Raw genomic sequence first — 57553 nt, 5'->3', positions numbered from 1 at the left:
TTTAAAAACTGCTCAAGGTGAACCTGAAGCCTGTTTTGTAGAAGCTTTTCGATTTCACGGTTTTCCAATTCGAATGTATGGATCGGGTGTCCAGGCTGGTCTTCAGGTCTTTTAATGGAATAGTCTACTTCGATTGCTCCTTTAAAAATGGAGGAGTGCGCTGCATACAATCGCTTCATTTCATCCACAGAAAGGTCGCCCTCCTCGTGCTGAAGCTGAGATATCTCCTCAATCGTTATTTTTCCAATAAGGGCGTCAAAATGAGCTTTGACTTCCTTTGGATTTTTCCCATCATGCAAATCTTTGAACAGCTGTTTTAAAATCATCTTACGTTTTGTAGAATCTATTGCTTTCAGTTCACGATTATTAATCATTTCGCTCATAACCATGCTCCTTCCAGAGTATATAAAAGTTGTAATTGGATTGATAATGCTTCTCGAGATAAAAGTAACACGGTTTAAATAAATAAGTAGTGATGTAAATCATTCAATTGGGGTTTTTATGGAAAGGGCGATTTTGTTGAGGTTGCCAATAGGCCGGATTGGAGTGGGGATGAGTGAAAGAGGTGAACAATAGGTTTCATTCGTGCCCAAAAATCATGGATGTAAGAAAAAGAGGTCAGTAATAAAGAACGATTGGGAATTAGGAATAATTTAATCGTTCTTATTGATGTAAAATACTTTTTTATGAAACAGCAGAACCGTCCCTGTGTTTCGATTGGGGATCTAAGAAGTACAGATTTGTGAGGATACTTAGGAGAGTTCTTCAATAAATTGTTATTGTTGTTTTTCATTCAGAATCTCTAAAACATCCTGATGTTGTTTTTGAACATTGGAAACATGCTTGATCTCACTTGAAAGTTCTGATTTCGTTTCATCAAGTTTCTTCATGAGGCTGCCATAATAGAAAGCAACTTCTTTCCTCATCTCACTCTGTTCGGATTGCAAAGAATGCTGACCGTTCTCCAGATTGCTTAAATGCTTGTCCATGGAATCTAAGCGATCCAAAATCTTATTGAATAATTCCCCCATCTCATTTCACCTCCTTTTCTTTGATCTTATTATACCCAGTCCGGTAAAAGAAGTCATTACAGAACATACAGAACATAGGGACGGTTCTGGTGTTAGATTCTTGTGAAAACAGTAGAACCGTCCCTGTGTTTCGTTTACATGTCCCCAATATGCTTCAATGCTTCTCTTCTGCTTAAGTTTGAAAGGGGATATTTTTTTGTTATCTCGATTACGGTCTCTGGGTCTTGCTTGGCGTATTCTCTTAATGCCCAGCCGATTGCTTTATTGATGAAGAATTCTTTTGTGTGGCAGGTTCTTGAAATGATATCTTCGAGCATGGCCACGTCGGTTTTTTGCTTATAGCCTAATTGGAATAGGATGCAGGAGCGGATCAGCCAAAGGTGGCCGGACGCGATCCATCTGTCAATAATTTGCTGGCGGTGCTGCGGGAATTTTTCGAGGTAGAACCCGAAATGTTTTTTCGCGATGTGGTCGATGGTGTCCCACCAAGGCTTGGTCGTGATGATGTGTTCCAGCAGATCGAGATCGTCCTCTGTGAATTGTTTCTTCATTAAATCCAGCAGGTAGAGCCCGGCAATCTGCATTTCTCGTTCTTCCAGCTCCCAGAGGGAAGTGATGACCTCATGTAACTCTTCCTTTGGCGGCAGGCCGTGGTTTTTCACATGCTGTTTAAATACTTCTTTCAATTGTGGGGATCTCAGCCCAATGTATTGAAATTGTCCCCGCATGTAATTGGATAGCCTTACTGCTTCCTCGTTATTCCGGTGTTTTAATGCCTCTTCATATAGCGCTTCTACATAGTTTCCCATTTATCTTCACCATCTCATCATTAAAGTTATTATCTTTATTTTAAAGATTTTTAGAAAGGGAAGCACTTATTTTTTGCTGGAGGTAATCATGTGTAAAAGCAGGATAATTTTTCGGAATAAAGAATATAGATTTGTAAAAATAAAAGAAAAAATCGTCCTTAAAAGGAAGGGATCATCATGAAGGTCGAAGCATTGACAACGGAGCAGCTTGGAGGCTTTATCGAATACTGTAAAAAACATCGGAAGGAACTGGATGATTCCTTTTTGTATGATGAAGACTTGCAAACTTTTAACATTGATGAGGATAATCCTGCTTATATATTGATTGACTCAAGTGGGGGAATTAAAGGAGCTGCCTCTCTTATTCTGGATGACTATCATCGAAGAGGAAAAAGGGCAAGGTTCCGGATTTTCCATTGTGAATCTCACAACGAGCATTCCTATGAAAGGCTGTTCGAAGAGGTACTGAAACATACTAAGTCATTGGATCATGTCTTTTTATTTGTCCCATTGCTCAATGAGAAACTGAAGGAAGTCATGGAGAAGCTGCAGTTTGACGTGGAGAGGTATACTTTTCTGCTCGTCAGGGATGACCTGGAAGTTAAGGAACCCTCTATTCCAGAAGGTTTTGAGATTAGGAGATTCCGGCCTGGCATGGATGAGGATGCCTGGTGCTTGGTAAGGAATGCGGCATTCTCGAACCTGAAGGGAAGCGAGACGGCGATTACAGCTGAAATGGTCGCGAAGATGCCGTTAGAGTCTGACTACCTGGACGGAGGAATGATGATCCTTTATGAGAACGAGAAACCTGTTGGAGTCGTGAGAGGTGCGGACGATGAATACGAAGGTTCGCCAATCATGAACATAGGACCGCTGGCCATTTTACCGGAATACCAGGGGAAAGGGTTAGGAAGGGTTCTCTTAAGATCGGCGATCAATTTTTCAAAGGAAAAAGGATACAAAAGATGCGTGCTGTGTGTGAATGCAGATAATGAACAAGCTAAAGCGCTGTACCTTCAGGAAGGGTTTCAGGAGGCAGAAGGTGTTGTGTGTTATCGATATGATGTTAGAAAAAGGGGTTTTTAATTGAGGGGAAAAGGAGAAATGGGTATGATCAGGCTGCAAAAATATGAAGATCTTTTGCTGTTTAAAAAAGATGTAACGGGCTATTTGGAACAGGATGAGGTGGTGAATAATTTACCATTGGGAGTGCTTCAATCGGCAGATAAAACCCCGCTATTAATGGCTGTCGTGTGGAAGGGTGAAGAAATCGCCTTGACCATGCTTCAAACGCAGCCGACTAAGATCATTGTATCGAAAGCGACTTCGGTTTCGCCTGAAGAGATTCAACTGATTGCACAACAGATGCATGATGCTTTTCCGAGTATTCCAGGTCTTATCGGTGACACGAAGTTGATTGTTGAACTCTCCGGCTACCTTTCCAAGCTAAGAGGTGTGGCAGCAACCGTGGAAATGAATCAGGGATTATACAAATTGGAAAAAGTGAAGATTGAAATCGGATCGGAAGGAAAGCTTCGGGCCTTTAAAGAACAGGAACAAGGTTTGGTAAAAGAATGGGTGTATCAATTTTGCAAAGACGTGAACCTGCCGATTACGATGGAGGAAGCGGATGCCAAAGCGGATGAACTGATTCGTAGAGGAAGCTTGATGGGGTGGGAAATAGATGGGGAAATTGTTTCCATGGCCAATACAACAAGGCCAATGAAAAGAAACATCACCGTCAATTTTGTCTACACACCTATTAAGCATAGAAAGAAAGGCTTCGCTTCTGATTGTGTCGCAGCACTCTCGCAAAAGATGCTGGATCAGGGCTATCAAACAACGAGCCTGTATACCGACCTCAGCAATCCTACCTCCAATAAAATCTATCAGGAAATTGGATATGAATGGGTGGCAGATTCAGTTTTGCTGGCGCTAGGGGAATGAGTGAAACAGAGGGACGGTTCTTGTGTTTGCACAGGAGAACCGTCTCTTTATTTTTTAGAACAGCAGAACCGTCCCTTTGTTTGTGTGCCTTTTAATAGAAAAAATAGATATTTTACAGGTACTGTTTGTCCATGCAATTTAGTAGAAACGGAATAAATTATAGTATCAACAAAGGAAGGAGGGAAAAAGATTGGGAATAAATAAGAGATTTTGTAAAAAGATCACATCAGGACCATTTTTTGTACCATTATTTAATGATGGCTCAGAAGTAGATTTTCTATTGGTAGGTTTTAAGAATCTGGCAGACGAGGAGTCGACTGTAAAGTTATCTATCCGAGTTTGCCGAGATCCTTTCTTGTATCCGGGTACTTCTCCAGAAGTTCCAGTTCCGATTACGATTTCTACTGGAACATTTAGGAAACTGCCGGTAACCTTACCAGCAGGAAGCTGTACAGTTGTAAAAGTAAATGCTGGCACAGGAACATTCCAGGGTAACAACATGCTGAGAGTTACATTAGAAGGAGATGTGGATGAAGATGGTGATGGAGTGGTCGTAGCGCTGTATGGTGCCAGAACGGATGGACAAACAGTAGCTTCAATGGTATTCAAACATGACGATTTTATCGAGTTAGAAGACTAACCTGCTAAAGTCGAGGATGGAACAGAGGGACGGTTCTTGTGTTTGCACAACAGAACCGTCTCTTTGCATTTGTGCACAGCAGAACCGTCCCTTTGTTTGTGTTTGCATTTGTGCACAGCAGAACCGTCCCTTTGTTTTTACCTTTGTTTTTTGGTTAGTATATAACTAATTCTTATCGACTTTCATTCAAAACATTAAATTTTCTTATTAAAAGAAGAGGAATATAATAATAGCAGGAGGTGGATAAAAATGGATTATATCATCTTGTTTGTTATTGGAATTACTGCCACAACGATTGGAACACTGGCAGGTGGCGGGGGCTTGATTAGCTTGCCTGCAATGCTTGTATTGGGCATCCCGGTGCATTCTGCGATTGCGGCGAATAAAGTTTCGAATACGTTCAGCTCTTTCTCAAGTTTTTATCATTTATATAGAGAAAAGAAAATAACCTTCAAGGAATCATTCTGGGTTATTCCCATCAGCCTGATTGGCGGTGTCAGCGGAGGGTTTATCGCTTCAAAAATTTCAAATGAAGGCTTGTATGTCGTGGCTCTTTGCCTTCTGGTGTTCGCGTTCTTTGCCTCTTTTCTAGGGAAGGGGAATTTTTCAGGGGATGGGCAATTGAAGGTCTCTGGAAAAAGTGTTGCTGGCTTGTATGGGATCGGCATTTATGATGGGCTGTTTGGGCCGGGACAGGGCACGTTGATGTTCTATTTGTTTGGCCATTTGCACATTGCCTACATAAGGGCGGTTGGGTATGTCCGGCTTGCGACGTTTTCTAGCTGCTTAGGAGCAGCGATTACCTATATCTCGACCGGAAACGTAATCTGGCCGGTGACCCTGGCACTGATGCTGGGCTCGGTAACAGGAGCGCAAATCGGAGTCCGGATAGCCAGTAAGCTGAAGCCAAGCTATGTCAAACCGATTTTACGGGTGATGACAGTCGCGTTGATTATACAGATTTTATTGGAGAGGGTTTTTTAAAACGAAGGGACGGTTCTCGTGTTTCGCGAGACATGAGCTCCGTTTGTACTTCATGCAAATAGGATTGCGAGGAAATATGTCTTTCAATAAAAAACAGGTCAGCCCCGTACGGACTGACCTCTTGACAACTAATTATTGCTATATTTCTTTTTCATTTCCTCGCCTTTTTCCTTAATTTTGGTTTTGAGGTTATCCCCATTTGTTTGCAGGGTTTCTTTTAACTCTTTGTACTTGTTTTCCTGATATTCCTTGATGATATCTTGTCGCTGGTCAATTAGGCTGTCGACTTCCTGGCGAGTTTCGTAGCTGATTTGTTCTTTATTCTGAAGATAATAGGAAGCTTCTTTCAAGCGTGATTTTTCATCATAGTGTTTATTTTGAAAGGCAGAATTCTGATCCCATAGTGCGTTGAATTTCTTGCTTTGTTCATCCCAAACCAGGTTCCAGTTCTTATTGCTCCAGTCCCACCATTCATTCCACAGGCGGCGGCGCTCTTCTTCCCAGAGTTTGTTGAAGTCTGCTGCTGAATTGACCGTTTCGTATTCTCCGCCACCTGCTTCTGCAACAGAGACCAGCTGCTTCTGCCCAGCAGAATCTACGTTGAATCCGATCACATTCACGACGGCTGCAATATTAGAATCATGCAGTTCCTTTGCCGCTTTTACAGGGTCACCGTCGCACGTTTCCACGCCATCACTTACGATATAAATAATATTCTGCCCTTTGTTTCCTGCTTGTTCAAAATCGCTTTTTGCTTCTGTAATGGCTTTGGCTATCGGAGTCCAGCCGGTAGGCTTGAAGGAACCAAGAGCCTTTGAAAAAGCTGCCTGATCATAGGCCTGCAGGTCATAGACAACCTTCGTGCTGTCACAAGAAATTTCCTTGTCACTATCCGCGTTGCTTCCTTCATGTCCGTATACGCGCAGGGAAACATTTGCTCCCTCTGGCATGGAGGATAGGAATTCATTGATGGCTTCTTTGGCAAGCTCCATCTTGGTCTTGCCACCCACTTTTTGAGCCATGCTGCCGCTTGCATCCAAAAGGATCGAGACATTGGCATCCATACCAAGTTCTCCATCTTCACTTATATTCATCCCGCCTGGCATCTGGCTGATTTCCGTTTCCATATCGGGCACGAATGTTTCGAAGTACTCATGGTATTCCTTATAATTTTGGCCCTCTCCCATAAGGCTAAGTAATTCACCGTAAATTTGAAAACTGTCTTTTTCGAGGAAGTTTTTATCATTTAACGTTTTATGTATAATGGCCTCATTGTATTTAGTCCCTGTGTATTTGCCAGGTTTCTCTTCAATGATTTCCTCGATGCTGACGGCAATTCCCAGGTCATCATCCTCTTCAGACTGCTCGCTCTCTTCTCCCTTTTTCCCGTCATTCTTCTTGTCTTCCTGTCCGGATTTCTTCTCTTCGCTTGAAGCCTTGTCGTTGCTTCCGCAGGCCGCAAGAGCAAGCACAAGCAATATCATTAAAACCGTAAGCATATAAAACCTTTTCGATTTCATTCGGTCTCCATCCTCTCTATAAACATATGAAAATTTCAAAATACTTACAAATGGTATCAAACCCGAAACTTGGTTTACAAATATAAAACTGGAACATTTTACAATTTAAGGATAAGTACCCATGTGTTTCTGTATTTAAACTCTAATTATGGTAAAAAACTCCTAATTTTTTATACCTTTAGACTACAGGACAAAATGTAAAACCCTGCAGCACTGTTCTGCTGCAGGGGTAAAAGGATAGCTGATTTGAAGTGATTCACGGTTGAATCAGCATTTTAATCCATTTTCACATATTTAAATGTATTAAGCGTTTCGATATCCATCAATTGAATGCTTCCATCTTTGAAGGACTGAACTTCCATTGTCATCGACTTTCGGAATTGGGCTGCTGCTTTTCCATCGGTAAAAGATTCTTCGTTCGTGAAGAACAAACCGCTTTTTTCGGAATCGTATTTCCATGTTCCTTTGAACATATTCTCCTTCGTTGGATAGGTACCATTCGCATAGCCTTCATAACTGCCATCGGCATTTAACACGATGGAAGGTGTTGAATCAGGGGCGCCCCATTTACCGACTAGTTCCTTGCCATCTGGCGAGATATTATTTTTTACGGAATCACGATCGATACCAGCTAAGGCGTCCAGCTCTTTCAAGTCTTTGTTTGTGATGGTGCCATCGCCAACTGGAAGCAGATCATTCAGTTTGGTGTGTGCCTCTGCCCATAGGGTATAGCCTTCTTTTATGGGTTCATTTCCTTTTTGCCATAATTCTGAGTCGCGTTCTTCAATCGCTTTGCGAATCGTGCCCAGACCTTCGTCATAAAATTTCATGGCAGCAAGGTATTGTTCATGAACGTCTTTGTATTTCTCAGGAGCTATGATAGCTTTATAACCATTTACCGCATTCTGGATTGTGTCAACCTGTTCATTCATTCTCTCCGTTCGGTCTTTGGAATCTGGATTCTCATTTGCTACTGTGTTTAAATTTTTGAAGCCCTCGTCCATGCTGTGGTTCAGCTCTTGGATTTTATCGGGATACTCTTCTTCCGAAACTTCCACCTGTTCAATTTTTGGTTCAACTTTCTTTTCTGCTTGTGGCATGGAGCTGCAGCCCGCCATACCCACCATTGCTAGGAAGGAAATGGCTAATAACTTTAAATTCATTTTCTCAATCCTCCATTGATCATTTAAAAAACGATAGTTTAAAAGGGTAAAAGTTTCCTTTGTTGACAATGAACTTTTTCATGATAAAACGAAAGGAAGAATATGTAAAGTGATATGGTGAGTTCATTAAAACAGGTTTCACTAGTTCATTATTTGGAAAAATAATGAAAAGGTACGAAAGACCCAGGAACTTATTTTACAGGAAATACGTATTACTTGAGGCAGAATCGGAATTTATTTTTACGGAGGCAGTGAGATGGGATTCTTCTTGTTCGCAGCTGTAGTGACAGCAATCGGAGGCATATGGTACGGATGCAGTATGCTTCAATTCAGAATATCGAGTCATTCAACTTCCAATGCGGGGTGGAAAACATTCGGCAATGTAATATTGCTGGTGCTCGGACCTATTGCAGTGGTGGCGCTATCCCTTTTCATTTTGGCCCAGTTCGACCTCGTATCAGACCAATCTGGACAGGGGTTCGGCTGGCTATATGTCATTTACTTCATGCTGCAATTTATCGTCATTCCGGCAAAAGCCATCTATTTGCCGGTTTTGCATGTGGTTGTTAGGAAGAAGCGGGTGAAGCTTTAAGTGCGGCCCCCTCTCATAAGGTTCAGAAGCAAAGGGATCGTCCCCCTGATTTTCTAATAAAGTTTAATGTGCCCGAAAAGGGGAGAAGGTGGGGATTGCGGTCACATAAAAGAGATTAATGTGCCCATAAAGAATAGCAGGCAAGGATTATGGTCACATAAAAGAGATTAATGTGCCCATAATGGAGAGCAGGCAAGGATTATGGGCACATAAAAGAGATTAATGTGCCCATAATGGAGAGCAGGCAAGGATTATGGTCACATAAAGAAAGGATATGTGCGCGGTTTGGTGACGAGAAGGAGAAACGGGTCACATAAAAAAATTAATGTAGCCGTAATCGGATCAATTCTGCGATTACGGCTACAAACCTAATTTGCTTATGAACCAGTTATTCTAGCAACGATTTTTCCCCTGACTCTGCGGGTTGAAAGTTCTGCCAAAGCTTCAGGCACTTCTTCCAATGAAATCACTTTCTCGACCATTGGATTGATTTTTCCTTTTTGAAGAAGTGAGAGCATCTGGTCGCCCATTTCAGCTAGTGTTCTTTGTTCCCTTAAATTGTTGGATTGGTGCACGCTTCCCAAAGCTACCTGGTGAAATGACAGGGGATGGGCAAATGAAATGGCATCATTTACATTGGGTGGTCCGGCGATGAATGCGATTTGTCCGTTGAAGGCAAGAGCCTTCAGTGATTTGTCCGCGTTGTCGCGACCAACTGTATCGAGGACTAAGTCGGCTCCTAGCCCATTTGTGATTTCCAAAGTTTTTTCAACAAAATCGTCTTCGCGGTAGTCAATCACATAATCGGCTCCCAGGCTTTTTACATAGTCGTGATTGGCAGAGGATGCGGTTGTGATAACCGTCAGTCCGGCATTTTTGGCTAATTGGATTGCGAAACCCCCGACACCGCCGGCTCCGGCATGAACTAAAATTGTTTGTCCCTCAGATGCATGCATTTTATAAAATAAGGCCTGGTACGCTGTATAGCCTGCAGTTGGCAGAGCGGCTGCATCCTCAAACGAGATGCCCTCTGGAATAAGGGAGACGGTATGAGCGGTAGTCACGCCGTATTCCGCGAAACCGCCTTTTTTCGTTAAGTCACCATGATAGACGACCCTGTCGCCAACTTTGACGTTCATGACATCTGGGCCTACTTCCTCGACGATCCCGGCTGAGTCCAGGCCAAGGATATGTGGGTATGTCCAATTCGGATTCCCGCCATTGCCGGTTTTATAGTCGACTGGATTCAAGCCAGTGGCATAAATTTTAACTAGAATTTCTCCTTTGGCTGGAACCGGTTTTTCCGCTGTGCCTACCTTCATTTCAAATACTTTACCTTTATCCTCTAGCAACAAAGCTTTCATGATCGACTCTCCTTTTTAATAAGCACCTTGTGAATAGGTCAACTCATAGCTATGTGTATAAATTTCGATTAAATTGCCGAATGGGTCTTCGCAGTACACCATTTTATAAGGCTTTTCATTTGGGTAATATTCACGGATTGGCATGCGCTGCTTGCCGCCGTGGGCGATAATTTTTTCAACAAGTCCTTCAATATCAGGATCCTGGACGCAAAAATGGAAGATTCCCGTTTTCCAGTATTCGAAATTGTTTTCCGGCGATTCATTGTTCGGAAATTCAAATAGCTCGATGCCGATTTTATCAGAAGTAGCCAGGTGAGCAATCTTGAAGGTTCCCCAGCCCTTCCCGAAAACATCTGTGCACATCTGGCCTATCGGGCTGTCATCTTCGATTACTTCAGATGGTTCCATGATCACATACCATCCCAATACCTCCGTATAAAACTCGACAGCTTCCTTAACATTTGGTACAGATAATCCAATATGTGAAAAAGAACGCGGATATGGTTTGTTCAATAGAATCTTCTCCTTTTTAGTAAAAGTCCTTTTTAAGTATAATGAGTAGATACTGTCATTGTAAGACGGCACTTTTATGTAACCAGGTAACTTAATAGTAACCATATTTTATATATGCCCAGATGGTGTAAGTATCATAAATTTGGAGGTTGACCATGACGAAATACAATGTACCTGTTGAAGCCACTCTTGAAGTGATCGGCGGGAAATGGAAAGTGGTTATTCTCTGTTTGCTAAAAGAAGGAGAAAAACGCTTCAGCGAACTGCAGCGAGCCATGCCCGCCATTACGAAAAAAATGCTATCCCAGCAGCTGAGGGAGCTGGAGAAAGACGGAATCATCCATCGGAAAGTGTACGATGAAGTACCGCCAAAAGTGGAATACTCGCTCAGTGAAGAAGGAGAAACCCTGAAAGAAATCCTGAATTTGATGTGCGCCTGGGGAGACAGGAGGATGGGGAATGAGCCTGGGTGTGAGTGAGTGGAAAACAAAGGGAAAACAAAGGGACGGTTCTTGTGTTTCATGCAAACCGTCTCTCTGTTTCACGTCCCTATGTTTCAGTTGTTGCTTCGATTGCCTTCATCACATCAAAAGCTCCGCTGGATTTGTTGGAGCATATGACAGCAATGGTTTGAGCCGCTGGATAATAGGCTGAATGGAAACTGACACCAGGGTCATAGCCCATGACATGGTATTTTTGCACCTGATCGGCCTCCATCTTGATCCAAACACCATATCCGTAATAGCCGGATTCATTGACTTCCACGTGGGGAGTCAGTAGTTTGTTCAATGAATCCTCTGTTAGTAAAATTTGATTGAACAGCGCCTGCCACAGTTTGTTCATGTCTTTTACAGTAACGTATGCGCCTCCGTCAGAGCCGCCTTTTACCGGAAGTGAATAGATATTCGTCTTCCACGTCCCATCAGGAAGGTCGATATAGCCTTGTGCCGTATTCGAAGGGAGGGCGTCAAAGGAAAAATAACCTGATTGACTCATGCCTGCTCTATTAAAAATATGTTCCTGAACATATTGGGTGAATTCCATCTTGGAGGCTTGTTCCACGATCAGGCCTAATAAAATGTAACCGGCATTATTGTAGTGAAAGGTTTCGCCTGGAACGGATTTCATCGGCTCATTCTGGAACATAGGCAGGAAATCCCTCAGGCTTCTGATATGATACATCGGCCTCTTCACCCATAGTTCCTCAAAATCTTCCATGACCTCTTCATCAAAATAATCCGGAATACCGGAAGTATGCGTCAGCAAATGATGGACCGTAATCTCTTCACTAAAATGGGGAAACTCTAGACCCAGGCAATCACTCAATCTCGAATGAAAGGTGAGCTTGCCTTCCTCCTCAAGCTGGCAGATAGCGATTGCCGTGAAAAGCTTACACCCAGATGCGATGCCGAACCGGGTTTCTAAGTTATTTTTCAATTGCTCAGCCCGATTCGCATACCCAAAGCTAGCATCCATGGATTGACCGTTCCCATCTTGAACCATAACCGCTCCTGAAAAATCAACCTTTGACTGAATCTCTTTAATGGCTTGTTTTAAATTCATATTATTCTCCTAACCCTTATTTAAATAAAACGGTGAAACGCGAGAACGTCTCCTCGTTTCTAAAAACTGCACCACCAATCACCTTGCTTTACTTAAGTATTCTAGTACATCGTATTCATTCCCTTCATTTTTCCTCGAAACACACGGGGAAACACACGGGGACGGTTCTTATGTTTCTGTTCCGATTCCGATCAAGGCAGACAGAAATAGAAGCCGCCAAAAGGGACAAAGCGTTCGAGAGTAGGCTCATTATAACGGAATTTGAAGGGAAAGCAGAAGAAATGTCCGTCATCAGGCTCATCACGGACAGTGCCTCATGAGATATATTTTCGAAACAACAGAACCGTCCCTCTGTTTCACCTCTGTTTCAAACAGCAAAACCGTTTCTCTGTTTCTGGTATATAGAAAATTATTCCTTTACAATAGTGAGTATAGTAGTTTGAAAATGTGGGTGATTTGATTGTTGAGGATTTTGTTGATTGAGGATGATTCTTCTTTGTTCCATGAGATCAGGGAGCGTTTGACTCAGTGGTCGTATGAGGTGTATGGGGTTACGGATTTTGGGGAAGTGATGCAGGATTTTACGGCGATTAAACCGGATTTGGTGATTATTGATATCCAGTTGCCGAGGTTTGATGGGTTTCATTGGTGCCGGATGATTCGGTCTCATTCGAATGTCCCGATCATCTTCCTTTCTTCACGGGATCACCCTACCGACATGGTCATGTCCATGCAGCTGGGAGCGGATGATTTTGTCCAAAAGCCGTTTCATTTTGATGTGCTGATTGCAAAAATTCAGGCGATCCTTCGGCGTGCCTACAATTACAATACGACGCAGAACCAGCTTAAAACCTGGTGCGGGGCGACGATTGATTATGATAAAAATACGGTTGAAAACGAAACTGGCCGGATTGAATTGACCAAGAATGAAATCTTCATCTTGAAGCTACTGATTGATAAGAAGAACAAGATTGTCAGCCGCGATGAGGTGATGAACAGCTTGTGGGATGATAAGCGGTTCATTAGCGACAATACGCTGACGGTGAACGTCAACCGCCTCCGGAAAAAGCTGGATGAACTAGGACTCGGACAACGAATTGAAACGAAAGTTGGGCAGGGATACATGGCTGTTGAAGAGGGGCATGCCTGATGTTTCTAACATATCTTAAGGAACGTCGCAGCTGGATCCTGTTATTCCTGTTGCTCCAGTTTCTCGTCGTTTTCATTGCATACATAGATTCGGCTGTCTCGATTCTGTCAATCTTTTATTACGTTTTTCTATCACTCATTATTTTTGTGCTTTTTTTAATCATTCGTTATCAAAAAGAGATAAAGTTTTATCAGATCCTGGAAGAAACGGATGAAGTTCTGGATCTTTCCAGAATCCATGAAACGCTGAGCCCTTTTGAAAAAATCGTAGCTGAAAGCATGACACGTCATACGGAAGGATTGAAAAAAACTGCTTCTGAGAATGAGCATAGATTAGATCAGGAAAAGGATGAACTGCTTGCCTGGATCCATGAGGTGAAAACACCGCTGACGGCTTTAAGCTTGATGATTGACCGGCTGGAGGATCAGTCGCTAAAAAAAGAAATGACCTATGAGTGGCTGCGGATCCATCTGTTACTTGACCAGCAGCTCCACCAGAAACGGATTCCCTTCATGGAAAATGATTTATATATTGAACAAACCGATTTGGAAAGTGTGATTTTCGGGGAGGTCAAAACGCTGCAGTCCTGGTGTATCCAAAAAGGCATCGGTTTTGAGATTGACCTGAAATCCACAGAAGTACTGACGGATGCAAAATGGCTGGCTTTTATCATTCGCCAGCTTTTGACGAATGCCGTTAAATACAGTGAAGCATCTGATATTAGGATTCGAAGCGATTGGCGGAACGGGCAGACGATTCTCGAAATCGTCGACGCTGGCAGGGGCATTGATTCCAGGGATTTGCCGCGCATTTTTGAGAAGGGTTTTACATCAACAGCCCATCACGGGGATCATGCGGCAACCGGAATGGGATTGTATCTGGCGAAAAGGGCTTCCCAACCCCTGAAAATCAAAATTTATGTAAAGTCAGCATCGGGGACGGGCAGTACGTTCACACTCATCTTCCCTGCAAACAATGAATTTAACATGATAACAGGCATGTGACAAAAATGTCACATGCTTTTGTTTAATTGTTCGGTGAATCGAAGGAAGGCCAACGGAACCGAATTTATAATGAAATTATTAATGAAAGGATGTGCGTAAAATGATTTTACTGGAAGCGGCTAAACTCCATAAAACATATGGCAATAAGTTTAATAAACAGGAAGTGCTGAAAGGTCTTGACCTAAAAATTCACAAGGGGGAATTTGTGAGCATCATGGGTGCCTCGGGGTCAGGCAAGACGACGCTGCTGAATGTTCTCTCTTCCATCGACCATGTCAGCAAAGGCACGATTAAGATTGAAGGGAATGACATTACCGGGATGAAGGAAAAGCAGCTGGCGGAATTCCGCAAGCAGCATTTAGGCTTTTTGTTCCAGGATTACAATCTGCTCGATACCCTGACTGTGAAGGAAAACATCCTTTTGCCACTCTCGGTCAGCAAGACTCCCAAGAAGGAAGCGGATAAAAGGTTCGAAATGATCGCCAATGAGCTGGGAATCTTTGATTTAAAAGATAAATATCCAAATGAAATTTCCGGAGGGCAAAAGCAGCGCACGTCTGCAGCGCGGGCTTTCATCCATGAGCCGAGTATCATCTTTGCGGATGAACCGACGGGCGCACTGGATTCGAAATCGGCTTCAGACCTTTTGAATAAACTGAGTGATTTGAATCGAAAACGGCAGGCGACGATTCTGATGGTCACGCATGATCCTGTTGCGGCAAGCTATTGCGGCCGGGTCATTTTTATAAAGGATGGGCTGATTTACACAGAACTGAATAAGGGTGACCAAACGAGACAGGAATTTTTCAAGGATATCATGAAAACCCAGAGTGTATTGGGCGGTGTGCATCATGAGCGTTAATCAACTCATTCTTCGGAATTTGAAAAAGAATCTTAAAAACTATTACTTGTATGTTTTTGCGCTGATTTTCAGTGTCGCGCTTTATTTCGCCTTTGTGACCCTCCAGTATGATCCGGCAATGGATGAAACGAAGGGTTCGATAAAAGGTGGTGCCGCTATTAAAGCAGCATCGGTTCTGCTCATAGGCATCGTGGCTATTTTCCTGACCTACGCCAATAACATTTTTATCAAACGGAGAAGTAAGGAGATCGGGTTATTCCAGCTGGTTGGGATGACGAAGGGCAAGATTTTTCGAATCCTAAGTGTTGAAAATTTTCTTCTTTACTATGGCTCATTAGCGGCGGGAGTGTTCCTTGGATTCTCCGCATCCAAGCTGATCATTATGATTCTGTTCAAAATCACTCAGGCTGACGGGATCGCCAGGCTTCATTTTTCGGGAACAGCCCTGGTTCAGACACTGATTGTTTTTTCAGTAATCTATGTACTGCTGCTGCTGTTAAACTATATTTTCATTAAGAGACAAAGCATTTTATCCTTGTTCAGAGTTGTATCAAAAGCTGAAGGCCGGGTAAAAAAGATCTCATTTTGGGAGATGTTATTTGGAATTCTTGGCATTACACTGATCGGATTAGGCTATTATGTGTCATCCAAATTGTTCGATGGGGACTTTACCACAGTAAATCAACTTTTTTTCGCCATGGTGTTTATTTTAGCTGCGGTTATCTTCGGGACTTACCTGTTTTATAAAGGGTCTGTGAGTTTCATCGCCAATCTCATCCGTAAAAGAAAGGATGGATATTTAAATATAAATGAAGTGCTATCGTTATCCTCGATCATGTTCAGGATGAAGTCAAATGCATTGTTGTTGACGATTATCACGACGGTTTCGGCACTTGCGATTGGTCTATTGTGTTTAAGTTATATCTCCTATTACTCAGCAGAGCAGATGGCAAAAAACAATGTCCCGGCCAACTTCGCTTTTGTGGACGCTAAATCGGCTGCTGATTTTATGAAGGAATTGGAGTCGAATGGAATCGCTTTTACGGAAAAAAAGATTGAAGTTCTGCAGGCTATCATGAACGCGGAAAAAATCATTGGCTTGAAAATGGAGGAATACACACAGGATCCTGGGGCCATGAGTGTATCTGTTATTAGTGAGAAGTCTGAAGGTCAATCGGAAGTGAGTAAGGGTGAAGCCTATTTGACAGGCTACAATGATGTCATGATGAAGTTTATTTCAATGAAGGATTCAGGTCCGATTGAAATCATCGGGAAAAATAACGCCATTCCGTTAACGTATCTCGGGATGGAAAAGGATTATCCAGTTTCCAGGTATTTTGGCGGCTCTCCAGTAGCGGTCGTGGATGAATCGGTATTCGAGCAATTAAAGAATGATTTAGACCCTTCCATCCAAAAGGGCTCCTCATTGTATATCGGAATTGATCTTCAGGACGAGAGCGAATTGGAGATTGCGAACGACCTGTTCAATAAGAACAAATATGTTGAAACTGGCATGAATGAATCCCGCCTGGACAGCGAAAATATCCAAAAAAGACAGATGGGCCTCGCCATGTTCATTGTCGGTTTTCTCGGGCTGACCTTCCTCGTCACATCAGGCTGCATCCTCTATTTCAAACAAATGGATCAGACAGAAGACGAAAAGCCGAATTATACCATTTTAAGAAAGCTCGGTTTCACTCAGGGCGATTTATTGAAAGGAATCCAGGCAAAACAAGCGTACAACTTCGGAATCCCATTGGTCATCGGACTGCTGCACAGCTATTTCGCCGTCCAATCCGGCTGGTTCCTCTTCGGAACAGAACTATGGTCGCCAATGCTGATCGTCATGGCGCTCTATACAGCTTTGTATTCAATATTTGCGATCCTTTCGGTGATTCATTCGAAGAAAGTCATCCGGGAATCTCTTTAGAGTGGGAGCACAGGGGTTACCCTGTGCTCCTGTTATTCCATGGATATGTGGTTCATAAATATGGTGGTTTGTTATAAAGAATTCATCGATGTGTGTGATAGGCTACTTATATCGTGGAATAGGTGAAGAGGTCACCAATAAGCGTAATCGGTGTCTCAAAATTACTATAATTAAGGGACAAAGGAACGGATCTCTTATTCTATGGATTGTTGAATTTGTTATATTGTGAAACAGCAGAACCGTCCCTCTGTTTCTGCCTCTGTTTCTGCCCCTAAGATTCACTAATAACCGCCTGATATTGATCAATCACATCTTCGCTCAAAATTCCCTCTTGATAAAAATGGTTTACATACATGCTTACGATCATTTCATTTTGTTCTGTAATCGTTAATTTCTTCAGTATATGATTTATCGTTTCGGTAAGGTCATAGAGGTTGGTATACATGGTATTCCAAGCTCGGACTTGCAAATCCAGATCATCTGATAAAACAGCTGCTTCAATTTCCTCATTTGGCAATGGTTCGCTGAGCTGGGCATAGGGGTCCTCATATATGTCCGTGTAGATAAAAGAAATTGGATTGTATTCGTTAAATGGATAGACGTATCGTTCTTTTTCAGTGATTACGACCGTTTCATGCTCGGTAAAAGAAATTGACCCATTTTCTATATGAATTTTTTCCGTAAAAGAGTGGATGGGGTAAACGGCATCCGGTGTAATAAACCAATAACGGTGGTCCGGATTCAATCCCTCTAGATATTTTTCAAGGGAAGCATCTTGAAGCTTCTCTTCGTCTCTCAACCTCGTATAGTCCATTGGACGATAAAAATACTCGGCGTCCAGTTCCTTCATCGTAATTGTCCACTGGCTTTCCGGGACATCAAATAACACACGGAAGGCAAATCCATCATCTGTTTTCTGCAGCTCATCATAAATAAACCATTGTCCCACCTGAACAGGGAAATCTGTTTCTTCTGAGCTGATTCCGCTAAAAGTGAAGTGAATATATGCTTTTGTTGAAAACCCGCCATCGGTGTTTACAAAGAGGTGAAGCGTGTTCTTATCCCGCTCAATTCGAGCAATCGTGGAATCATGCAGGCTTTCCTCAAATACATCCTGAACTGCTGCTGGCAAGGAAACCAGGACATTCTTGGTGTTTTCATAAGCAGCACTCATTGCTTTCTCGAATTCCAAGCATCCGTCGTTCACCCATTTTAGATAATCCATGCGAACAGCCAATGGAAGAGTAGGCTGATTCAAAGTCCCATCTTGTAAATAAGGCAGGAAGCGATCCGGCAATATATGCAACAACTGTTCTTTCGCTTCCGCCAGTTCCTCGGTCAATCGAGCAGCGAGATCTTCCCCTTCATCTTCTGCATCTCTTAATGTCATTTCCCACTCCTCATCCGTTTCAAGGATCGGCAGAAGAGTGTGTTTCAGAAATTCATCCTTTACTTCCTTTGATATATTCCACATACCAACACCTCGAATGCAATAGATTGTTTTAATTTTTATGTAAAAAAGAGCAGTTTCGTTTTGGAATAGTATACCATTTTCATAAAGAATACATGGGGATGTTTAGGCGTTTATTTGCTGGAAAAAGCGTAAGTGGTATTTGTCCTTAGGATATGACGGACAGAAATCGGAGAAATGAACGAATAACTGTCCTTCATCAAGGTTATGACGGACAGAATTGGGTGGAAAAGCAAAAAAAATGTCCGTCATCAAGGTCGTGACGGACAGAAATGGGTGGAAAAGCAGAAAAAATGTCCGTCATCAAGGTCGTGACGGACAGAAATGGAAGGAAAGGCGGAAAAACTGTCCGTCATCAAGGTCATGACGGACAGAAATGGAAGGAGAAGCAGATAAAGTGTCCGTCATCAGGGTCGTGACGGACAGAAATGGAAGGAAAAGGTGGGAAAGTGTCTGTCATTAAGGTCAAGGGGGACAGAAGAGATCTCAAGAAAGGGAGACCCTGTCTATTCAGGCATCGGCGTTTTCATTTTGTATAATCGAAGTGCTTTAATATATAGTCATTATGAATACTTTCTACTCTAACCCCTGCAAAACCCAGTCATGGATTGTCGGGTGAAAGGGTTCAGGTCCTGTTATTGTTAACGTACAAGGAGGTTATCGCATGGATTTGCTGCAGAGTATGAATCAGGCTATGAAATTTATCGAAGAGAATCTGACGGAGGAGATTGATTTCAGGGAAGTGGCAAGAAGGGCATATTGTTCGGAATATCATTTTAAAAGAATGTTCTCCTTCCTTGCTGGTGTTTCGCTCTCTGAATATATCAGAAGGCGGCGGCTTACGTTGGCGGCATTTGATCTGGAGGACAGCAATGTTAAAGTGATTGATGTGGCGATGAAGTATGGCTACCGTTCCCCTGATTCTTTTACCAGGGCGTTTCAAAGTCTTCATGGCATTACTCCATCGGAAGCGAGGGTTCCTGGCCATTCGCTAAAAGCTTATCCGCCGATGACCTTCCAGTTATCCATAAAGGGAGGATCTGAAATGAATTATCGAATCGTTGAGAAAGACGCGTTTCGGATTGTTGGCATCATGAAAAGAGTTCCGTTGATTTACCATGGAGTGAATCCGGAGATCGCGGAGATGTGGCAAAGCTTGAATATGGAAAAAATCGAGGAGCTGAAGGGGCTGTCGGATACGGAGCCGATTGGATTAATCAGTGCGTCCACGAACTTCTCTGAAGGCCGAATGGATGGGAAGGGGGATTTGGACCATTATATTGGCGCTGCGACGACAAAAGAGTGCCCGGCGCACCTGGCTTCTCTTGAAGTTGCGCCATCCACTTGGGCGGTGTTTGAAGCGGTCGGCCCATTCCCGGAGACTCTCCAAAATGTCTGGGGCCGAATTTATTCTGAATGGTTCCCGTCCTCAAGCTATGAACAGGTAGAGGGAGCGGAAATTCTGTGGAATGAACATAAAGATGTAACGTCGCCGAAGTTCCGGAGTGAGATATGGATTCCGGTCAGGCGGAAGTAACGGGCATGTAAATATAAATGGAGCATAGGGTGCTTCCCTATGCTCCATGATTTATTCCTCTTCTTTTTCCAAAGGTTTCTTTCGCCAGTTTTTAGGGTTCGCATACCTTCTCAATTTACTTGCAACTTCTTTCCCAACCATAATCGCCCCCAGCCAGAAAACAACCTCAGCAAGAACTAAACTGCTCGTTATACTGAAGACTTTCATTTTGCCTGAAAGCTCAAGGAATGGAATAGCAAAAGGAATGATCCAGAAAAGAGCTGATGAAAAAATAAGAACCATTCCGATTTTATATAATATAGGTTTTTTAGCTTTAGGTTCGGTCTGCATGATTAACCCCCGGTAAGAATTGCTATGTCTTAACTTAGTTATATTCATGATTTTAACATAATCCTGCAACACAGTGACGGTGATGTGCACGTGGTTCCGGTGTATCATAAAAAAGAAGCACTGTGTTTCTGAGACAAGTGATCAAGCTTGTCTTTTTTTTATTTGACGTAAAAAAAATCAATTTAATAGCGAAATATCCCAGCTTATTAGCGATAATGGAAGATGTAGGAAAACTGGAAATTTCGGTTGGTTTTCCAGTTGGGGGGTTATGGGACACGGGACAGGACATGTTTCATGAAACAGGAGAACCGTCCCCATGTTTTTGAAAACACAAGAACCGTCCCCATGTTTTCCCATGTTTTTTCAAATATTTAAAACTATTTTTTTCTTTTTTACGAATATAGGAGTGAGGGAATCATTTTACAGGATGAGGATAGACTTGATGATGGAAAATGTGTGGATTAGGAAGGTTCAGGGGAAGGCGGATGAGGGGGCTGCGAATGAGCTTGTGGCGTTTTATTATCGGCCGATTTATTCGTTTGTGTTCAGGCAGACGTTGAATAAGGAGCTGTCTCTGGATTTGACGCAGGAAATTTTCATAGGGATGCTGCAGTCGATACAGGGGTTTGATTCGGACAAGGGTTCGTTCAAGTCGTGGCTGTACAGGATTGCGACGAATCATGTGGTGGATTATTTCCGGTCGCGGAGCTACAGGTATGAGAGGATTGTAGATTCGATGGAGGAAGTGGAAGTGCTGGATAATCATGATTTCACGTTGGAGCTTGAGTTCAGGGATACGATCGAGAAGGCGGGTGCGTTCGTGAATGAACTGGACTCCTTTTCGCAGCAGGTCATGCGCCTGAAGCTTTTTGCGGAATATACCTTTCAGGAGATTGCGAGTTTGCTTGAAAGGCCGGAATCATCAGTTAAAACAAGATATTATACGGTCATCAAAAAATTGAAAGAGCGGATGGAGGCTGAGCGTGTTGAAGGATGACAGATGGACTGTGGACTACCCCGATGAGTCTGAGATGAAAGGCGAGATTCAATTCATTGTTTCTAAAGGTCTTGTAAAACCGAAGCCTTTTCACGTGTATTTATTCGAGATGTATAACCAGCTTGGGTTCAGGTATTTGTTCCGTGATGCAACCGAAATCCTCTTCACCTTGGTGCTGGTTTCTTTAGCGATGGTGTTCGGTCTCTTCCAAGTTGTTGATAGCGGGAAGGATGTTAGCTTGCTGTATTCCTACCTTTTCACGATGTCACCGATTCTATATATGCTGGTTGCCGCGCTTTTCCTCGTTAATCTCCGGAGTAGCGATACATTTGCCATCGAGATGACGTGCAAGTACCATGTTTACCAGCTGGCGGCGTTCCGGATGCTAGCGTTCAGCATCATGGCGGTTTTGCTGAACATCGCGTATATCGTGATTTTGTTCCTGTTTTATCAGACGTTCAATATTGTGGAAGCGATGCTGATTTCGGTCAGCTCTCTGAGTGTTTTTTCCACGGGCTATTTATACATCATTCAAAAGGTGAAATTGAGGGTAACATCGTATGCGGTGATGGCTGGCTGGCTAGTCGTAAATGCCGCGCTCGCCTATTTTAGCACTGAATTGTATGCATCTGTATTAAGCCAGATTCCGATTTATGTGTATATCACTGTTATTGTGTGCTGTCTGTATCTCTATGTTCGCCGGTTAAATTATTTCATTACATTTCGTAATGTTGAAGGGGTCATGTAAATGTTGATCGTTCAAAATGTGACGAAGAACTTTGGCAAGTTCAATGCGCTGAAGGATATTAATCTTGAATTCCATAATGGCGTCTATGGGCTGCTTGCGCCGAATGGTGCCGGAAAGACGACGCTGATCAAGATGCTTACCACGCTGCTGTTCCCGACAAGCGGCTCGATTTTATATAACGGCAAGGACATTATCAAGCTCGACGAGGGGTACAGGGAGATTCTCGGCTTTCTGCCTCAGGAATTTGGCTATTACAAGAATTATAGTCCGACAGATTATTTGCTTTACCTGGCTGCCTTAAAAGGGATCGAGCGTCAGGCTGCAAAAGCAAGGGTGCAGGAGCTGCTGAAGCTGGTTGCGCTCGAAGATGTCGCTGGTAAAAAGATGAAAAAGTTTTCTGGGGGGATGATTCAGCGCGTCGGGATTGCCCAGGCGATGCTGAATGATCCGAAGATCCTGATCCTGGATGAGCCGACGGCAGGGCTTGATCCAAAGGAACGCGTCCGTTTCCGCAATCTGCTGACGGACCTTGCGCGCGACCGGATTGTCATTCTGTCGACGCATATCGTCTCCGATGTTGAGTCGATTGCGAATGAAATCATTATGATAAAAGACCAGCAGATACTCTATCAGGACACGGTTTCGAATATTTGCAAAAGGCTTGATGGGCATGTCTATGAAACGGAAGTAGAGTACGAGGCAGCGGCTGCTTTCCGGAAAAAGTATTTTTCGTTATCGGAAAAACAGGAGGGCGGGAAGATGTATATCCGCTTTTTGTCTGAGGAGCCGGCCAAGCCGGAATGGAGGACTGCCCGGCCGAATCTCGAGGATGTTTTTCTCCATACCTATCAAGATGAATCGTTGAAGCAGGAATAGTCTATGGTGATGAGACTGGAATTAAAGAAGATTCTGACCTCGCCAATCGTGATTGCCTTGCTGCTCCTTTTTACAGCTTTCAATTTATATCTGATTTATGTGGATGCGCCTAAGAGCGAGGATGTAGCGAGGATTAATGAGGTCATCGATGAGTATGGAGCTTTGATGGACAAGGATGGCCGCTATCTTTTAAAAGATTCATATGAGCTTGGACTTAAAGGCTGGAATGCAAGGAATGGCAAGGAGTTTGAATCGGCTTCTGAATTCTTTAAATCTGAAAACTATTATCCGGCCATTGATTCAGGTGAGATTTCGGACAAAGAGCTTGAGAGAATCGTTGACCTGAATGTGAAAGAATCGATTCTTTTTACAGCAGAGGGAATTGAGGAGCAGTATCAAAGATTTGATCTTTTAAATAGTGCCAATGTCCAGATCAAAATGTACGGGCTTGAAGGGGAAGCGGCGGAAACAGTCAGGGAACAGTACAAGGCTTTAATGCCAAGACTTGAAGAAATCAAGGAGAATCAGGAGCATTTAAATGTTTTCCTCCCGGGAAAAATCTTCAGGACCCATTCGCTGTTATTTAAAACTTTATTCGGAGTTGTCCTTTTCCAGATCATGCTGCTTGTGGTGCTGTTCACAGCATTTTTGACGAATTATGAATTCGATCAGGGGTCCCATCTTGTTGCTTTTTCAACAAAGCGGGGGAGGAGACTAATGTGGGATAAGCTATTTGCCGCCCTGGGTGCAACGGGGATGGTGACGGCATTCCTGCTGCTTGCCACATTTGGCACCTATTTTCTAGCGGTTGATTATTCGCGGCTGTGGCACCTGCCGATCAGCACAGGATTCATGATTGAACCGGATGGCAATCCCTTCATCAGCTGGTGGGATTTCAGCTTCATTCAGTATTTTTGGCTGGGAATACTGATGATTTTCGTACTGCAGATTCTTTTTACAGTGATTACGTTTGTTCTTTCGCTATGGATGAAAAACAGCTATGTCGTGTTTATTGTCTTCGCGATCCTGTTTGGAATGGGCTTGCTTGTGCCTGGGGAAATGCCGAAGGATTCGGTGCTGTCTCTTTACACGACTTTTAATCCTTCGTCACTGGTGCTGGGGTCAAAGAAATGGTGGATGGAAAGCGGTGCATTCACGACTTTCAAATACTATGAAATGATCACGGTTTGCGTTTGGATGTCAGGGTTTATTTTAGCGGGATGGTTTAGCATGAAGAAATTTCACACTCGGAATTTGTAGTTAGGAGCGAATACATGAGGATTATCTGGAATGAACTGAAGAAGATCTTGACGTTGAAAATCATGCTGTTGCTCGTGCTTGTCAGCATCATCTTCTATCAGCTCTTTATCATGTTTGACTTTGAGTTTTTCCCGAATGGAAGGCCTGCGGGGGATGAGTTCAAGGTCGGTAAAGAAATGATGGCGAAATATGGGCAATACATGGATGCCAAGGAATTTGAGGATTTTAAAAAGGTTTATGATCAAAGGGTGGAAGATGCGACGGTGTATCTTCAGTCCCAGCCGGAATTGGTAGCTGCGGGTATGGGCAGCTATGAGGATTATAAAAATGTTAATTTGGATCAGGATGAGAAGAAAAATGAGCTGCATTCCAAGGTGATGTTCGAGGATAATGTGGATGTCATGTGGGAGCTGCAGGCGAGGGAGTATTTGATCAATCTGTATGAACGAACTGAGCATTTCGGTTCGCATGGCCGAGATTTGACGGAAGAACAGTCAAAGCGTGTGGAGGAGTTGCTGGCGACCGGCGATGCCCAGGCGAATTTCCTGCATATCGTATTTGAGAATTATACAAATCTATCAGGTAATCTGGCCATTCTTATTCTCATCAGTGTGATGATTGTCGTGACGCCGATGTATATGGCAGACCGCAGGAATAAAATGAATCAGCTGCAGTATACAACGAAGGTCGGACGGTCGCTTTTTTACAAAAAGCTAATGGCGGCTTTCATAGCTGTAGTTTCAGTCATTACCGTGCAGTTGGCGTTCTTTTTCTATTTGTATAGGGGAAATGATACCTGGCAGTTCTTTGATAAGAAAATCAGCTCGATCTTCAACTTTTTTGTTTCCTGGTGGGATTTGACCTTTTTGCAATACATCATACTTACAGTTTTAAGCATGTACGTATTGGGAATTGCCGTTTTATTGCTGGTTGCCTTCATCTCAAGCGCAGCCCCTAATTACATGACCAACATCGGCATGCAAATTCCAGTGGCCGCCATCTTCATTGCCGTAGGGATTGATTATGTGATCAAAGACCTGACCACCTTTCACCTGCCAAAAGCATTCCTGCCAGTATCATTAGGCATACTGCTGGTGGTGAGCGGGACGATCTTTCTTTTAAAATGGAAAAAAGAACGAACAGCTGATGTTTAGAACGGGGGGACGGTTCTCGTGTTTCTGTTGGTGAACAAAAACAGGGGGACGGTTCTTGTGTTTCTGTTGGTGAATAGTATGGAGGAGGAAAGAAGCAAAGGGGATGCCCCTCTGCTTCTTTTTCTATGTTAAAATCAGGATATGGTATTTTAAACCAGTTCGGTTGAAGGGGGAGAGGTATGTCTTCTGAAATGCTATCGATCAGCAACTTGTGGAAGTCGTATGGGAGTAAAGAGGTTCTTAAGGGCATAGATTTGAAGGTTCATAAAGGTGAGATTATTGGCTACATAGGGCCTAATGGTGCTGGGAAGAGTACGACGGTGAAGCTGATGCTTGGCCTTGAGGAAGGGTACGCTGGAAAGATCGAGATTTTTGGCGAGGACATCTCGAAGCAGGGGGAAGGCTATAAAAAGAGGATCGGCTATATTCCCGAGACCGCTGAAATGTATGATTCGCTTACAGCTCAGGAGTATTTGACGTTTGTGGCGGAGCTCTATGGCATGGATTACGACGATGCCGACCGGAAGGCGAAGAAGATGTTCGATGTGTTCGGGCTGGCTGATGTCTATCATTCTCGTATTTCATCTTTTTCAAAAGGAATGAAGCAAAAGACGCTGATCGTTTCGAGCTTCCTCCATGACCCCGACTTGCTGTTCCTGGATGAGCCGCTGACCGGACTTGACGCGAATAGTGTGATGATTTTCAAGGAGATTCTCGCCAGGTTCTCGGCTGAAGGAAAAACGATTTTCTATTCCTCCCATATCATGGATGTCGTTGAGAAAATCAGCAACCGGATTGTTTTGCTGCACGGCGGCCATATTGTCGCAAATGGCAGTTTTGAAGAATTGAAGAGCCAGAGCCAGGAGGGGACGCTTGAAAGTATCTTCAATCAGATGACCGGGTTCCATGAGCATCAGGATCGCGCCGCTGAATTCGTATCCATCGTCAGGGAGGGTTGACGATGGACAATTTTTTCATCTTAAGGGTGCTTGATGTTTTCGCCCCTTTGTTTTCAAAATTTGGTGTGGAATATAGGACGATGCGCCGAATCCTGCAGATCAAGCTGACAATGGATCAGCGCAGGAAGCCGACGGTTTTCCAGCAGAACAGGAAAAAGAAAGACAAGGATAAAGCGGAGAAAAATGAATTCTTCAAATCGCTGTGGTTATATGGCTTTTTCGGGCTGATGCTGATTCCGTTTTTATTTTTCAAAGAGAATTATTTGTTCCAGATGTCGATTCTGTTCAGTATCTTTATGTTCATCGTTATGACGACGCTGATTTCCGATTTTTCATCGGTCCTGCTCGACTTGAGGGACAAAAGCATTCTTTCCACCAAACCGGTGAACTCCAGGACAATGAGCATGGCGAAGCTGCTGCATGTGATCATCTATATGCTGTATATCACGCTTGCCATTACCTTGATACCATTGCTCGTTGGTCTGTACTTCAGGGGAATCATGTTCTTCCTGCTGCTGCTCGCTGCATTCGTGATTGCGGACGTCTTCATCATTGCGTTCACGGCCCTGCTTTATGTGACGGTATTGCGATTTTTTGATGGGGAAAAACTTAAGGATATCATCAATTATGTGCAGATCGCTCTATCGATTGCGATGATGATCGGCTACCAGGTTGTTGCGCGTTCGTTTGAACTGGTGAACCTGGATTACGCAATGGATTTTGCCTGGTGGCAGCTGCTCCTGCCGCCGATGTGGTTTGGCGGATTGTTTGATCTGGTGCTTGGAGGAAGGACTGGTGCGGGGAATATTGTGCTGGCCATTTTGGCTGTAGCAGGACCACTTGCATCGATCATGGTCTATCTGAAAATGATTCCTGATTTTGAACGCAATCTCCAGAAGCTTTCCGGTCAAACCGGTGTCAAAAAAAGCAGCAGCAGGTGGAAGATACTGCGTTCCGTGCCGTTTCTAGTGTCAAAAGACGAGCTGCCATTTTTCCGCTTCGCTAGCATTATGATGAAAAATGAACGTGACTTCAAGCTGAAGGTTTATCCATCGCTTGGCTTTGCAATGGTGGTTCCGTTTGTGTTTATGTTCAATAGTTTTTCAGTGATGAGTTTCGAAGAATTTGCCGCAAGCCGATCCTATTTGACGATATATTCGGTCATGCTGGTCATTCCGGCTTCGGTCATGATGCTCGGACATTCAGGATCCTCTAAAGGCGGCTGGATTTATCAGGTCGCTCCTGTGAATGATCCAGGCATCATCAATAAAGCGGCATTAAAAGCATTCCTGTTCAAGTTATTCCTGCCGATTTTCGTGTTGATCTCGGTTGTGTTTTGCATCTTGTTCGGACTGAGGATCGCAGACGACCTGGTTGCGGTGCTGATAGGGGCATTTTTCTATACAGCCGTCAGCTTCCTGTACGGAAAAAGAGAGCTAGCCTTTTCCCAGCCATTCGACGCGGTCAATCAGAGTGGCGATCTTAAGCTGTTTGTTCTCTTCATTGTCATTCCTGTGTTGGTGGGCGTTCATTTCCTGGCTTTAAAAATCGCCTTCGGTGTGATTGGGTACGCACTGCTGCTAGCAATGGTTAACTGGGTATTGTGGAAAAGGTTAAGATAACATAGCCAAGTGGGGCGTTTCACGTGTTTTTATGGAACATGTGGAGCGTCCTTTTTTTATGGGAGCGCGAAAAGCGCAAGCAGGGCCAGGAACCGTAACTCATCCCGTTATGAGTGAGCGAAAGTCGTCAGCGCAGTGGAAAAGGGGAGCTCATCGACGCCATTGAAACAGGAGAACCGTCCCCATGTTTCACGCAAACACAAGAACCGTCCCCCTGTTTCCAAGAACCGTCCCCCTGTTTCCCCATGTTTCTGTGTCTAACCTCGAATTCCCTGCATAAATATATAGGTAACAGCATTTCAATGCTACAGTGAGAGGTGATGTTATCATGTTTTCTGTAACGGGGATGCAGGGGTTTGAGTTGTTTTCTGGGCAGCATTTGGTTACGCTGGGGCTTTTCTTTGCTGTCTGTCTTGGTATGGTAGTGTTTCGGCATAGGCTTAAGCCTCACCAGAAGGTGATCAAATGGACGATTTTTTGGATTTTGCCGGCTTGTGAGATTTCGGCGCAGCTGTGGCAAATCTTGACGGACCAATGGGATGTCAACTCGCTTCCGCTGCATATGTGCTCGATGAGTTCCTTCCTGGCGATGTATTTACTGCTTAAGAAGAACGTCAAAGGTTTCTATATTTTGTATTTCACTGGCACACTGCCTGCTATCCTGGCCATGGTTACACCTGAAATGGCTTACGTCTTTCCTCATTTCCACTTTATTGAATATTTCCTTCACCATTCAGCCATCCCGATTGCCGTCCTTTATCTGATCCTTTTCGAAGGGTACCGCGTCCCCCGTAAAGCCGTCCTATTCACTTTCCTGGTAGTGAACATTCTCGCCGTCCCAATTTTTATCCTGAATCTCCTGCTTGATACGAATTTCTTCTATCTGGCGAGTCCGACCGAGTCCAAAACGATTCTATCTTTTTTCGGAAGTGGCATCATGTATTATATTAACCTCGAGATTGCCGCACTGGTTGTCTTCTGCATTACGTATGTCCCGATGTGGCAGCTGATCAAAAGGGAAAATAAGAGATTCCTGAGGAATCAGATTTGATTCACTTTGCTTTAGTAAGGTGAATTTTTTTTTAACAAAAAAATGTAAGAATCGTTGTATAATATAGTAAAATAGGACTATCCAAAAACCAGCATAAGAGAAGAAGGGTGCACATGAGCGGATTATTATTCATCTTAGGGATTGCCTTTGTGTTTGGTGTTTATCAGTTATCGTTAAAATTGCAGCAGCGAATGAATTATTTAACGACAATTTCAAATCTGGTTGAGCATTCAAAGGACATTATATATTACTGCGAGCTGAAGCCAGCCATTAAATATCGTTATTTAAGTCCGGCAATCAATTGCATCTTGAGCCCAACTCTGGTGGAAGAAAGCATGAAAAATCCATATACAGCATTCGAAAGGATTCATCCTGATGATCTTCCGCTTTTACTAAAAAAGACATCAGGCGGGCTGGACTATAGTAAACCGATTCTCCAGCGGTGGAAAAATGATGCTGGGGAGTACATATGGTTTGAAGAATATACAACCCCGGTTTATAAAAATGGCGAAATCGTTGCGCTCCAGGGAATAATCCGGAATATCAATGAGAAAATTGAGCTGCAAAAACAGCTGGAATACAAGGTTTCCCATGATTCACTGACCCATTTATATAACCGCGGCTACTTCGAATCCTTGATTGATGAGTATGATAAAAATAAGGATGTATCTATTGCGATTTTAATCTTTGATTTGGATGACCTGAAAGTGATCAACGACCATTACGGCCATAAGATGGGCGATCAATTGATCAAAGAAACGGCTGGTATTTTAAAGAGCATGACGAATGAAGATGTGATTGCCTCAAGAATTGGTGGCGATGAATTTGCCGTCCTGATGGTAAATAGCCATCTTGTGATGGTGAAAGCATTCATGGACGAAATCCAACAGGAAATCGATCTACTGAACCTTGATAAAAGCAGACCATTCAAAATCCAGCTCTCCAAAGGGTATGCCTTTGCTCACTCTTCGCTCGGAAAAATGGAAGAGTTGTTCATTGAGGCAGACCATGAAATGTACAAGGTGAAGAAATACAATAAAAATCAAAGCTCCAATTCCATTGATGCCAATTCGGTAAAATAAACCTCCTGGAACTTTTTGTTTAGGATGCCGGTGTAATAGGCAATCGGATTTTTAACGGCAACCCTGGTTTTTAACTTGCGAACGAACTGCTTGAACGAGTCGAGCGAGACGGATAAAACAGTATCCGTCTCTTTTTCATAGTTATTGCGGTAGGCGGAAACCGCACTCATCCTCCAGAATTCCTCGATCGCTTTTACATCGGGATAAAAATACTTCACCAGGTCCACAAAAGGTGCTGGAACTCGGTCACTTACAAATAAATGGTTTTCTTCACGTTTAGTATTCTTGTTAATGTTTGTTTCAGAAGGATTAATGGTTTTATTATGGCGGTTCAATTTTTCCTTCTTTGGTAGTTCAATCTGTGGAAAACGATTGAACACATAGAGATTGCTAGACTGTGAACCGTTTTTTCGTTCGGTTTCATGGACGGTGAAAATACCCATTTTGCTTGCTTTGATAATCATTCTTTTAAAAGTGGAACGGGAGATTCCCATATCACCTAATTCTTCATGAATTGCCTTCAGCACGGTCCCAATTTTCGCGGTGGCCACTCCAGGGATTTTGGCAGCAAAACGAGCAAGCCTCTTCAAACCGATGAGCTCCGCTTTTGTGAATTCATGCTTCTTATCCGCCATCCACATCTCGAAATGACGGTTGAACTCCCCAAGATTCGAAAACTGTGAATACTCTTCAAAACTCTCAATATTAGCTGATTTAATTGGCATATTAATGCACCACCCTTTCACTGCTTATATATAGATGGGCAGGCGAAAAGGACAGGGTGGACATGGGATAATTGTGGCTGATTTGTGACATTAGTTTTTTTCTTTAAAAAGAGGGGAATCTTTCCCATTTGTATAATGTTAATTATGAATGATACTGACAAAAGTGAGCATAAATTGACAAGTGTATGGATTGGATCCTTGGTAGGATGGTATTAAGGGAGTGATTGGTATGGCGTGGATTGAATCTTTGCAGAAGGCGATTGATTACATGGAAGAGCATTTGCTGGATGAGATCACGATGGAGGATATTGCGAGTCAGGCCAATGCGTCGCCTTTCCATTTTCAGCGGACTTTTTCGGTTTTGACAGATATTTCCGTTGGTGAGTACCTTAGGCGGAGACGTTTGACGGTGGCAGCACATGAGCTTTGCAGTACCAATACGAAGATTATAGATCTTGCGTTGAAGTATGGTTATGACACTCCTGAAGCGTTCACAAAAGCTTTTCGCCGGCAGCATGGCATTTCGCCAAGTGAAGCACGAAAGTATGCTGGAAAGCTGAAATCTTATAGCCGCCTGGGAATACAGGTGAGTTTGAAAGGAGCAGAACCGATGCAATACAAAGTTGTTGAGCATGAGAGTTTTGAAGTGATGGGTGTTAAACAGGTCTTTTCTTATTCTAATGGAGAGAATCTTTCTGGCATTCCAAAAATGTGGGACAAAGCGAATCAGGATGGAACGAGCGATCTGCTGTTAAGCCAAAACAATGGACTGGTAAAAGGCATTCTTGGAGTGTGCGCGCAAAATAGCAACAGCGATGATAAAAAGATGGAATATTGGATTGCTGCTGCTTATACTGGTGAAAAGCCTGATGGATATCTGAAAATGGAGATTCCAGCATCCAAGTGGGCGATCTTTGAAGTCAACGGCCCGATGCCGGAAGCCATCCAGAATGTGTGGAAGCAAATTTATACTGAATGGTTCCCGGCAAGCGGATATAAACATGCAGGGACACCTGAACTGGAGGTTTATACAGCTGGGAATCCTGCCGATCCAGATTACTACTCTGAGGTTTGGATTCCGGTAATGTAGTTATGGGGATGATGAACATGAGTTGGTAATTTATCCTTGCGATTTTTAAAGGAGCGTGACAAAAATCTGTCACGCTCCTTTTTCATTGGTATGTTGAGTGATGAAGAAACCCAGCAACTGACAAATAAATCATATTGACTCCTGTACTTGAATCCGGTAAAGTACAAAAGTATGTTTTTTATAGGAGGATATCATGGATACTAAGAATCAAACACAGATTAAAATTACAACAGCAGATCCATCAGCGCTTGGTTTGTTTGGATTGGCGATGGTTACATTAGTGGCTTCGTCTCAGAAACTGGGAATGACAGATGGCGTATCTCTCATCATTCCATGGGCTATTTTCCTTGGTGGTCTGGCACAGCTTTATGCGGCGATCCTTGATGGCAAACATAATAATATATTTGGAATGACCGCTTTCGGCGCGTTCGGCCTTTTCTGGTTCGGTGTCGGAACGACCTGGCTGATTCAGTTAGGATTTTTCGGTGAAAGCCTCGCAGCCGACGCTGATGCGAAGCAATTGGGCATGGCGTTCATTGGTTATTTGATTTTCAGTGTCTTCATGACGGTTGGAGCTTTGGAAACAAATAAAGTTTTATTCTTTATTTTCGTATTGATCGATTTCTTGTTCATTGGCCTTTCACTAAGTGCATTTGATATCGCACATGGAGCATCCCATATGCTCGCGGCCGTGGCGGAACTGTGCATTGCGATTCTTTCATTCTACGGATCAGCAGCCAATGTGCTGAATACCCACTTTGGAAGAGTTGTCCTGCCCGTGGGTAAGCCATTCGGGATTTTTAAAAAAGAAGAGAAAGGTGCTAAGCTTGCTGCTTAGCGTCTTTTTTTATGAGATTTTGAAACGTTAAAATGAGAGCACGTGTGCTGAGCGAGAAAAGGGGAGGGGGGAGGAGTGGAAAACGGACATGCATTCTCAAACACATTTTTACCAGAATTAAAACCCATATAGGACAAGGGCTGAGGTGTAATTAATCAAACGTTTGATTAAATTACATTTCCTTAATCCTCGATAAAACCACCCTCTTATTAAAATAAACCGTTCCGTTTAGAGGTGCATTTGGTTAAATGACACATTAATTGGCATAGGAATTGAACCTATGCCAATTTCTTATTAACTTAGGTATTTTAAACTTTTCATTGAGAATTGGCATCTAAAATGACACGATAAGATTATATGACAATGGTTGTTGTCTATTTAAAAAATATTGACAATTAACCTGTCATTTGGGGTGTCAGTTTGAACGTCGTTTCCATTAATAGTAATAAAAGAGGCATTTGTAAAAAGTTCAGTTTTTGGTGAACAAGTTGTAAATTTAACATTTTAAAGTAAGAGCATTTCTTTGTAATGAGAAATGCTTTTCTTTTTGTTTAAAATTAAAAGGATAATTCAATAACAATAATAATATAATAAAAAACAATACTAATTTATTGTAAAACGATAAATACTATGATACATTCGTATTGTCATTAAATAAGTGAGGTGTTTTAAATGAATGTTAAACGAGGTTCTACCACTTTCTTAAAGGTCATTATTTTTCTGGTTGGAATTGCAATGCTTGCCGTGTGTGTGTATTTTTTGCCTGAAGCAGCCAGAAGAGATGCGATAGAGCGCCCAGGTGATTATTCGCTATATCCACTTTTGGTATGTGCATATGGAATATGTATTACGTTTTCTGTGGCATTGTATCAAGGATTTAAACTTTTAACCCATATCGAAAAGAACAATGCTTTCTCTGAGTTATCTCTTCAATCTTTGAAGGTACTAAAAAAATGCACTTTTACTGTCATTTTCTTCATTTTCTTAGCAATAATTTATTTAAGGGTGCGTGCTCAATTCACAGCTGATGATGCAGCAGGTCCAATATCTCTAGGTCTAATGGGCATCTTAGCAACAAGTATCTTCGCAGCCGTTGTGGACGTGCTTCAAAAACCTATAAAGAATGTCTTGGATTCGCAGCCAAAAAACAATTAACATTTTGAAATATACTAGAGGTGTTTTTTATGAAGATAGCAACCACAATATTTTTAAAGATAGCTGTTATTCTCATTGGAATTCCGGTTCTCGCTTTGTGCATATTTCTGGTTCCCGAACTGGCAAATGCGGTATCGAATTTCTTAGGGATTCATTCCATAAAATATATCATTTTCATCCTTTTATATGGAGGAACATTACCTTTTTACTTCGCCCTTTATCAAGCTTTTAAACTGTTAAGTTATATAGACAAGAACAATGCTTTCTCTGAATTGTCTGTTCAAGCTTTAATGAGAATCAAATACTGCGCCATTTCCATCTGTAGTTTGCATGTCATAGGTTTGCCGCTTTATTATCTCGTGGCAGATAAAGACGATGCCCCAGGTCTCATATTTGTTGGAATGGTCATTCCTTTTGCTTCGTTTGTTATCGCAGTTTTTGCTGCTGTTCTCCAAAGGCTTTTGCAAGAAATGATTAACATAAAATCAGAAAATGATTTGACGGTCTGAGGTGGAGAATATGGCAATTATTATTAATATTGATGTGATGTTAGCAAAAAGAAAAATGAGCGTAACAGAACTTTCAGAGAAGGTCGGAATTACTATGGCGAATCTTTCCATTCTGAAAAATGGGAAAGCAAAAGCAGTTCGTTTTTCAACATTAGAAGCGATATGCAAGACTTTGGAATGTCAGCCAGGTGATATTTTGGAGTACAAAAGCGACAAAGACACTCAATAAAAATAGACAACAAATTAATTAAGTAAACCATCTAATTGTTAATAAAGTTTCAATGTTAACTATGACTTAATTAACGTAAAAATGGCGTGCCAAAACTGCTGTCAGTTCACACGCCATTTTTGTTGTCAATTATATAATATGCACCTCAAAACGGAACGGTTTATTATTAAAAGAGAGATGGTCTTCAGCTAATTGATTTCACGAATCGTGTTCTGGGTACCAGTGGCGGAATAAACCGGCGATGGTTCTGGCCTTTCCTGCAATCTTGCTGGCAGGCCCTGGATCGAGTGGACGACTGTGTCGAGCTTGGCTTCAATTCGATGAAGCAAGTACAGCGTCACGACAATCGGGAACCCGACCTCGCTGATGAATGGAATCAGCTGTTCCATTTGCGTTTCCTCCTTATCGATCGTTTTATAGTAAGAGCCGGTCTCTAGAAGAAGACCGGCTCACGTTCATTAGACTAGTTCATATTCAGATACGTTGCGTTCAACAACGCGGGCGCTGTCAACGGCAACAAGGGTGCCGTTTGTCGGCAGGAATGCATTGGAAGCGATGATTTGCTCCATTGCAAGCTTGACTGCAGCCGGATCGATTGGCTCCTTCGGGTTATCAATCGACAGCTTGGCAAATTTGCCAAGGTCAGTAGTGAATTGCAACTCAAGTGTTTTAGCCATGTTTTTCACCTCCTATTGAATTAGTAGAATGCGAGATTAGATGATATCGAAGCTGTCGTTACGTTCAACGGAAGTAAGCAAGTTTGCGCTAAGTCCGCCTAAAGCGAGCGCCGCCTGCTGAACCTGGTCAGCAGTCGCTTCCTTTCTCACATTGCTGTAAGTCTTCGCCTTCAAGATCGGTTCACCTTTTTCATTGATCCCCGTCTCGAACATCATCCTGATATTCGAACCCTTCAACATTGCCATTGCCATGTCACTCACCTCCTTTCACCCTCTATATACAGGCAGGGAGGAGAAAAGGACAGGGTGGGAGGAAATTTTTTTGAAACACGGGGACGGTTCTTGTGTTTTCAAAAATAAAAAGCAATCCCTGTGGATACCAAGGAATTGCTTCAATAGGTTTGTATTATAGAATTGCGTCAGCTATGAGTTTATCAAACTTGCGGATGTCGATGCCTTTTTTTAGGTTGACTTTAATATGGCCTGCTCTCGTCCATAACTCGACTTCGGCGTTGACGTCAAAAAAGCTGCCGGCATTTTCGGTAGACCACATATTGATGGATGAGTAAGGGAGGGAGTAAATCTCCACCTTTTTGCCGGTGAGTCCCTGTGCGTCCCTGACAATCAGCCGCTTATTGGTAAAAATCGCGCTGTCGCGGATTGTCTTATAAGCTGCAACAGCTGTCTCGCCCTCCACCAAAAGCTCATTCACGTCATGCGGAATCGGGCATTCAGAGATGAATGTCCATGCTAAAATTGCTTGTGTTGCTACCATCATCATTACCTCCTGTGTAAAATCATTCTCTATTTGTATTCTGTATATATGTGGGAATCCCTGCTGGTTTATGTGAGGGGGATAACAAGAAACTCTGTTAATTGTTAATCATCAGGTGTCCAAACAGCTATTTCATCACCAGGAATCGCTGTGACTAGCCAGTTATCATGGGGGTGGACACCGGCCTGCCAGCACTCATATTGACTGTGCCGGCCATTAACAAATAGTATTCGGCCGTTTTTGAACATGATAATGAGGTGAGGAGTGCCTTGTGCCAACTGGATTTCTGCTACTTCTTGTCCTAAGGTCTCGTTGATATGGTTATCACAATTCTGCATGTCGACCTCGTTAAATGGATATTTTTCAGGCGTAGAATCGTAGAGACACCATTTTGATTCGATGTTCAGGTACAGCTCACCCAATTCACCTGTAAAATAGATCTTTGACGATGGGCCGGATTGTACTCTCTCTAAGGTCGCTCCAATAAAAAGGTGCTTTAATACCTTTTCTGCAAATAATCGCTCATCGTTTTTCATGGCTGACTCCTTTTTTCTTTTAATATCCCATATATATTTACACTCGTGAAGCATGAAAAAAGTTCTCGTGATGTTTAATGAGGAAACAGGAGAACCCTCCCTCTGTTTCAAACACAAGAACCGTCCCCCTGTTTCATGTTCCCCCCGCCGGTATTGATTTGGGTTTTGTTTTGGGGTAGTATGGTAATACTATTTTATGGAAGGGTGACCAGGGGCGATGGACTACTAATCCTGCTTGTGAGTGAATTGAATTCAGGAATTTTTCTGGATGGGATTAGTTTTGCCTTCTGAGAACCAATTGTTAATACATGAACATGCTTTTGGCGTGTTCTGTCTTCTTTTGTGCTCGAAGTGCGGCTCCCTGTCCAGCTAAGGAATAGGGGGTTTTTTTATGTCTGAAATGACGAATGAGCAAAAAATGGGCATGGGTGCCTTGTTTAAAAATCAGGTGATCCGGACGATCCTGCTGTCGGTATTGTTCCTGCAGATTGGGATTTGGGTCCGGAATTACTCCATTCTTTTATATGTAATTGAAATGACGAATGAGAATCCGATTGCGGTTTCATTGATTTCTGTTGCCGAATTTGCACCGATCTTTTTGTTTTCTTTTATCGGAGGGACGTTCGCGGACAGATGGCGGCCGAAGAAAACGATGATCTGGTGTGATGTGTTAAGTGCGGTCTCCGTATTTGCCGTGCTTCTTACGCTGTTTTTTGGAAGCTGGAAAATGATTTTCTTCGCGACACTTGTATCATCGATTCTGTCACAATTTTCGCAGCCTGCGGGGATGAAGCTGTTCAAGCTGCATGTTCCAGCTGAGCTCATCCAGATGGGTATGTCAATGTACCAGACTGTGTTTGCACTGTTCATGATTTTAGGGCCGGTACTTGGAACCTTCGTTTATCAGCGCTTTGGCATTCTTGCAGCCGTTGCGGTTATGGGCGTCGCTTTCCTTTGCTCCGCCGCAGCCCTGCTGATGCTGCCTGCAGATCCGGATCCATCAGCTGAAAAGCCAAAAACGACTTTGATGGAGGAAATGAAGGCAGGCTTCCGTTATGTGTTGAACAGCAAGCCGCTGTCATTGCTTGGCGGATGCTTCGCTGCTGCTGGTCTGGCGATTGGATTGACTCAGCCGCTTGGGGTATTTTTAATTACAGAAAGGCTCGGACTTCCTAAGGAAGAACTGCAGTGGCTGATGGCCGCGTTCGGTGTGGGAATGATCCTGGGCGGAGGCATTACGGTTGCGATCGCAAGAAAAGTGCAGCCGCAGGTTCTTTTGGCAATGGGTTTGGCTGCAAGCGCCATCGGATTCATCGGGATGGGGTTATCAACCGCATTCTGGCTGACGCTGACAGCTCAGTTCTTCTCCGGATTGTTCATGCCATGCATCCACATTGGAATCAATACGATGATTCTGCAGAACACGGAAGAATCGTTCATTGGCAGGGTAAACGGCATCCTGAACCCGCTCTTCATGGGAGCAATGGTCATCACGATGACAGCTGCCGGATGGCTGAAAACGCATCTCTCGATTGTGTATATTTACGAAATGTCAGCAGTTCTGCTCTTTATCGGGATCATGGTTCTTTTACCATTGATGAAAAAAGTGCCGGAGAATGCTGAATTAAAAGGCGAAGTATAAGGAAAAGGCGTACGGAATCAGTTCTGTACGCCTTTCATTTATTATGTGAAAGCTCTTGTGCAAAAAATACCGATTGGATACGATAGACGAAAATGCCTTGGAGGTAAAAGGTGAATTTTTATGATAACGAACAGGAAAAACAAATCAATAAAGTTCTGGAATTCATCGAAAAAAATCTCAATGAGCCACTTCCGCTGGAAAAATTAGCTGCCATCTCCACCTATTCTCCTTATCATTTTCAACGGACATTTAAAAGGATCGTAGGGGAGACTCCGGCCAGCTATGTGAAAAGGCTTCGCTTGGAGAATGCTGCCCACTTTTTGATTTATGAACCACGGATGGCTATTACGGAAATCGCGATGGTATGCGGTTTTACATCATTGTCTTATTTTACTCAATCATTCAATGAGTACTTCAAAACGAATCCTAAGAAGTGGAGGGAAGGTGCCTACCTGGAGCGCTTTCCTAGGGTGTACCAAGATAGCAAGAAATCTAAACTTTTTAGCAAGAATAAGCAAGAAGGTGATGGATTGTACACCTATAATGAGTTTAAGTGGTTGGACTTGGCCAAAGTACGAACCATCGAGTTTCCAGTGTGCACAACTGTGAAAAGGCAGAGGTTTGGACCTTATCATGAAGGAATTCCCGAGATGTGGGAAGATTTTTACCACTGGTCCAATTCAAGAGGTCTGCTTAATTCGTCCACTTTCATTTTCGGGATTCCCACGAGCAATCCATATATTACTCCTCCTGAAAACAGCCGTTATGAATTCCACATGCAAGCAGGGGAAGCGGACCAACTGCAAGATAATCTAACACATTTTAAAGGCGGCAAGCATGTCGTTTATGAATTTGATGACTTTGTTGATTACAGCGACAGGGGCCTGCTGATTGAGTGTTATTCAGAGCTTTACAGCTACTGGCTGCCGCGCAGCGGATACAAATATTTGGGGAATCCGATAGAACTTGTTCATTTTGAAAAAGAAGAAAACTCGTTGAATGTCACAAGCAAAATCAAGGCGATCGCATTGGCGATTGAGCCAAAATAGGAAATGAGGGTATGTATGTCAATGGAATTGGAGCAGCTGAACCTCCTGCCAATCATTTTGGGCGGCGTACTGTATATGATTTACGGAGGAATTTATTATTCTGTATTATTGTCAAATAAGCACCAGGAAGTTTTACAGCATCAATCAAACGGACCATTCAAGTATATATATTCTGTACTCATTGCTTTTGTAAATTCATTTATTGTCGCAATTCTGATCCAGACAGCTGGAGCTGAAAACCTGCTGGAAGGACTGGTTATCGGATTCCTTCTAGGACTGGTTATCACATTAGTTTATGTGAAAAATGCCTTGTTTGGACTCATGAGCAGGAGGTCATTGTTCATTGCGATTGGGGATCATCTGGTAGTGTTCACCTTGTTGGGTATATTGCATGGTGTGCTGATTTAATAAATATAATCAAGGGAACTAGCCTAGTCCTTAAGGATTGGGCTATTGTTTTGATTTGGCGGCAATGCAGCTGGAAACTAGAAGCACTAAATTTTGTAACCGTTTTAAAAAAAGCCAATAAATGTTCACAAGCGGATGAGCAGACTTGAGGTACAATTTAAGTAAAGTTATATGTGATTAATTTCACATTCTCTGAAAAAAAGGAGTCCTGAAGTCATGGCTTATTACAAACCTGAACAAATTATGGAGATTACCATTGGGAACGGGCAAAAGAAGGCGGGCTACCCGCTGCTGCAAACGTTGATTCTCGGTTTTCAGGCTGGGGCATTCATTTCACTAGGCTTTTTGCTTTATATAAGGGTGACGGCTCCGCTTGCCGGTCCGCTTGAAGGCTTGAGCAGCTTGATCGGCGCAGCGGTATTTCCGATCGGGCTGATCCTGACGCTGCTTGCGGGAGGGGAGCTGCTGACAGGGAATATGATGGCCGTGCCGCTTGCCGGGATTGCGCGAAAACTCACGGTATGGCAGGTAATAAAAAATTGGAGCCTGATTACGATCAGCAATTTTCTTGGCGCGATTTTCGTCGCGTATGTGTTCGGGCATATAACAGGCTTGACGGAATCAGGGGTTTTCCTCGAGAAAACGATCAGCATCGCGGAGCATAAAATTGAGGCGACATTCTTGCAAGCGTTCCTATCAGGAATCGGCTGCAACTGGCTGGTCGCACTGGCGGTCTGGCTATCGTACGGATCGGAGGACATGGGAGGGAAAATCCTTGGAATCTGGTTCCCGACGATGGCATTTGTCGCGATTGGATTCCAGCACGTCGTCGCCAACATGTTCGTCATCCCAGCCGCGATTTTCGCCGGACATTTTACCTGGCTAGAATACATCGAAAACTTTGTCCCAGTGTTCCTCGGAAACGCAACAGGAGGCACGCTGTTCGTCGCCATGGCCTACTGGTACTCCTACAATAAAAAATCTGTACCGCAGAACAAACCATCTGTCGCATTGGTGAAAAACAGCAGCGTGTCAGTGAAATAATCGAAGATAAAAAAACGGCCACTCATCAAGCGAATGAGTGGCCGAAGCTTTAAGCTGCTTCTGATTCTTTTGAGTGGACCTGCTTCATAAAGTCGTTTACATCGGATGGTACTTTGCGGTCGAGCTTTGACACGATGTAAACGGACAGGAATCCGATTGGAACGGTGATGATACCTGGTACATTGAACTGCAGGAACTCTGGCAGTGTGGTTTTGAAGAAAATCATGTACATGGAAGCGGCGAGACCGAGTACAAGTCCGGCAATCGCGCCTTTTTCTGTCATGCCTCTCCACCAGATGCCAAGGATAAAGATTGGCGTGAACGTACTTGCCGCTACTGTGAATGCGAGTGCGACAAGATGGCCGATGGAAGCTTCTTTTACCATCAATCCAAGGGCTCCATATAGAACACCGAGTACGATGATCGATACTTTTCCAGCGACGACGCGCTCTTTTTCAGTAATGTTTTTACGGAAGAAGGTTGCGTACAAATCATGAGCCAGTGCGCCGGAGCTTGCAATGAACAAACCGGACAGGTTCGAGAAAACAGCTGCGAATGCGCCGGCGATGACTAGGCCAAGCAGCCATTCTCCGCCAAGAGCCTGGGCAGTTGATGGAACAACCATGTTGTTTCCGCCTGCGATCAAATCCTTTACAACTCCTGCATCAGCCTCTCCAGTCAAGAAGATGGAGCGGCCAACAACTCCAAGGTAAACAGCGAACAAGAAGAATGCGCTGGCGATTCCGATGGCCATCAAAGCGGATCGGCGTGCTGCCTTTGCGCTCGGGTTTGTGTAGAAGCGCAGCAGGATGTGCGGAAGCCCGATCGTACCAAGTGAAAGCCCGATTGTCATTGAAATTGTCTGCCAGAAGGACGGGAAGTAGTTGCCGGTGCCAGTCCAGACAGATCCGTCGAACGGAATATCTTTTCCATCTGTTGTAAAACCAGCCGTACCCGTGATGGAACCTTTAAATTCATTGATCGATGCAAGGATATCCTGATAATGAAGACCGCCATAAATGGCTGCGCCGACCATGAGCAGGAATGCGCCGAGGCGGATCCAAAGTTCAAGCGCCTGGTTGAGGGTGGTCCCCTTCATGCCGCCGACTCCTACATAAAAAATCATAACCGAGCATGTAAAAATAATTCCGAATTCATAGCTAGTACCAAAAAACATACTTAGGATTTGTGCGGCACCAAGCAGCTGTGGTGCTGCATAGAAACCGGAAATCGCCAGAACGACAGCCACGGCAGCAAGACGTGCACGGCGGCTGTGGAAACGATAAGCTAAAAAGTCAGCGACTGTATAGGCACCGAAACGGCGAAGCGGTCCAGCGACGAAAATCGCGAGTAAAGTCAAGCCGATCGAGAAGCAGAATGCATAGTACGCGCCGTCATAACCGAGTTGATAGGTAAGGCCCGCGATTCCGAGGAAAGTCGCAGCGCTCAAGTAGTCTCCGCCAATGGCAGAACCGTTCGTAAACCAGCCGAAGCTGCGGCCGCCGACGAAATAATCGGAAGCGGTTGCATTTCGTTTTGTAAGATAAGTAATATACACAATCGTTCCCATCAGGATCAGTGTTAACAGGAATTTTGGCTCGAGAATCATGGACATCAGCCGATCCTCCTTCCATCAGATGGCGCATTTGATTTGCCAGTGTCCTGGCCTTCCTTCAGGCGTTTTTCGTATAAGGTCGTATGGATGAAGGCAATGACAAACGCCATGGCCATCGCGACAATACTGGTAAAGAACCAGCTATAGGTCATGCCGCCCCACATGCGCGAGAACATGAACTCTCCTGCGTACCAGTTCAAAATAGGAATCGATAGGATAAAAACATAGTAAAAGAGCGTAAGTTTAATGCCAGTACTGAATTCACTTTTCATGATTTTTTTCGTTTCCGGATCGAGCGGTTCGAGTTTGCTGACGTCGATTGTATCAGCCGCTACATAATTATACTCCCGATAATCTCCTGCCATTTTGTCATCCCCCTTTAAAATTTGCCTGCTGCCTTTTCCAAACATTTCCCTCCTTCTGGCAGTCCATGGTATGATTAAATTGATTGTACGACAGAGGAATGTCCAATACCTTACAATAAATTATCAGAAATATACAAATATTTAATATATTTTCGATTTTTATTCAATTCCTTGCATAGGACGAAAGGAGGCGAGAGGGTTGTATACATTATTGCTTGCGGTCGAAGATGAACGCGAATACGGGAAGCTGGCGGACTGGATTCTAGCGGAATGCCGGGAGAGTTGTAAGCTCGCAGCTGACGAGAATGATTTGAATATAGCGATCATTGAAGTGAACAAATGGCACGATTGGGTAAAAATACACCGGTTCCGCAAGCGCAACAAAGAATGCAGGGTCATTCCGCTGCTTGACCCATCACTATTGCACACCTCTCCGCTCGCGATCGAGTTCAAACTTACATACTTGCTGGTAAAGTCGGTAAAAAAGCGTATTTTCCTGCGGACATTGAAGAGGGCGATTGAAGAACTTGATAGTGAAAGATTCATAGATAATGAGGATTTATACAATCCTTTTGATATGGAGCAGGCCGCGCTGAACCGGAACAGCCTGCCTTTTAAAGAAGCATTTTTACGCAAGCTTTTGGCTGGCGAGGTGAAGACCGAGGAAGAGCTACTTCAGTCGCGCTTTTTCATGCCGGGAGAGGCAGTCCCGAATGTGGTTTGTTTCATCCAGGGCTTTGTCCGCTGCCCTGCCTGCAGGATGGAAGAAGGCTGGCAGGCACCGACGGTCATCCAGGATTTTTTCAAAAAACAATTCGAAGGGCATCAGGTCACCTTCCTGTCTTATAGGAAGCATTTGCTCATGCTTTTCCAGGTTCCTTCTGAGCATGGTTCGTTAAAGCACTGGAAAGAAGGCGAGGAACGGATTCTTCAAACAATAGAAGCTTTGGAAAAAGAATATGGAATCCAGCTATATGTAGGAGCCGGATCAGTCTACCGCGAACCGCTGCTCCTTCACCATTCGTACAAGGAAGCATGCAAAGCAAGGCGGACTTCGCCATATGAAAGGCTTTCGCTTCGTTATTATGAAGAAATCACGAAGGATGTCCAGATTCAAAAGTGCACAGACTATATAGCCCAGTACTGTACCGAGGATATGTCCATCAAACAGGTGGCAGATCAAATCAATCTCAGCGTCCCGTACTTCAGCCGGATCTTCAAGCAGGAAACAGGGCGGAACTTCGTCGAGTACGTCACCTTCGTCCGCATGCAGCGCGCCGTTTGGATGCTCCGCCACACCGACCATACAGTCGAAGCCATCGCCGAAGAACTCGGATACAACACCCCAAACTACTTCAGCGGCACCTTCAAAAAATACGTCGGACTTTCTCCGCGGGATTATAGGGCGACAGAGGAGATTATATTTGTTTGAAACATGGGGACGGTTCTGGTGTTTCAGAAAACAAAGGGACGGTTCTGGTGTTTCAATAAGAGAAAGGAGGTTCCGCCACAAGCGGATCCTCCTTTTTACATGGACTGAGCCAGCTGCTGCTGTGCAAACTCCCTGTATAAATCATGTGTCTGGATGAGCTCCTGGTGTGTGCCCATACCGGTGACTCTTCCTTTTTCGATGAAAACGATTTTGTCAGCGTTCACGATCGTTGATAGTCTGTGCGCGATGACGAATGTCGTCCGCCCTTCCATCAGGCGGGTTAATGCTTTTTGGACGATGGCTTCTGATTGGCTGTCGAGGCTGGCGGTTGCTTCATCCATCATCAGGATCTTCGGATCGCGGAGGAAGGCACGTGCAATCGCGATCCGCTGTCTTTGGCCGCCGGAGAGCTTGACGCCCCGCTCGCCGACTTCGGTATCAAGCCCTTTGGGGAATTCCTCGATGAACTGATCGGCATAAGCCATTTTCGCGACTTCCCACAAGCGAGCATCTGGAGTTTTTTCACCGTCTTCCAATCCGTAATAGAGATTCTCACGGATGGTTCCGGCCATCATCGCGCTTTCCTGCGAAACATAGCCGATTTGACAGCGCCAGGAATGGAGAGATAGTTGCTGGATCGGTGTTGCGCCAATCCTGATTTCTCCTGAGGTCGGTTCGTAAAATCGTTCCAGCAAGCCGAACATCGTCGTTTTCCCGCCGCCGCTTGGACCGACGAAAGCGACCATCTGGCCTGGCTGCGCATCCAGAGATACTCCTTCAATGACCGGTTCCTCTTCGCTGTAGGCAAAAGACACATTTTCGATGGTGACGGGCATGTTGCTGATGTCCATCTCCATGCCTTTTTGCCCTCCTTCCAGGGGCTGGTCGAGGATTTCTATGATCCGTTCTGTCGCGCCCTTCGCTTTTTGCAGCTGGGTGAAGAACATCGCGAACGAGGTGATCGGCATGATGATCTGGAACAGATAGAGCAGGAAGGCGATGAGCGAGCCGGTCGACATTGTTCCGTTGACGACGCGCATGCCGCCGTATCCGATAATGATGACGATAACGACCATGATCATCAGCTGCATAATCGGACCAATCAATGCGAAGATCCGGGCTTCTTTCAGGCCGAAGCTGAACAGTTTATTAATTCCGCTATAGCCATTGTCCTCTTCGATTTTTTCCGCGGTGGAAGCTTTCATCAATCGAATCTCTCCGAGAGTCTGGGTGATCTGACCGGTAAAAACAGCGGTCTCATCCTGGAGGCTGCGCGAAATCTTCGCCATTTTCCTGCCAAGCGGCATCATGATCGCCAGTGTGAGCGGAACGGAAATGAGCATGAGCAGCGTCATTTTCCAATCCATTACGAGCAAAATCACGACAGCGCCGATGATCGAAATGATGCCTGTCGCGAAATTCGGGAAATGGCTTGTGATCAGCTCCCTGACAATGCTCGTGTCATTCACAATCCTGCTGACCGTTTCACCGCTGGCCTGCTTATCAAAGTAGCGGACCGGCAGACGGATCAGCTTCGACCACATCCGTTCTCGCAGCCTCGCCACGACTTTTTGCCCGACATAGCTGAGCAGGTAAATGGAGATTCCGCTGATCAAAGCCTGAATCACAAAGGCGGCCACAATCGCGATGACAAGAGGGATGCTGATCGCTTCGACTGAAAAACCATCAACCAGATTCTTCGTCAGGATTGGCACTGCCAGCCCGGCGATGGTAGTGAAGATACTCGCCGCGAGACCGGCAAACAGGACAGCCTTCGGAATATTCGTCGACAGAATCAGGGAAATAAAAGGTTTTAAGCTTGTTTGTTGTTTATCCATTTTAAAGAAAGCTCCCTATTTATGATGGTGTTGCTAAATAGTGTACTGAATTCAAAGGCGATTGTTAAGCTTGCAGGATTTAATACGAATGAGAACGGAAAATGTTTCAATTTAAAAGATGACCGAGGACGCTGAGTTTGAACACCACCACTGCATCCGCCCCTTTTTTACAACACACAAACAAGCTGTAATCTTTATGCATATGATATGGTGATCAGAATTATTGGAGGTGAAGATGATGAGTCTTTCTACTTGCAGTGTGTTTGAAGTGTTTCTTGCGGTCCTGGTCGGTATAGGGTTGTTGCTGTTAGCTAAGTTCGGTGTTATTGCAGCATTCCTTTATTCTATCGGCCTTGGTGGACTCGCCTATTTTATTAGTGGCGCTATCGGGGTTATCGGTTTGCTGGCAATCATCCTGTTTGCTTATTGCATTTTCCGGAGGATCTGGCGTTGTTGTTTCGGTGGCCGCTGCTAATTATGTAAATGTAGATTGCTAATCTTCAAAATGACAGTCTCTCTTCCAGGAGGGGCTGTTATTTTTTTATATTTTTTGAAACTTTTTACATATTATTCCGTAAAAAGAGAGACAAAGAGATTAGAATGGAGTGTTTTAAATGGAGAACGAAGTTAAAAGAAAGCCCAGTTTGATTGGAATGTTTATAAGACCGGGGGAGCAACTTGATAAGATGCGGGAAAACCCGAGGATCTGGATTCCGTTAATTTTGATCACAATCGTATACGCTATGGGAACGTACTTAATGTCATTATCCATGGATGCTTCCTACCTTGGTATAGATGGAATGAGTGAAGAAGAGTTGGAGATTGCATTGGCTTTTTCAAAAGTTACCGTCGTGATTACAGGAATTCTGACGCCGGCAGTCGTTGCATTGGTTTCCAGTGCCATTTATATGATTTTTATAAAAATAGCAAAATCTAGAGCTACATTCAGGCAGCTTTTTTCAATGAATACTCATATTCTGATTATTGGCGCTGTAGGATTGGTCGTCAACATGGCATTGAGGGCAGCCATTGGCGGAAATCCGGACGTTATGGTCACCAGCCTTGCTGGATTGGTAAATAGCAGCAGCCCGGGAGTTCTTGGGTCATTCGAGGTATTCGCCATCTGGCAGGTCATCGTAACTGCAATTGGCTTGAATCGCCTGGCCGGCTTATCAAAAGCATGGGCATGGAGCATTTCCATCGGATTCTTCATTCTTGGCCTGATCTTTGCATACATCGGGACTTTGTTTTCAGGGATGACGGGTGTTTAATCCAGCTATTAGTAGAATACAAGTTGTGAAGGAATAGAAAGGTTCCTGGCTTTGTGAAATACTGATGCTCTTGTGAAAATTTCCATAGCCTTTCATTCTCTTAAATTGTTATAATTGGTAATATAATCCTAAGGGGGATCTGCGAATGAAGGCAGTTAAATGGGGAATCTTGATTGTTGGTTTGCTCGTTTTGCTATTCTTTTGCCTGGCTGCGCCAATCGGTTTAATCGGAGTGGCCGTTTACATAGCGGGAATGTGGCTATATGCACAGGAGCAAAAGGGGAAGCAATACAGGGAAAAACCATGGATGGGGTTCACACTGGGTTTCATCATTACATTTGTATTGGTTTTGATTTTCGTTGAGGATGTACCGGAAGAGCCGGCAGAAAAGGTAAAATCAGCGGAAGTTGAGAAAGAACAGGAACAAAAGAAGGATGAGCAGTAGAAGCCCTTAATGTGAGGGCTTTTTTTCTTGCTTACGAAGCATATTCCCCAGCCAGTATTTCCAGCAGTTAAAAATAGTAAACCAAAGGGAATTTTGCTATATTTAATCTTATGAGAAAAGTTAATAGGAAAGCAGGCGATCAGATGGGCTTTAAAAGGAAGCAATATGTCGGTTTGGGACTGACGGTATTCTTGTTGTTCCTCTTATTGTTTACCATTCTTGTGATGATGAATTCAATCAGGGAAAACCTGCTTGAAATAGTTGAGGACCGTTATGTTAAGGTGAGCGAAGTGACCGAAATCCGTCAGCAGCTTTACCAAAAAGACAGAAACCTTGTTCAGTTAATCACAGAAAATAACGGAAATGATTTAAATATAGACGTTACAAAAACATCAGCCGATTCTATGGACATAAGCCAAAGACTTCTTGAACTGGAAACGAAGTTAAATCAAGAGAAATCCACTGTTTTGATTGCTCAAGTTCAGAATCTGTTTAATGCTTACGCTGAAATGGAGAACCAAATCCGCACGAAGCAGCAAGCTGGCGCAAGTCTGAGTGAATTGCAGGCAATCTATCAAAACGAAATTGCCGAGAGGGATCAACTATTCAGTAAAATTGAAGAATTTAAGAGTTATCAGGAATCTTTGATGGATACTGCTTTAAAGGAAGCGACGGGTACTTATGACAATCTTGTCATAGGATTGATCGGATTAGTCTTATTTGCCATCCTCCTGATTGCAGGTGTCATGCTTTGGGTCATCAGGGATACGGTTGGTACTGTCCAATCTTTTACGGATACGATCAAGAATGTTGATTATGATGATTTATCTTCGATTCCGAGGATGAATGAAGAAGTGAAGGGTGAGTTCGGGGAGATTGCCAGAGTGTACAATTCGATGGCTGCTTCCATTGAGACCCTTACACAGAAGGAAAAGAAATACAATGAAGAAATGCTGGAGCAAAACTGGATTCAGACCAATTCTGCTGAGATCGTCAAGATTTACAGCAGGCATGTCGATGTTTCTGCCCTTGCAGAGAATTTTATCAAGAAGCTGACCCCGCTTATGGGCGGCAGTCTTGGAGCCTTTTACCTGAAAGATGAGACGGAAGGAAAAGCTCGTTTTAGAAAGGTAGGCACCTATGCCGATGGCCAGGGCAGGGAAGGATTCGTCGAGAATGAAGGGTTGGTCGGACAGTGTGCCGTTGAAAAGAGGACTCTTCTTCTGGATCAAGTTCCTGCAGATTACCGAGTGATATCAACAGGACTTGGAGAGGCCGCACCGAAAAGCATCATTATGGCGCCTGTCATGCTGAAGGATGAAGTCATCGCCGTTGTCGAAATCGCAAGTTTGTCGATGTTCAATCCGGGCAGCCAAAAGCTCCTTGAAAATGTCCTTGAAACACTTGGAATTGGAATCACGAATATCATCGGACGCATGGAAGTGGAGCGTCTCCTGCTAGAATCCCAGGCGCAGACGGAAGAACTTCAGGCACAATCTGAGGAGCTCCAATCTCAGTCTGAGGAATTGCAGGCTCAATCAGAGGAATTGCAGATGCAGACCGAAGAGCTGAGGATGACGAATGAGCAGCTGGAGGAACGTTCGCATGATGCTGAGCTGAAATCGGAAGAGCTTCAGGCAGCCAAGGAAGATTTGGAGCAGAAGGCGAGAGAACTCGAACAGAGCTCGACTTATAAATCGGAATTCCTTGCGAATATGTCGCATGAACTGCGGACGCCGCTGAACAGCATCCTGCTCCTTTCTGAGATGATGCTCGATGACCAGGAACATGGACTGTCGGAAGAGCAGAAGGAATTTTCCAAGGTCATTCATTCATCCGGCCAGGATCTATTGAATTTGATCAATGATATCCTTGATCTTTCGAAGGTTGAAGCTGGAAAGCTTGAAGTGAGCTTTGAAGAAGTCTTCCTCGATGAATTTTCCGATCGATTAGAAAGACAGTTCGCCCAGGTAGCAAAGAATAAGAATATTGATTTTACCGTCAGCCTGTCTGACGAAGTATCGCCAATTATCTATACAGATGAACAGCGTCTGCAGCAGATCTTGAAAAACCTGCTTTCAAACGCGTTTAAATTTACGGACCATGGTTCTGTTTCCATAAAGATTGAGAAAGCCTCTGAAAGGGAAACACTCGGCTGCCCGTTTGCCGGCCATTCTGATACATGGGTGAAGTTCTCGGTAACGGATTCTGGCATCGGCATACCGAAGGACAAGCAGCGGATGATTTTTGAAGCCTTCCAGCAAGTGGATGGAGCAATCATGAGAAAATATGGCGGAACAGGCCTTGGCCTCTCCATCTCCAGGGAATTCTCCCAGTTGCTTGGGGGATTATGTAAGGTAAGAAGCCAGGAAGGCAAGGGAAGCACTTTTACCGTGATCATTCCGAACTTGCCGAACGGATACCCTGCGTTAATGAATATGGAAATGAATGACCAAGTGGCAGCTGCGATCGAACAAGAGGTGCCTGCACTTGTTGCACCTGAAATGCCGGCGGAGGAATTGCCGGCAGCAGAACAGGAAGTCCAGCAGGGAGACTCTGTCCTGAGTGGTAAAACCGTTGTGATAACAGATGATGACCACCGAAATATTTTCACCTTGAAAAACCTGCTGCAAAAAGAGGGCATGACAGTTGTTACCGCAGAAAACGGCATGGATTGCCTGGAGAAGATGGAAGAGCTGGACAAGGTTGATATAGTTTTGATGGATATCATGATGCCGGTTATGGATGGATATGAAACGATGAGGAATCTCCGTCAGACCGAAAGGAATAGAGAGACCCCGATCATCGCACTGACTGCAAAAGCGATGAAGGGCGATCGTGAAAAATGCCTCGATGCAGGTGCGAATGATTATATCAGCAAACCGATGAAGCTCGATCAGCTGTTATCAGCTATGCGAGTCTGGCTCTCCTAAGAGCGGGCGGATGAAAAGGAAAGCAGAGGGTTGAAAGTGAACAAAGAAGATTTAGAACTTGAGTTGCTTTTGCTGGCCGTCTATCGCCTTTCTGGCTATGATTTCAGGAATTATATGCGTTCCTCCATCAAGAGAAGAGTCACTTCAAGGATGAATGCTGAAAAATTGATAAGCATTACGAGTCTTACTGAAAAATTGATCCATGATGAGAGGGTGTTAACCGACATCCTCAAAGATTTTTCAATCAATGTGACAGAAATGTTCAGGGATCCGAGCTTCTTCAAAGCGCTGCGCGAGGAAGTGATCCCTCTGTTGAAGGACCTTCCGGAAATCCGAATCTGGCATGCCGGTTGTTCGACTGGGGAAGAGGCCTACTCGATGGCGATTTTAATCGAGGAGGAAGGCCTTGCAGACCGAACTAAGATTTATGCGACCGACATGAATGAAACCGTGCTGAAGAAAGCGGAATACGGTGTCATGCCACTGCATAAAATGCAAGCCTATACGAAGAACTATATTCAGGCTGGAGGGACGAAGTCGTTCTCGGAGTATTACATTGCTGACAGTGAAGCGGCACATCTCAATCCTTCTTTAAAAAGAAACATGGTATTTGCCCAGCATAATCTCGTGACAGATGGCTCCTTAAATGAATTCCATCTCATCATTTGCCGGAACGTGCTGATATACTTCAATCTGCAATTGCAGCAGCAAGTCTTCCGTTTGTTCGACGAAAGCCTGAGCCACGGAGGCTTCCTCGGGCTCGGAACGAAGGAAACCGCGCGAACAGACCAGGGATTCCTGGAAGCATTCAATTCAAAAGAGAAAATTTACCGCAAAAAAAGCAGAAATCCATGGGTATAGGATTTCTGCTTTTTTTTTGAGGATGAAAAGATGATCTTGCTCCAGCCCTTGTCCAAGGCACTGGAGCTTTTTGATTTAGGCTGAATGTCTTTTTTAAGTTGCCTGGATCAGCACGATGCACATATCATCTGTTCCGGATTCCTTTTGTTCAGGGGTCAGGATCAAATCAAGCGGTGCATGATTTTCTGCACAATCGAGTAAGGTCATTGCTTTTTCTTTTAAAAATTCAGTACCGGCCTGCTCGTACTTATCGATGGCTTCATGGACACCATCGGTACAAATCAGGATTTGTAGTGATTCAGAATAAGTGATCGTTTTCTTATTCGTATGTATATCGGGAAAAAATCCTACAGCGCATGTATTGCTTTTCAGCTCAGCGACGTGGTTTCCGTCAATCAATGCGTGTGCCGTAGGATGGCCGGCATTGATGTATTCGATTTTTCGCTCAGCCGTATCAAGCGTCAAATAAAGCGCAGTAAAGTAATATGGGATTTTTTGATTATACAGATTAAGCGAGTTCATCCAGCGATTCAGCTCTCCAATCACGTATTCCGGATCAGGATTTGACCTGATCGAGTCACGCAGGACGGAGGAAATGAACATGCATACAAGCGAAGAAGAAATGCCATGCCCCATCATGTCGAGCTGGATGGCTGCATAACGGTGTTCATCGATTTTATGCCAGTAATACAAATCTCCAGCAAGCTTGAAGGCTGGAAGATAGGAAGCTTTGATCATCAAATTTTCTGTTTGGACCGGCTGGCTTAATAAGCTTGTTTGCACCTGCATGGAAAGCTCAAGCTCATTGACAATTTTCTCTTCCTGCTTTTTGTGCCAGTCTTTTTCATATTTTAGCCTTAACGCGACGCGGATTCTGGCAAGCAGCTCCGTTTTCTTGATTGGCTTCATTAAATAGTCCATCCCGCCGGCATCCAGTGCCTCAACGACCTTGGAGGTATCCTCCAAAGCAGTCACAAAGATGACAGGAATATCTTTTATGTGGGGCATTTCCTGGAGAATCCGGCAAGCCTCGATCCCATCCACCTCGGGCATCATGATATCCATCAAAATGACATCCACCTGCTCTGCGACGATATAAGAATTATCCGATTCCAGGTAGGCAAACATGTCGTTCGCCGATGTAAAAGAAAGAAGGTCGGTATAGCCCTCCCTGCTCAATAACTTTTCAATCACAAATAAATTTGCTTCATTATCATCCACAATCAGGATTGCCATTTATATTCCCTCGCTCAAAGACTCATTTCACAACATATCTTTATACCCATCATAACATGAGCTTTAAACATTCCGGAAAGGAGAAGCGTTGATTGGAGGAAAACTTAATTGGAAAAATGGAGAAAATCACAGTGGATTTCCAGTTCGCTATAATAATTATTTTTTCGCTATAAAAATAGGATTTTCGCTATAAAGCCTATTTTTTTGCTATAAAAATAAATTTTTGCTATGAAAAATCCTAAAGAACAATAAATGTAAATTTTTTCTTTTAAATAATGAAACGTGGAATGAAAAACCCCGTCTAATTTTTCAAAGGGGCTGAAAATGGATGAAAAAATGGTGGATTTTAAGTGGTTTGTTGCTCATTGCATTAGTAAGTGCGGCTGTGTATTCTTTTTCCCAGTTCAAAGTGGTGAATGCCTGGGAGGGAGAGCAGGTGGTCCTGCCAAACAAAGTGTGGAAGCTACAGTTTTCCGAAAAAATTTCTAAAGAAAGTCTCGACGCCGATTTGATTTATGTGACCGATGACAAGGGACAGAAGCTGGACACGAAGCTGGAGCTGGGTGATGACCATAAAACCATTTACATCCATCCTCCAGAAAACGGATATGGCCTCAAATCAAAAGAGTATACGGTTCAATTTAAAAAAGGCATTCAATCTGCCCTGGGCAGGGAGCTGAACTCAGCGCACAGCTGGAAGTTTCTTGTGAAAGAAACACTTCCGGTCGTGGGCTCGCAGGAAAAGCTTGCGGGTTATTTTGAACAAATCATCAAGGATGAGGAAAAGTCCCGCGGCTGGTTTAGGGGGTTGAAGGAGTCAATCTCCGTACGGGATGGCGCGATGGAGGAATCAAAATCTTCTGCCGATAAGTCTGCAGGTGGCGGCGATGTCTCGCAGACGAATGTCCAAGTCCAGGGTGTTGATGAGGCAGATATCGTCAAAACCGATGGTCAAAGTATTTTCCAGGCTGAGCAGGATCGTGTGCGGATCATTGAGGCGGTGCCTGGCGCACAGATGAAACTGCTGGCGACGATTCGTTTCAAGGAGAATTTCTCCCCATATCAGCTGTTCCTTGAGGATGAAAAACTCGTCGTCATCGGCTATCAGTATCATGATTTTGCACGCCCATATGACGAGGTCGCCAAAGATGCGAAAATTGCACCGATGACCCAGTCAACGAAAGTAATTGTCTACAATGTTAAAAATCCTGCCGAGCCTAAGATGATTCGTGAAGTCGAGCTTGAAGGCGGCTATGTATCATCTCGGAAGGTTGAGAATAACGTGTATCTGATCACCCAGCATTACCCAGATTTTTGGCTGCTGAAGGAAAATCGGGACATTGATATCAGGCCGAAATATTCCGACACGGCTTTCGATTCTAAGGAAAAAACGATTGGTTATGACGATATTCATTATTTTCCTGAGTCACGCGAGCCGAACTATACGATGATCGCTGCGCTCGATCTTGACCAGCCGAAAAAGGAAGCCAAGATTACCACATATTTAGGAAGCGGCCGCCAGCTTTATATGTCCAAGGAAAATCTCTACCTGGCTGTTGAAAACTATGGTCAGATGGAAATGGAAGACCGCGGCGTGATCGCTCCGGATACCGATGTCCATAAATTCGCGATCAGCGGGATGGATGTAAAGTACCATAGCTCCGCAACCGTACCAGGAACAGTGCTGAACCAGTTTTCGATGGATGAGCACAATGGCTATTTCCGTCTCGTAACGACAAAAGGGTACGCATGGGATGAGAAGAGGCCATCTTCCAACCACCTCTACATTCTCGATAAAAATTTGAAAGAAACCGGGAAGATAGAGGGATTGGCGAGAGGCGAAAGGATTTACTCAGCAAGGTTCATGGGAGACCGTATTTACATGGTTACTTTTAAAGAAACAGATCCGCTGTTTGTATTTGATGCTAGCGACCCAGCAAACCCTAAGGTGCTCGGCGAGCTGAAAATCCCTGGCTTCAGCAATTACCTGCATCCTTATGATGAAAACCATATCATCGGATTCGGCCAGGATACTAAGATCGTCGCGGAAAAAGGATCCACACAACCGCGCATTCTCACCGATGGAGTGAAAATTTCCTTGTTCGATGTCAGCGACATGTCCAATCCAAAAGAGAAATTCACTGAAATCATTGGCGGCAGAGGAACGTACTCACAACTGAATCACGATCATAAGGCACTTCTTTTTAATAAAAATAAAGACATTTTCGCCTTCCCGATTTCGGTTTATCAGAACAGCGAGGAGAACGAATACGAGCAGATTTTTGAATACCAGGGTGCTTACATCTATGGCGTAGACCCAGCGAGCGGTTTCAAACTGAAGTCAAAAATCACCCATATTGACGGTGACATGCCTTATTACGAAGAATGGGAAAAACAAATCCAGCGACTGCTCTACATCGGCGACACCATGTACGCCATTTCACCAGCCAAAGTAACCAGCCATAAAATGGGCAGTTATGAGAAGGTTGGGGAATTGAAGTTTGGTGAAATAGAGAGAAAGTAATAATAAAAGGCCCTTCCAATGCTGGAGGGCCTTTTGGTGTTAAATGCCTCCTAACCCTGAAGAATTCTGCAGCACAATTCTCCAGCCATCCGGGTCTGCAATCGTCACGCCGGCATTTTTCCAATAGGGATTTTCAGGCTCTGCCTCGGGATAGCCCATTTCATGCAGCTGCCGGGCAATGGAGTCGCGACGTTCTTTGTCAGGAATATAAAAGACTAATAGATTGTCTTCGGTTGGAGCGGGGCAGGGGCTGCCGTTTTCATGCTGTGTGAATTCCAGATGATAGCCCACATCAGGGAGACCGAGCATTACCCCGTCATATCCATCATGCTTTTCAAATGAACCAACGACTTCAAGTCCAAGACCGTCGCGGTAAAATTCAACGACTTTTTCTAATTGATCCGTTGGCCTCGCAATCCTGAATTGAACGGCAGGCATTTTATCTGACCAGATTTTTTTCATAAAAACCACCTCTTGAATTTATTTTACATAGGAAGAAAATAAGTATATTCAGAGAAAAGATGGATTATTTCTACGACTTTAGTTGTAAATATGAAAAAGGTCAGCCCATCAATCGAAGGGCTGACCTCTCTTTTTGTAAATGCTAGTTCAAATTTTTGATTCAATTATTAAACGAACAGGCTAAGCAATAGCACAAAACCTAATCCAGCAACGGAAATGATTGTTTCGAGCAACGTCCATGTTGCGAATGTTTCTTTCATGCTCAGGCCGAAGTATTCCTTGAACATCCAGAAGCCTGCGTCGTTTACGTGTGAAGCGATCAAGCTTCCTGCGCCTGTTGCAAGTACAACAAGTGCAAGGTTCACGTCAGTCTGGCCAAGCATTGGGATGACCAAACCAGCCGTTGTTAATGCCGCAACCGTTGCAGAACCAAGAGCGATACGCAGGATGGCTGCGATGATCCATGCAAGCAGAATTGGAGACAGAGCAGTGTCCTTGAACAGTTCAGCTACATAGTCACCAACGCCGCCCGTGATCAATACCTGTTTGAAGGCGCCGCCTCCACCCACGATCAATAGCATCATACCAATATGTGAGATAGCTGTTACACAAGAGTCCATAACTGTCTTGATTGGAATATTACGTGCCAATCCCATTGAATAAACTGCGAATAATAGAGATAGAAGCATGGATGTACCAGCATCACCGATGAATCGGATGGCTTCTAGGAAACTATTATCTTCGAATCCTAATGTTTTTTGCAATAACGTGATGATTGTTGCGATTGACATCAAAATAACCGGAAGCAATGCTGTGAAAACACTGACGCCGAAGCCAGGAGTGTCCTCAAGTTTGAACGTTTTTTGCTCACCTAGTGAGGCAATGCTGCCCATTTTATTGAATGATTCAGGTACAAGTTTTTTAGCAATCTTCGTAAATACAGGTCCTGCAAGGATAACGGTTGGAATTGCAATGATAAAACCATATAGTAAAACTTCACCAATATTTGCGCCGAATTCACCAGCGATAACAGTCGGTCCCGGGTGAGGAGGCAGGAAGCCGTGAGTTACAGATAAAGCAGCTGTCATCGGAATACCAAGATACAAAATCGAAATCTTCAATTCTCTTGAAATCGCAAATACGATTGGAATTAATAGAACTAATCCTACTTCGAAGAATAGAGCCACACCGATAATGAACGAAGCCACAACGACCGCCCACTGGATGTTCTTTTCACCAAATTTGTTCACAAGCGTCATCGCAATACGCTGCGCGCCGCCCGAATCCGCGATCAATTTGCCCAGCATCGCGCCAAGTCCAAAAATAAGTGCCAAGTGTCCAAGAGTTCCGCCTAATCCCGCTTCAATCGTTTTAACGATTTCAGGTAACGGAATCCCAAGCGCTAAAGCAACACCAAATGAAACGATGATTAATGAAATGAATGTGTTCAATTTTAAGCCCATGATCAATAAAAGTAAGGCTAAGATACCAATTGCTACAATAACCAATGGCATTGTAATTTCCCCCTAAGATGTGTATTATATTGTGCCCGCATAGAGCAGGGTGTTTCTTTTTTAAAATAAAGCGCTAACATTTTTGATGAAGGGATGAAGTGCATCCCTTAATTGAATTACAATTTTGCAAAGGGATAAAGTGCATCCCTTAAATGAATTACAATTTTAGCAAAGGGATAAAGTGCAACCCTTATTGAATTACCATTTTTGCAAAGGGAAGA

Annotated in this window: 59 protein-coding genes (1 of these 59 running past the window's edge); 37 read left to right on the top strand and 22 right to left on the bottom strand. The window is 43.8% G+C overall.

Annotation, left to right across the window (positions count from 1 at the left end):
* From ACXAEA_RS20955 to ACXAEA_RS20945, 3 genes are all read right to left on the bottom strand, one after another.
* Positions 1-383: the start of a DUF438 domain-containing protein gene (locus ACXAEA_RS20955; protein WP_475097780.1), read on the bottom strand. Its footprint begins 838 nt before the window's first position; the window shows 383 of its 1221 coding nt (coding positions 1-383); it begins with the start codon at positions 381-383; its stop codon lies beyond the left edge, outside the window.
* 393 nt (positions 384-776) lie between these two features.
* Positions 777-1031: a hypothetical protein gene (locus ACXAEA_RS20950; RefSeq protein WP_475097779.1), complete on the bottom strand. Its 255-nt coding sequence runs from the start codon at positions 1029-1031 to the stop codon at positions 777-779.
* A 134-nt stretch (positions 1032-1165) separates the two neighbouring features.
* Entirely contained in the window at positions 1166-1840 is a 675-nt protein-coding gene (locus ACXAEA_RS20945; RefSeq protein ID WP_475097778.1) for a DNA alkylation repair protein, read from the bottom strand.
* A 177-nt stretch (positions 1841-2017) separates the two neighbouring features.
* Between ACXAEA_RS20945 and ACXAEA_RS20940 the strand changes: the two genes are divergently transcribed.
* From ACXAEA_RS20940 to ACXAEA_RS20925, 4 genes are all read left to right on the top strand, one after another.
* Entirely contained in the window at positions 2018-2926 is a 909-nt protein-coding gene (locus ACXAEA_RS20940) for a GNAT family N-acetyltransferase (protein ID WP_475097777.1), read from the top strand.
* A 24-nt stretch (positions 2927-2950) separates the two neighbouring features.
* Complete coding sequence (locus ACXAEA_RS20935; protein WP_475097776.1) at positions 2951-3787, top strand: GNAT family N-acetyltransferase; 837 nt, start codon at positions 2951-2953, stop codon at positions 3785-3787.
* Positions 3788-3977: 190 nt separating this feature from the next.
* A complete protein-coding gene (locus ACXAEA_RS20930; protein WP_475097775.1) occupies positions 3978-4427 on the top strand; it encodes a hypothetical protein in 450 nt (149 codons plus the stop codon).
* Between the two features lie 249 nt (positions 4428-4676).
* Positions 4677-5411, top strand: coding sequence for a sulfite exporter TauE/SafE family protein (locus ACXAEA_RS20925; protein ID WP_475097774.1), 735 nt, complete (start codon positions 4677-4679; stop codon positions 5409-5411).
* Positions 5412-5539: 128 nt separating this feature from the next.
* Here the strand turns inward: ACXAEA_RS20925 and ACXAEA_RS20920 are convergent, their stop codons facing one another.
* Both ACXAEA_RS20920 and ACXAEA_RS20915 read right to left on the bottom strand, forming a co-directional pair.
* On the bottom strand, positions 5540-6931 hold the full coding sequence (locus tag ACXAEA_RS20920) for a VWA domain-containing protein (protein WP_475097773.1): 1392 nt from the start codon (positions 6929-6931) through the stop codon (positions 5540-5542).
* Positions 6932-7206: 275 nt separating this feature from the next.
* A complete protein-coding gene (locus tag ACXAEA_RS20915) occupies positions 7207-8094 on the bottom strand; it encodes a DUF3994 domain-containing protein (protein ID WP_475097772.1) in 888 nt (295 codons plus the stop codon).
* Positions 8095-8350: 256 nt separating this feature from the next.
* Here ACXAEA_RS20915 and ACXAEA_RS20910 point away from each other — a divergent pair, with 256 nt between their 5' ends.
* Positions 8351-8686, top strand: coding sequence for a hypothetical protein (locus tag ACXAEA_RS20910; RefSeq protein ID WP_475097771.1), 336 nt, complete (start codon positions 8351-8353; stop codon positions 8684-8686).
* 377 nt (positions 8687-9063) lie between these two features.
* Here the strand turns inward: ACXAEA_RS20910 and ACXAEA_RS20905 are convergent, their stop codons facing one another.
* Together ACXAEA_RS20905 and ACXAEA_RS20900 are read right to left on the bottom strand one after the other, a co-directional pair.
* Positions 9064-10050, bottom strand: coding sequence for a zinc-binding dehydrogenase (locus ACXAEA_RS20905; RefSeq protein ID WP_475097770.1), 987 nt, complete (start codon positions 10048-10050; stop codon positions 9064-9066).
* Between the two features lie 15 nt (positions 10051-10065).
* Positions 10066-10563, bottom strand: coding sequence for a lactoylglutathione lyase family protein (locus ACXAEA_RS20900; protein ID WP_475097769.1), 498 nt, complete (start codon positions 10561-10563; stop codon positions 10066-10068).
* Positions 10564-10718: 155 nt separating this feature from the next.
* Between ACXAEA_RS20900 and ACXAEA_RS20895 the strand changes: the two genes are divergently transcribed.
* Positions 10719-11042, top strand: coding sequence for a winged helix-turn-helix transcriptional regulator (locus ACXAEA_RS20895; protein WP_475097768.1), 324 nt, complete (start codon positions 10719-10721; stop codon positions 11040-11042).
* A 70-nt stretch (positions 11043-11112) separates the two neighbouring features.
* Here ACXAEA_RS20895 and ACXAEA_RS20890 read toward each other — a convergent pair whose 3' ends face one another.
* The gene (locus ACXAEA_RS20890) at positions 11113-12126 is read right to left on the bottom strand and encodes a serine hydrolase domain-containing protein (RefSeq protein WP_475097767.1); all 1014 of its coding nucleotides are present in this window, start codon (positions 12124-12126) and stop codon (positions 11113-11115) included.
* 170 nt (positions 12127-12296) lie between these two features.
* On the opposite strand from ACXAEA_RS20890, the gene ACXAEA_RS20885 reads away from it, so the two are divergent.
* The 5 genes from ACXAEA_RS20885 (at position 12297) to ACXAEA_RS20865 (ending at position 17072) form a co-directional block, all read left to right on the top strand.
* Entirely contained in the window at positions 12297-12446 is a 150-nt protein-coding gene (locus ACXAEA_RS20885; protein WP_475097766.1) for a hypothetical protein, read from the top strand.
* Between the two features lie 140 nt (positions 12447-12586).
* Complete coding sequence (locus ACXAEA_RS20880; protein WP_475097765.1) at positions 12587-13276, top strand: response regulator; 690 nt, start codon at positions 12587-12589, stop codon at positions 13274-13276.
* Positions 13276-14280 carry a sensor histidine kinase gene (locus ACXAEA_RS20875; RefSeq protein WP_475097764.1) on the top strand — a complete coding sequence of 335 codons (1005 nt, stop codon included), beginning with the start codon at positions 13276-13278 and terminating at the stop codon, positions 14278-14280. The genes ACXAEA_RS20880 and ACXAEA_RS20875 overlap by 1 nt, the downstream gene beginning before the upstream one ends.
* A 100-nt stretch (positions 14281-14380) precedes the next feature.
* Positions 14381-15142 carry an ABC transporter ATP-binding protein gene (locus tag ACXAEA_RS20870; RefSeq protein ID WP_475097763.1) on the top strand — a complete coding sequence of 254 codons (762 nt, stop codon included), beginning with the start codon at positions 14381-14383 and terminating at the stop codon, positions 15140-15142.
* The gene (locus ACXAEA_RS20865; protein ID WP_475097762.1) at positions 15132-17072 is read left to right on the top strand and encodes an FtsX-like permease family protein; all 1941 of its coding nucleotides are present in this window, start codon (positions 15132-15134) and stop codon (positions 17070-17072) included. The genes ACXAEA_RS20870 and ACXAEA_RS20865 overlap by 11 nt, the downstream gene beginning before the upstream one ends.
* Before the next feature lie 271 nt (positions 17073-17343).
* Here ACXAEA_RS20865 and ACXAEA_RS20860 read toward each other — a convergent pair whose 3' ends face one another.
* Positions 17344-18546, bottom strand: coding sequence for a DUF4085 family protein (locus ACXAEA_RS20860; RefSeq protein ID WP_475097761.1), 1203 nt, complete (start codon positions 18544-18546; stop codon positions 17344-17346).
* 661 nt (positions 18547-19207) lie between these two features.
* Here ACXAEA_RS20860 and ACXAEA_RS20855 point away from each other — a divergent pair.
* Entirely contained in the window at positions 19208-20080 is an 873-nt protein-coding gene (locus ACXAEA_RS20855; RefSeq protein WP_475097760.1) for an AraC family transcriptional regulator, read from the top strand.
* A gap of 51 nt (positions 20081-20131) precedes the next feature.
* On the opposite strand, the gene ACXAEA_RS20850 is transcribed toward ACXAEA_RS20855, so the two are convergent.
* Positions 20132-20410, bottom strand: a complete 279-nt coding sequence (locus tag ACXAEA_RS20850) for a transporter suffix domain-containing protein (protein ID WP_475097759.1) — start codon at positions 20408-20410, stop codon at positions 20132-20134.
* 442 nt (positions 20411-20852) lie between these two features.
* Here ACXAEA_RS20850 and ACXAEA_RS20845 point away from each other — a divergent pair, with 442 nt between their 5' ends.
* From ACXAEA_RS20845 to ACXAEA_RS20805, 9 genes are all read left to right on the top strand, one after another.
* Positions 20853-21407, top strand: coding sequence for an RNA polymerase sigma factor (locus tag ACXAEA_RS20845; RefSeq protein ID WP_475097758.1), 555 nt, complete (start codon positions 20853-20855; stop codon positions 21405-21407).
* A complete protein-coding gene (locus tag ACXAEA_RS20840) occupies positions 21397-22155 on the top strand; it encodes a hypothetical protein (protein ID WP_475097757.1) in 759 nt (252 codons plus the stop codon). The genes ACXAEA_RS20845 and ACXAEA_RS20840 overlap by 11 nt, the downstream gene beginning before the upstream one ends.
* Positions 22156-23031: an ABC transporter ATP-binding protein gene (locus ACXAEA_RS20835; protein WP_475097756.1), complete on the top strand. Its 876-nt coding sequence runs from the start codon at positions 22156-22158 to the stop codon at positions 23029-23031.
* 3 nt (positions 23032-23034) lie between these two features.
* Positions 23035-24291 (top strand): hypothetical protein, encoded by a 1257-nt coding sequence (locus ACXAEA_RS20830; RefSeq protein WP_475097755.1) that lies wholly within the window; start codon positions 23035-23037, stop codon positions 24289-24291.
* A 14-nt stretch (positions 24292-24305) separates the two neighbouring features.
* Positions 24306-25445, top strand: coding sequence for a hypothetical protein (locus ACXAEA_RS20825; RefSeq protein ID WP_475097754.1), 1140 nt, complete (start codon positions 24306-24308; stop codon positions 25443-25445).
* Positions 25446-25624: 179 nt separating this feature from the next.
* Entirely contained in the window at positions 25625-26404 is a 780-nt protein-coding gene (locus tag ACXAEA_RS20820) for an ABC transporter ATP-binding protein (RefSeq protein WP_475097753.1), read from the top strand.
* A 2-nt stretch (positions 26405-26406) separates the two neighbouring features.
* Positions 26407-28026: a hypothetical protein gene (locus tag ACXAEA_RS20815; RefSeq protein WP_475097752.1), complete on the top strand. Its 1620-nt coding sequence runs from the start codon at positions 26407-26409 to the stop codon at positions 28024-28026.
* Positions 28027-28354: 328 nt separating this feature from the next.
* On the top strand, positions 28355-29077 hold the full coding sequence (locus ACXAEA_RS20810) for a YwaF family protein (protein WP_475097751.1): 723 nt from the start codon (positions 28355-28357) through the stop codon (positions 29075-29077).
* 113 nt (positions 29078-29190) lie between these two features.
* Positions 29191-30159, top strand: coding sequence for a sensor domain-containing diguanylate cyclase (locus tag ACXAEA_RS20805; protein WP_475097750.1), 969 nt, complete (start codon positions 29191-29193; stop codon positions 30157-30159).
* Here the strand turns inward: ACXAEA_RS20805 and ACXAEA_RS20800 are convergent.
* The gene (locus ACXAEA_RS20800) at positions 30120-30884 is read right to left on the bottom strand and encodes a hypothetical protein (protein WP_475097749.1); all 765 of its coding nucleotides are present in this window, start codon (positions 30882-30884) and stop codon (positions 30120-30122) included. The genes ACXAEA_RS20805 and ACXAEA_RS20800 overlap by 40 nt on opposite strands.
* A 229-nt stretch (positions 30885-31113) precedes the next feature.
* Between ACXAEA_RS20800 and ACXAEA_RS20795 the strand changes: the two genes are divergently transcribed.
* The 5 genes from ACXAEA_RS20795 to ACXAEA_RS20775 all read left to right on the top strand — a co-directional run bounded on the left by ACXAEA_RS20795 (position 31114) and on the right by ACXAEA_RS20775 (position 34705).
* Entirely contained in the window at positions 31114-31974 is an 861-nt protein-coding gene (locus ACXAEA_RS20795) for an AraC family transcriptional regulator (protein WP_475097748.1), read from the top strand.
* A gap of 193 nt (positions 31975-32167) precedes the next feature.
* Positions 32168-32812: an acetate uptake transporter gene (locus ACXAEA_RS20790; protein WP_475097747.1), complete on the top strand. Its 645-nt coding sequence runs from the start codon at positions 32168-32170 to the stop codon at positions 32810-32812.
* Positions 32813-33484: 672 nt separating this feature from the next.
* Positions 33485-33967 carry a DUF2975 domain-containing protein gene (locus tag ACXAEA_RS20785; protein WP_475097746.1) on the top strand — a complete coding sequence of 161 codons (483 nt, stop codon included), beginning with the start codon at positions 33485-33487 and terminating at the stop codon, positions 33965-33967.
* 29 nt (positions 33968-33996) lie between these two features.
* A complete protein-coding gene (locus ACXAEA_RS20780) occupies positions 33997-34476 on the top strand; it encodes a DUF2975 domain-containing protein (RefSeq protein ID WP_475097745.1) in 480 nt (159 codons plus the stop codon).
* Positions 34477-34486: 10 nt separating this feature from the next.
* Positions 34487-34705, top strand: a complete 219-nt coding sequence (locus ACXAEA_RS20775) for a helix-turn-helix domain-containing protein (RefSeq protein ID WP_475097744.1) — start codon at positions 34487-34489, stop codon at positions 34703-34705.
* Positions 34706-34893: 188 nt separating this feature from the next.
* On the opposite strand, the gene ACXAEA_RS20770 is transcribed toward ACXAEA_RS20775, so the two are convergent.
* The 5 genes from ACXAEA_RS20770 to ACXAEA_RS20750 all read right to left on the bottom strand — a co-directional run bounded on the left by ACXAEA_RS20770 (position 34894) and on the right by ACXAEA_RS20750 (position 36693).
* Positions 34894-35094 (bottom strand): YvrJ family protein, encoded by a 201-nt coding sequence (locus ACXAEA_RS20770; RefSeq protein ID WP_475097743.1) that lies wholly within the window; start codon positions 35092-35094, stop codon positions 34894-34896.
* A 69-nt stretch (positions 35095-35163) separates the two neighbouring features.
* The gene (locus ACXAEA_RS20765) at positions 35164-35382 is read right to left on the bottom strand and encodes a DUF2922 domain-containing protein (protein WP_475097742.1); all 219 of its coding nucleotides are present in this window, start codon (positions 35380-35382) and stop codon (positions 35164-35166) included.
* A 36-nt stretch (positions 35383-35418) separates the two neighbouring features.
* Complete coding sequence (locus tag ACXAEA_RS20760; RefSeq protein ID WP_475097741.1) at positions 35419-35634, bottom strand: DUF1659 domain-containing protein; 216 nt, start codon at positions 35632-35634, stop codon at positions 35419-35421.
* Between the two features lie 154 nt (positions 35635-35788).
* Entirely contained in the window at positions 35789-36157 is a 369-nt protein-coding gene (locus ACXAEA_RS20755; RefSeq protein ID WP_475097740.1) for a PH domain-containing protein, read from the bottom strand.
* A 104-nt stretch (positions 36158-36261) separates the two neighbouring features.
* Positions 36262-36693 carry a hypothetical protein gene (locus tag ACXAEA_RS20750; RefSeq protein WP_475097739.1) on the bottom strand — a complete coding sequence of 144 codons (432 nt, stop codon included), beginning with the start codon at positions 36691-36693 and terminating at the stop codon, positions 36262-36264.
* 391 nt (positions 36694-37084) lie between these two features.
* Between ACXAEA_RS20750 and ACXAEA_RS20745 the strand changes: the two genes are divergently transcribed.
* The 4 genes from ACXAEA_RS20745 (at position 37085) to ACXAEA_RS20730 (ending at position 40836) form a co-directional block, all read left to right on the top strand.
* On the top strand, positions 37085-38335 hold the full coding sequence (locus ACXAEA_RS20745) for an MFS transporter (protein WP_475097738.1): 1251 nt from the start codon (positions 37085-37087) through the stop codon (positions 38333-38335).
* A 110-nt stretch (positions 38336-38445) separates the two neighbouring features.
* Positions 38446-39384, top strand: a complete 939-nt coding sequence (locus ACXAEA_RS20740) for an AraC family transcriptional regulator (RefSeq protein WP_475097737.1) — start codon at positions 38446-38448, stop codon at positions 39382-39384.
* A gap of 15 nt (positions 39385-39399) precedes the next feature.
* Positions 39400-39792, top strand: coding sequence for a DUF1761 domain-containing protein (locus ACXAEA_RS20735; protein WP_475097736.1), 393 nt, complete (start codon positions 39400-39402; stop codon positions 39790-39792).
* Positions 39793-40008: 216 nt separating this feature from the next.
* Positions 40009-40836, top strand: coding sequence for a formate/nitrite transporter family protein (locus ACXAEA_RS20730; RefSeq protein WP_475097735.1), 828 nt, complete (start codon positions 40009-40011; stop codon positions 40834-40836).
* 49 nt (positions 40837-40885) lie between these two features.
* On the opposite strand, the gene ACXAEA_RS20725 is transcribed toward ACXAEA_RS20730, so the two are convergent.
* Together ACXAEA_RS20725 and ACXAEA_RS20720 are read right to left on the bottom strand one after the other, a co-directional pair.
* Positions 40886-42451 carry a sodium/solute symporter gene (locus tag ACXAEA_RS20725; protein ID WP_475097734.1) on the bottom strand — a complete coding sequence of 522 codons (1566 nt, stop codon included), beginning with the start codon at positions 42449-42451 and terminating at the stop codon, positions 40886-40888.
* Positions 42451-42816, bottom strand: a complete 366-nt coding sequence (locus ACXAEA_RS20720; RefSeq protein WP_475097733.1) for a hypothetical protein — start codon at positions 42814-42816, stop codon at positions 42451-42453. The genes ACXAEA_RS20725 and ACXAEA_RS20720 overlap by 1 nt, the downstream gene beginning before the upstream one ends.
* A gap of 199 nt (positions 42817-43015) precedes the next feature.
* Between ACXAEA_RS20720 and ACXAEA_RS20715 the strand changes: the two genes are divergently transcribed.
* Complete coding sequence (locus ACXAEA_RS20715) at positions 43016-44248, top strand: helix-turn-helix domain-containing protein (protein WP_475097732.1); 1233 nt, start codon at positions 43016-43018, stop codon at positions 44246-44248.
* Between the two features lie 95 nt (positions 44249-44343).
* Here ACXAEA_RS20715 and ACXAEA_RS20710 read toward each other — a convergent pair whose 3' ends face one another.
* On the bottom strand, positions 44344-46086 hold the full coding sequence (locus ACXAEA_RS20710; protein WP_475097731.1) for an ABC transporter ATP-binding protein: 1743 nt from the start codon (positions 46084-46086) through the stop codon (positions 44344-44346).
* A gap of 238 nt (positions 46087-46324) precedes the next feature.
* Between ACXAEA_RS20710 and ACXAEA_RS20705 the strand changes: the two genes are divergently transcribed.
* From ACXAEA_RS20705 to ACXAEA_RS20685, 5 genes are all read left to right on the top strand, one after another.
* The gene (locus tag ACXAEA_RS20705; protein ID WP_475097730.1) at positions 46325-46561 is read left to right on the top strand and encodes an ABC transporter; all 237 of its coding nucleotides are present in this window, start codon (positions 46325-46327) and stop codon (positions 46559-46561) included.
* A 139-nt stretch (positions 46562-46700) separates the two neighbouring features.
* Complete coding sequence (gene yknW, locus ACXAEA_RS20700) at positions 46701-47357, top strand: YknW family membrane protein (protein ID WP_475097729.1); 657 nt, start codon at positions 46701-46703, stop codon at positions 47355-47357.
* 145 nt (positions 47358-47502) lie between these two features.
* Entirely contained in the window at positions 47503-47802 is a 300-nt protein-coding gene (locus ACXAEA_RS20695; protein ID WP_475097728.1) for a hypothetical protein, read from the top strand.
* A gap of 143 nt (positions 47803-47945) precedes the next feature.
* On the top strand, positions 47946-50735 hold the full coding sequence (locus tag ACXAEA_RS20690) for a response regulator (RefSeq protein ID WP_475097727.1): 2790 nt from the start codon (positions 47946-47948) through the stop codon (positions 50733-50735).
* Between the two features lie 36 nt (positions 50736-50771).
* Complete coding sequence (locus ACXAEA_RS20685) at positions 50772-51596, top strand: CheR family methyltransferase (RefSeq protein ID WP_475097726.1); 825 nt, start codon at positions 50772-50774, stop codon at positions 51594-51596.
* Positions 51597-51689: 93 nt separating this feature from the next.
* Here ACXAEA_RS20685 and ACXAEA_RS20680 read toward each other — a convergent pair whose 3' ends face one another.
* Positions 51690-52832, bottom strand: a complete 1143-nt coding sequence (locus ACXAEA_RS20680; protein ID WP_475097725.1) for a PP2C family protein-serine/threonine phosphatase — start codon at positions 52830-52832, stop codon at positions 51690-51692.
* A gap of 328 nt (positions 52833-53160) precedes the next feature.
* On the opposite strand from ACXAEA_RS20680, the gene ACXAEA_RS20675 reads away from it, so the two are divergent.
* Positions 53161-55356 (top strand): beta-propeller domain-containing protein, encoded by a 2196-nt coding sequence (locus ACXAEA_RS20675; RefSeq protein WP_475097724.1) that lies wholly within the window; start codon positions 53161-53163, stop codon positions 55354-55356.
* A gap of 39 nt (positions 55357-55395) precedes the next feature.
* On the opposite strand, the gene ACXAEA_RS20670 is transcribed toward ACXAEA_RS20675, so the two are convergent.
* Together ACXAEA_RS20670 and ACXAEA_RS20665 are read right to left on the bottom strand one after the other, a co-directional pair.
* Positions 55396-55818 carry a VOC family protein gene (locus tag ACXAEA_RS20670; RefSeq protein ID WP_475097723.1) on the bottom strand — a complete coding sequence of 141 codons (423 nt, stop codon included), beginning with the start codon at positions 55816-55818 and terminating at the stop codon, positions 55396-55398.
* A 167-nt stretch (positions 55819-55985) separates the two neighbouring features.
* Positions 55986-57332, bottom strand: a complete 1347-nt coding sequence (locus ACXAEA_RS20665; RefSeq protein ID WP_475097722.1) for a GntP family permease — start codon at positions 57330-57332, stop codon at positions 55986-55988.
* Positions 57333-57553 lie beyond the last annotated feature (221 nt).

Source organism: Mesobacillus sp. ABV4_180 (assembly GCF_056158485.1).
Note: the sequence above shows the minus strand (reverse complement) of the source record. Positions and strands in the feature narration are given on the sequence as shown.

Coding starts and splice junctions, on each gene's coding strand:
- ACXAEA_RS20950 (WP_475097779.1), bottom strand. CDS start 1,031: ATGGGGGAATTATTCAATAAGATTTTGGATCGCTTAGATTCCATGGAC.
- ACXAEA_RS20945 (WP_475097778.1), bottom strand. CDS start 1,840: ATGGGAAACTATGTAGAAGCGCTATATGAAGAGGCATTAAAACACCGG.
- ACXAEA_RS20940 (WP_475097777.1), top strand. CDS start 2,018: ATGAAGGTCGAAGCATTGACAACGGAGCAGCTTGGAGGCTTTATCGAA.
- ACXAEA_RS20935 (WP_475097776.1), top strand. CDS start 2,951: ATGATCAGGCTGCAAAAATATGAAGATCTTTTGCTGTTTAAAAAAGAT.
- ACXAEA_RS20925 (WP_475097774.1), top strand. CDS start 4,677: ATGGATTATATCATCTTGTTTGTTATTGGAATTACTGCCACAACGATT.
- ACXAEA_RS20920 (WP_475097773.1), bottom strand. CDS start 6,931: ATGAAATCGAAAAGGTTTTATATGCTTACGGTTTTAATGATATTGCTT.
- ACXAEA_RS20915 (WP_475097772.1), bottom strand. CDS start 8,094: ATGAATTTAAAGTTATTAGCCATTTCCTTCCTAGCAATGGTGGGTATG.
- ACXAEA_RS20910 (WP_475097771.1), top strand. CDS start 8,351: ATGGGATTCTTCTTGTTCGCAGCTGTAGTGACAGCAATCGGAGGCATA.
- ACXAEA_RS20905 (WP_475097770.1), bottom strand. CDS start 10,050: ATGAAAGCTTTGTTGCTAGAGGATAAAGGTAAAGTATTTGAAATGAAG.
- ACXAEA_RS20895 (WP_475097768.1), top strand. CDS start 10,719: ATGACGAAATACAATGTACCTGTTGAAGCCACTCTTGAAGTGATCGGC.
- ACXAEA_RS20890 (WP_475097767.1), bottom strand. CDS start 12,126: ATGAATTTAAAACAAGCCATTAAAGAGATTCAGTCAAAGGTTGATTTT.
- ACXAEA_RS20885 (WP_475097766.1), top strand. CDS start 12,297: ATGTTTCTGTTCCGATTCCGATCAAGGCAGACAGAAATAGAAGCCGCC.
- ACXAEA_RS20875 (WP_475097764.1), top strand. CDS start 13,276: ATGTTTCTAACATATCTTAAGGAACGTCGCAGCTGGATCCTGTTATTC.
- ACXAEA_RS20870 (WP_475097763.1), top strand. CDS start 14,381: ATGATTTTACTGGAAGCGGCTAAACTCCATAAAACATATGGCAATAAG.
- ACXAEA_RS20865 (WP_475097762.1), top strand. CDS start 15,132: ATGAGCGTTAATCAACTCATTCTTCGGAATTTGAAAAAGAATCTTAAA.
- ACXAEA_RS20860 (WP_475097761.1), bottom strand. CDS start 18,546: ATGTGGAATATATCAAAGGAAGTAAAGGATGAATTTCTGAAACACACT.
- ACXAEA_RS20855 (WP_475097760.1), top strand. CDS start 19,208: ATGGATTTGCTGCAGAGTATGAATCAGGCTATGAAATTTATCGAAGAG.
- ACXAEA_RS20850 (WP_475097759.1), bottom strand. CDS start 20,410: ATGCAGACCGAACCTAAAGCTAAAAAACCTATATTATATAAAATCGGA.
- ACXAEA_RS20845 (WP_475097758.1), top strand. CDS start 20,853: ATGATGGAAAATGTGTGGATTAGGAAGGTTCAGGGGAAGGCGGATGAG.
- ACXAEA_RS20835 (WP_475097756.1), top strand. CDS start 22,156: ATGTTGATCGTTCAAAATGTGACGAAGAACTTTGGCAAGTTCAATGCG.
- ACXAEA_RS20830 (WP_475097755.1), top strand. CDS start 23,035: ATGGTGATGAGACTGGAATTAAAGAAGATTCTGACCTCGCCAATCGTG.
- ACXAEA_RS20825 (WP_475097754.1), top strand. CDS start 24,306: ATGAGGATTATCTGGAATGAACTGAAGAAGATCTTGACGTTGAAAATC.
- ACXAEA_RS20820 (WP_475097753.1), top strand. CDS start 25,625: ATGTCTTCTGAAATGCTATCGATCAGCAACTTGTGGAAGTCGTATGGG.
- ACXAEA_RS20815 (WP_475097752.1), top strand. CDS start 26,407: ATGGACAATTTTTTCATCTTAAGGGTGCTTGATGTTTTCGCCCCTTTG.
- ACXAEA_RS20810 (WP_475097751.1), top strand. CDS start 28,355: ATGTTTTCTGTAACGGGGATGCAGGGGTTTGAGTTGTTTTCTGGGCAG.
- ACXAEA_RS20805 (WP_475097750.1), top strand. CDS start 29,191: ATGAGCGGATTATTATTCATCTTAGGGATTGCCTTTGTGTTTGGTGTT.
- ACXAEA_RS20800 (WP_475097749.1), bottom strand. CDS start 30,884: ATGCCAATTAAATCAGCTAATATTGAGAGTTTTGAAGAGTATTCACAG.
- ACXAEA_RS20795 (WP_475097748.1), top strand. CDS start 31,114: ATGGCGTGGATTGAATCTTTGCAGAAGGCGATTGATTACATGGAAGAG.
- ACXAEA_RS20790 (WP_475097747.1), top strand. CDS start 32,168: ATGGATACTAAGAATCAAACACAGATTAAAATTACAACAGCAGATCCA.
- ACXAEA_RS20785 (WP_475097746.1), top strand. CDS start 33,485: ATGAATGTTAAACGAGGTTCTACCACTTTCTTAAAGGTCATTATTTTT.
- ACXAEA_RS20780 (WP_475097745.1), top strand. CDS start 33,997: ATGAAGATAGCAACCACAATATTTTTAAAGATAGCTGTTATTCTCATT.
- ACXAEA_RS20775 (WP_475097744.1), top strand. CDS start 34,487: ATGGCAATTATTATTAATATTGATGTGATGTTAGCAAAAAGAAAAATG.
- ACXAEA_RS20770 (WP_475097743.1), bottom strand. CDS start 35,094: ATGGAACAGCTGATTCCATTCATCAGCGAGGTCGGGTTCCCGATTGTC.
- ACXAEA_RS20765 (WP_475097742.1), bottom strand. CDS start 35,382: ATGGCTAAAACACTTGAGTTGCAATTCACTACTGACCTTGGCAAATTT.
- ACXAEA_RS20760 (WP_475097741.1), bottom strand. CDS start 35,634: ATGGCAATGGCAATGTTGAAGGGTTCGAATATCAGGATGATGTTCGAG.
- ACXAEA_RS20755 (WP_475097740.1), bottom strand. CDS start 36,157: ATGGTAGCAACACAAGCAATTTTAGCATGGACATTCATCTCTGAATGC.
- ACXAEA_RS20750 (WP_475097739.1), bottom strand. CDS start 36,693: ATGAAAAACGATGAGCGATTATTTGCAGAAAAGGTATTAAAGCACCTT.
- ACXAEA_RS20745 (WP_475097738.1), top strand. CDS start 37,085: ATGTCTGAAATGACGAATGAGCAAAAAATGGGCATGGGTGCCTTGTTT.
- ACXAEA_RS20735 (WP_475097736.1), top strand. CDS start 39,400: ATGTCAATGGAATTGGAGCAGCTGAACCTCCTGCCAATCATTTTGGGC.
- ACXAEA_RS20730 (WP_475097735.1), top strand. CDS start 40,009: ATGGCTTATTACAAACCTGAACAAATTATGGAGATTACCATTGGGAAC.
- ACXAEA_RS20725 (WP_475097734.1), bottom strand. CDS start 42,451: ATGTCCATGATTCTCGAGCCAAAATTCCTGTTAACACTGATCCTGATG.
- ACXAEA_RS20720 (WP_475097733.1), bottom strand. CDS start 42,816: ATGGCAGGAGATTATCGGGAGTATAATTATGTAGCGGCTGATACAATC.
- ACXAEA_RS20710 (WP_475097731.1), bottom strand. CDS start 46,086: ATGGATAAACAACAAACAAGCTTAAAACCTTTTATTTCCCTGATTCTG.
- ACXAEA_RS20705 (WP_475097730.1), top strand. CDS start 46,325: ATGAGTCTTTCTACTTGCAGTGTGTTTGAAGTGTTTCTTGCGGTCCTG.
- yknW (WP_475097729.1), top strand. CDS start 46,701: ATGGAGAACGAAGTTAAAAGAAAGCCCAGTTTGATTGGAATGTTTATA.
- ACXAEA_RS20695 (WP_475097728.1), top strand. CDS start 47,503: ATGAAGGCAGTTAAATGGGGAATCTTGATTGTTGGTTTGCTCGTTTTG.
- ACXAEA_RS20690 (WP_475097727.1), top strand. CDS start 47,946: ATGGGCTTTAAAAGGAAGCAATATGTCGGTTTGGGACTGACGGTATTC.
- ACXAEA_RS20680 (WP_475097725.1), bottom strand. CDS start 52,832: ATGGCAATCCTGATTGTGGATGATAATGAAGCAAATTTATTTGTGATT.
- ACXAEA_RS20675 (WP_475097724.1), top strand. CDS start 53,161: ATGAAAAAATGGTGGATTTTAAGTGGTTTGTTGCTCATTGCATTAGTA.
- ACXAEA_RS20670 (WP_475097723.1), bottom strand. CDS start 55,818: ATGAAAAAAATCTGGTCAGATAAAATGCCTGCCGTTCAATTCAGGATT.
- ACXAEA_RS20665 (WP_475097722.1), bottom strand. CDS start 57,332: ATGCCATTGGTTATTGTAGCAATTGGTATCTTAGCCTTACTTTTATTG.